This is a genomic window from Zunongwangia sp. L-65 (assembly GCF_056859415.1).
This window is the reverse complement of the sequence record NZ_JBSXOK010000026.1, coordinates 1-57,671: the sequence shown is the minus strand read 5'-3', so window position 1 is coordinate 57,671 and position 57,671 is coordinate 1. Positions and strand designations below refer to the sequence as shown.

Genomic DNA, 57,671 nt, shown 5'->3' with positions numbered 1-57,671 from the left:
CCATCTTCTAAATAATAATCAGATGGAAGTGGTACTTCGTTAAAAGCTCTTGGACCTGCAGAGGCCTCAGTTGGCACTACATTACGTTCTGCAAATAAATCGGCATCGATGTTTTCACCACTAAAGCGCTGTGCTCTTAAACCATTAAATACTTTATTCCCAACATTACCAAATAATGAAGTAGAAAAATCTACTTGCTTATAGGTAAATCCAAGATTAATACCATAATAAAAATCTGGTTGGTACGATCCCATATATTGTCTGTCGGCCTGGGAAATTGTTCCATCACCATTAGTATCTACATATCTAAAATCACCAACAGAAGCAGCAGGCTGTGCACTATTACCTATTTCTTCCTGAGATTCAAAAATACCATCAGTTTTATAAAGCCAAAAAGTTCCTAATTGATTTCCCTCTACAGTTCTGGTAACTATTTTCCCATTTTGTAAATCTCCACTATCAATAAAAGGAGTTGCATTTGCTACAACAGGATTAATTTTGGTAAGTTCATTTTCGTTCTTAGTAATATTGAAACCAATATTATAGCTAAAATCACCGCTTTCTGATTCATCCGACCAATTTAAACCAAATTCTATACCTTTATTTTCAATACTTCCTGCATTGGTTACGAAGTTATCATCACCTGAAGTTTGTGGTAGCGCTAAAGGAAAAAGAATATCTTCAGTAGTCTTCTTATAATAAGTTACTTCCCCTCTCAACTTACCTTGGATTAATCCAAACTCAACACCTAGGTCCAATTCTTTTGTAGTTTCCCATTTAAGGTTTTCATCATATTGCTGAATAGACGATCCTCCAATGGCTACACCAGATGGAAAAGGATATGCTGAAAAATCTATTAGCTGAAGGAATAAACCAGAATTTATACGATCATTTCCTACTAAACCATAACTACCTCTAACTTTTAAATTGCTAATGAAATTTTGATTGCTGAAGAAATTTTCATTATCAATATTCCAAGCAACACCAAAAGATGGGTAGTATTTTATACGCTGAGATTCTGCAAATTTTGATGACCCTTCTCTACGTATGGTGGCGTTAAAAACATAGCGTTTATCAAAATTATATAGTAATCGCGAGAAATAAGCAAGACGCGTGGACTTGTCACCACTATTTTCAACTTTTTGTCCTTCTTGCTCTCCAACATTCAAATACAAAAGATTATCCGATGGTGGCACTCCTCTTCTTGAACCTTGTAAAAACTCTGAAGAGAAACGCTCTGCTGTTAATCCTAATGTTAGATTTATATCATGCTTTCCAAACTTCTTATCGAAAGTTAAAAAGTTATCCCAGTTAAAACGCTCTTCATCTACATCGCGAACAGTTAATTGCTGATTTTGATTATTTATCTGGACTCCACTTTCATTTTCCACATTATAGCTTGCACCATAAGATCTAATCTTTTGTCTTAAAACATTAACCCCTAAACTAGAGCGGAAAGACAACCAATCTACAACATCAAGCTCCCCCCAAACATTACCAAGAATCCTAACCTGCTCATTTACAGATTGATTATTCTCAATTTCTGCTATTGGATTTCCAACATTATTTAAGTTAGTAGTTTGATAATTACCCTGAGCATTTCTTACTGATAAAAAAGGTGCTTGTTTATATGCACTAGTAAAAGCACCGTAAGGAACACCATCTATTGCATAAGCCGATGTTGAAGGCGCAAAACCTCTCTCTCTAGCCAAGCTCAAATTGTGCCCTATACGCAAATTTTCATCGAGGTGATATGTATTATTTAAACGAACTGTTAAACGCTCGTATTTATTATTTTTTAAAATTCCCTCTTCATCCATATAATTGGTAGAAACAAAATAATCGATATCGTCTTTACTCCCTGAAACAGATAAATTATAGTTCTGGAAAAATCCATCTCTTGTAATTTCATCCATCCAGTTGGTCGTCTTTAAATTACCAATTTCAGCTTCACTAAAAGCCGGATCATTGCCTCCTCTTACTAAAGCCTCATTGGTATATCTTGCGTATTCCTGAGCATTAGCCATATCTACTCCATTTACAAGAGTATTTATACCCGTCTTAGTGGAAAGAGAGATGTTCATTTTTCCCTTACCTGATTTCGTGGTGATTAAAACGACACCATTTGCCCCTCTCGCACCATAAATGGCCGTTGAAGAAGCGTCTTTTAAAACGTCAAAACTTTCGATGTCTGAGTTTGCTATACCACTGATATCTTGTGTAATTACACCATCAACAACATATAATGGATCTGCACCTCCAAGAACAGAAATCGACCCTCTAATCCTTACATTACCCACGGATCCTGGCGATCCGTCATTGATTACCTGAACTCCGGCAAGTTTACCTTGAGCGGCCTGCAGTGCTGAAGTCGTTGGTGAGTCATTGATTTCTTCTCCTTTAAGGTTACTTATAGTTCCCGCAAGATCACGAGATTCAGCCTTACCATAACCAATAACAACGACCTCGCTCAATGCGGCAGCTTCTTCCTGCAATGTAATGTTGTATTCATTTGAAGAACCAACAGTAATCTCTTTAGGTTGAAACCCTAAAAAGGTAACCTTAAAAATATCGCCTTCTTCAACACCTTCTAACGTGTAATTACCGTCGAAATCTGTTACGGTAAAAATTTCTTTACCCTGAACTTTTAATTGTGCACCAGGTAAAGGTACCGCGGTACTATCGGAAACAGTACCACTAATAGTTTTGGTCTCTTGTGCCATACCTATATAGGATAGAAGCATGACAAAAACAGTAATTAATTTAAATTTCATACAGTTTAGTATTTACTTAATTTTAGCGAAATATACAGGTAGATTGTATTTTAACGCAAACGATATAGTACACATCCTATACATCAATTAAAAAGAAGATTTAAAAAACTTATTATCAGTTATTTAAAAAATATTTGAAGTAAAATAAAATACCGTAAAAATGACTATGATGTAGTATTGATGTAGTACTAAATTCTAAGAAATGACGGTTTTTTTTAAAATTTTAGAATTTCTTAATAAGAAAATTTGTCAGATTCTCGGTTTTATCCAAATCCATTTTTTTACGAAGACGGTAACGATGAACTTCCACTCCCCGAACAGAAATCCCCATTAGTGGTGCAATTTCTTTTGAAGTAAGATTCATTCTAAGGTACGAACAAAGTTTTAAATCTTTGCTTGTTAAATTGGGATAGGCATCTAAAACATCTTTGAAAAAATCTTCATGGATTTCATTAAAATTAGTCTCGAATACCTGCCATTCATCTTTGCTTTTTACGGCACCATTAATCTTATTCATAATATGTTTTAAGCGATATTCATTAATTTTGGCTTTATCTTTATTGAGCTCCCCCTGAATTTCCATCAACACTTCATTTTTCTTTGCGGCCATCATGGTAGTGTTAGCAAGTTCTTTTCGTTTCATATCAATTTCATCCATAAGGCGTTCCCGCTCTAAACGGACTATGCGTTCTTTATGCTCTTTTTCAAATTTTTGCTCAATAATCAGTTGATGTTTTTTCAGTCGTCTTCGGTTATACAGAAAAATTAGCCCTACTCCACTAATGAACAATAGCATATAGATTCCCTTCATCCAAAAAGACAAATACCATGGTGGTAATACTGTAAATTCAAATGTTTTAAAGTCTTTGCCATTGGTGCCAAAAGGATATATTTCAAGACTATAATCTCCATAATCTAAGTTCTGAAAAATCAACTCTCCATTTTCTACAATCCCGCTAACGGTATCATTACCCACCAAACGATAAGCGATATTTCTAGAATCTGAAAATGGAAGCCCCAAATCCAAAGTAACCAAACTGGCATGCTTATGTGGAATATTTGGTTTTTCCATCAAGCTATATGTCTTATTTGCATCTTGAAAGCCGGCAACAAAAGGTTCTGCTATAAATAATTGATGCTGTTCTTTCATTAATGCAGCCAGATCTACACGGGCAAAACCATCTTTAAGACATATATAGTAAATAGAGTCTGAAACCGCAGTCATCTGCTCATATCCCTTCACTAAGCGATTTTCAAGACGCCAGGCAGGTAAGCTAAACTCTTGATCCTTTAAATTTGTAAAAAATAGATCATCACTCTGAGTATTTATAAACCAGTACTTACTATCATGCTCTTCAAGAAGTTTAAATCCTTTTAAATCTCGAAGTTCTTCAAAAACTTCGAGACGATCTTTAAATACATTATAGCGGTACCAGTTTTGATTAGAGTACACAGCGATTTGATTGTTAATACTATAAATCTGAGAATTAAAATGTTTCAAGCTATCTAAGCTTGGGACATCCTGTACTCGAACTGCTTTATTGAGTTTCTCTGAAAACTGAACTCTATAAATTCCTTCGTAAGGATGGGCTGCCCATAAAACATTCTCATTCTCAAAAACCATTTTCTTAACCGGGAAGCCTATATTATCAATCTTATAGAACGAAGAATCGGTTACCACACCAATCCCGGTATAAGTACCTACCAAAATCTGATTTTTTGGCGACAATGTGGTATGAAAACTTCCGGTAGAATTGTCCAAAATTTTAAGTTTATTATTTAAAATCTCAAAAGTTGAAGAATTACTATTACTGATAACCTTATCCCCAATCTTCGCCAAATTCCAGGAATGTCCTTCTCCACCTTCTATCAAACGCAATCCCGACTCATCTAAAAAATAAACCCCGGTATTACTAGCCAGGTATATCTTATTTGATTCTTTAATTAAATCGTAAACAGCTCCCAGTTCCCCCGTGGTATTTGTATAAAATTTAATAGGGGAATCTATATCCATTCTGTCTATACCATTATCTAAGCCCAGCCATAATTGACCTTTAAAAACATCTAAAGCCAGAACAGTATTATTTTGCAAGCCGTTGGATCTGTTAAACACCTGGATTCCTTCGTTATTTCTATTCCATTTTAGAAAACCATTTTTTAAAGTTCCGATGATAAGATTCTCATGATCGAGACTTAAAATTTTATTTAATTCAGATTTTTCGATAGCATCATTAAGGTTACCTGGCATTAAATTGAATTCATCATTCTTTTTATCTAAATAAAAAATTTGTTCTCTGGTACCCGCAATTAATTGATCGTTATGGACCTCTAAATCAGCGATAGTATTCCCAGTCAATTTTGAGGAAGGCTCAAAAAATTGTAGTTTATCAGCATGGTTTAAAAAAAAGATTCCATCTCGACCTTTAGCTACCCAAAGCTTATTTTGAAAAACCTTCATCCCTGTAAAAACACCGTTGGAAATTTTGATTATTTTATCCCCATCGTACTTATACAAAGCTCCAAAAGATCGAAAATAAATACTGTCGTTATAGGCCATGATTCCCCAAAACTCCTCGTCCCCTAACGCTATATCCTTAAATAAAGGATTTAAGGAATGATATGAATATCCCCCCATATCATTTCTTTCCCAATACCCGAATTCTCGATAAGATCCTGTAAAAATTTTGCCTTTATAAGCATAGACTGAACGAATAATGGCACCAGAATTTAAACTGAATAATTTCCAGGTCTGTCCGTTAAAAATTAACAGGCCTCTATTGTTTGCAACGTAAATCATACCCGTTTCATCTATAGAAATATCCCAATTTTGGCTGGCAGCATCATAGGCTATAGATGAATAGTTTTGTATAGGTGGATTTAGTTGTTGAGCAGTAGAACAAAAAGAATGAAAAATACTAATTATTAGTACGATACAGCAAATAGTACTTCTAATATAGAAACCATTTGTGCAGGTAAAAAATTTTGCTTTCATACTTCAAAAATACAATATTTTATTACTTCTGAAATCATTCTTATAAAAACTCAAGTTTAATATTGGATTTAATCCGTTTTATAGGAATATTTCCTATTTTTGAAGAAATTGATTTTTGGAATGAATTACGATAGAATAAAAGAAAAACTAGAAATTCTGGCCGATGCTGCAAAATATGATGTCTCTTGCTCAAGTAGTGGCAGCAACCGAAAAAATAAGAATAATGGTCTTGGAGATTCTTCCGGTATGGGTATTTGCCACAGCTATAGCGAAGATGGACGCTGCATTTCACTCTTAAAAATATTACTGACGAATCATTGTATTTATGATTGTGCTTACTGTGTAACTAGAAGAACTAATGATATTAAGCGGGCTGCCTTTAAAGTACAGGAAGTAGTAGACCTGACCATAAATTTTTATCGCCGCAATTATATAGAAGGACTTTTTTTAAGCTCTGGTATTTTTAAAAATGCCGATTATACGATGGAACGTTTAATCAAAGTCGCCAAAAAGCTAAGAGAAGAAGAAAATTTTAATGGCTATATTCATTTAAAATCGATTCCTGGTGCGAGTGATGAACTAATGAGAGAAGCTGGATTATACGCAGATCGCCTAAGCGTTAATATAGAAGTTCCTACAGTATCAGGTTTAAAGCTGCTGGCTCCGGAAAAAAAGCATGAAGATTTCACAAAACCAATGGAGAAGGTTAAAAATGAAATTATTCAGTTTAAGCAAGAAAAAAAGTTTCTAAAAAGTACGCCTAAATATGCTCCGGCCGGGCAAAGCACTCAAATGATCGTAGGAGCCACCGGAGAAAGCGATAGGGATATTATGTACTCTGCCAATTATTATTATAAGCAATATAATATGAAAAGGGTATATTACTCTGGCTACGTTCCCATTTCTACAGATCCAAGGCTTCCTTCTATTACCTCACAGGTACCAATGCTACGGGAAAATAGATTATACCAAACAGATTGGCTATTACGATTTTATGGTTTTGATATTCGGGAATTGCTTAATAACCACCATCCAAACCTTGATTTAGATATCGATCCTAAATTAAGCTGGGCCCTTAGGAATCAGCATTTATTTCCCATCAATATCAATTTAGCAGATAAAACTATGCTGGCCAGAGTGCCTGGTTTAGGAATGCGATCAGTTCATAAAATCATCCAGGCAAGAAAATATAGAAACTTGAATTGGGAACATTTAAAAGCCATTGGTGTCGCTTTAAATCGCGCTAAATACTTTATCGTTTGTAATTCCAGGTTATGGGAGAAGAAAGACTGGACTGCAGATCAGATAAAATCAAAAATATTAAAAACAAGCTCCGGAAAATTCAGGAAAGATTATTCAAACCAATTAAACCTGTTTGAACATGCCGTCTAGAATATTAATATATGATGGTACCTTTAAAGGGCTACTCACTTGCATCTTCCAGATTTATGAGGAACGCTTAAACGATTTCACAATTCATCCGGAAGGGTATAATCAAACCGATTTTTTTGCTAAGCATGAAGTGGTGGTTACAGATTTAGAAAAATCGGCGCGCGTTTTAAAAAGTTTTAAAAATTATACTTCAAAAAAAGCCGTGCATCGTATTTATCGTGCCTTTTTATCTGAAATTCCGGGAGTAGAACTTCTAATTGTTGAATTTTTTAGACATGTTTTTAGGCACAAATCAGACCTTTCTGATGATTTTTCATACCCACCAGTTCTAAAAATCGCTCAAATAGAAAGAAAAGTAGGAAGAGAAAAGCACCGAATGGAAGCTTTTATAAGATTTGAATTGCTAAAAGATGGAATTTTTTTCACAAAAGTTGCCCCAGATTTTAACGTTTTACCCTTAATTTTAAAACATTTTAAGAACAGATATGCCGATCAAAAGTGGGTGATTTATGATGAAAAACGACAATTTGGACTCTTCTACGATCTAAAAAAAGTAGTCACAATCAGCATAAATTTTGAAAAAAAATCAAAAAACAACCCTGATGTTCTACATGAAAACGAAATAAGCTTCCAAAAATTATGGAAATCATATTTTGAATCGACTAACATAAAATCACGTAAAAACACCAAATTGCACCTTCAACATGTACCAAAGCGTTATTGGAAATATTTAACGGAAAAGACTATATTCATGTAATGAAAATTAGTTTACATTTGTTCGTTCAACTAATTAAACATTATAACGATGAAAAAATTATTTTTATTATTTGCTGTAGCAACAATGACGGTTTCTATGTATTCTTGTAGAGAAACTACTGAAGAAAACGCAGAAGAGAACATGGAACAAATGGGTGAAGACGTAGAGAATAGCGTTGATGAAGCTGCTGATGAAACTGAGGAGGCAATGGATAAAGCTGGCGACAAGATCGAAGAAGCAGGTCAGGAAGTTGAAGACGAAGTAGAGAACAACGACGACATGTAATTCTCTCTTCCCTCGGGAAAAAATCTAAAAGCCACTCGTCGTAGTGGCTTTTTTTAGCTTAACATAAAATCAAAAACTAAATAATCATGAAAAAATTAATCTTATCTGTATTTGTTGTAGCATTCGCTTTTACTTTTCAATCGTGTAGAGAATCCACTGGTGAAAAAACAGAAGAAGCTGTAGAAGCCATAGGTGAGGATATCGAAAATAATGTAGAGCAGGCTGGTGAAAAAATAGAAGAAGGCGCTAATAAAGTAAAAGAAGAAGTTGATGAAGAGATTCATGAAACCGATGATGTAAATGGCGAAGAAGCCAATGATGATATATAAATTAGCGAGAGCGAATTATATGCCTGTTATAAATAAAAGAGGCTGCAAATTTTGCAGCCTTTTATTTTTTCCTTTCGATCACATAATTCACCATTAATTCTAAGGATTCTTTATACCGGGATTCTGGATATTCATCAAGTATTTTCAAAGCTTCTTGTTGGAAGAGAATCATTTGCGAACTCGCATATTCCAAACCTCCCTTATCCTTCACAAAAGCAATAACTTCTTTTACCCGTTTCTTATCCTTATTATGATTTTTAACCGAATTGATTATCCAGGCTTTTTCTTTTTTATCGGAATGATTAAGTGCATAAATTAAAGGCAAAGTCATTTTTTGCTCTTTAATATCGATCCCAGTGGGCTTTCCTATCTTTTCTTCGCCATAATCAAAAAGATCGTCTTTGATCTGGAAGGCCATTCCAATAAGCTCACCAAACCGACGCATGTTTTCTACATCACCTGAGTCTGGTTTTACCGATGCAGCCCCCAAACTACAGCAGGCTGCAATAAGCGTAGCTGTTTTTTGACGGATAATATCGTAGTAGACCTCTTCGGTAATATCTAAACGACGAGCCTTTTCTATTTGAAGCAATTCTCCTTCGCTCATCTCTCTCACCGCTACCGAGATAATCTTTAATAAATCGAAATCATTGTTATCGATAGATAGTAAAAGTCCTTTAGAAAGTAAGTAATCCCCAACGAGCACCGCAATCTTATTTTTCCAAAGTGCATTAATACTAAAAAATCCTCTTCTGCGGTTACTATCATCCACAACATCATCATGAACCAGCGTAGCTGTGTGAATAAGTTCGATGACTGAAGCACCTCGATAGGTTCGCTCGTTTACTTTTCCATCTGAAACCATCTTGGCGACCAAAAAGACAAACATAGGTCGCATTTGCTTCCCTTTTCGATTTACGATATAATGGGTAATTCGATTTAAAAGGGCGACTTTAGAAGACATGGATTGGAAGAACTTTTTTTCGAAAAGTTCCATTTCTCTTTCAACCGGAAGTTTTATTTGAGAGATTATCTTCATAAAGTCCGCAAAGATAGCTTAATTCATCAAATTGAAGATAAATTATGAGGCCGATTTATTGGCTAATTGCCCACAAGCAGCATCGATATCCTTCCCGCGAGATCGTCTTACCGTAACTGTAATGCCATTTTGCTCTAACAACTGCTGATACATAGCTGTTGCCTGCGAAGATGCCTGCTGAAAATCCCCATCATCGATAGGATTGTATTCAATTAAATTTACTTTACAAGGCACGAATTTACAGAATCTTACCAAAGCCATAGCATCCTTACGGGTGTCATTTACATCCTTCCAAACGATATACTCGTAGGTAATACGACTTTTGGTTTTGGAATACCAGTATTCTAAAGCCTCACGCAAATCTTCTAAAGGAAATGTTTCATTAAAAGGCATAATCCTGGTACGAACTTGATCAGTAGCGGCATGAAGCGAAACCGCTAATTTTATTTTAGCTTCATCGTCTGCGAGCTTTTTAATCATTTTAGGCACACCAGAGGTAGAAATGGTAATTCGCTTTGCAGACATACCTAAACCTTCGTCTGAAGTGATCTTTTCTACCGCTTTCATCACATTATTGTAATTCATAAGCGGCTCTCCCATGCCCATAAACACAATATTGCTTAAAGGACGATCAAAATACAATCGACTTTCATTATCAATCGCAACTACCTGATCGTAAATTTCATCCGGATTAAGATTTCGCATACGCTTTAAACGTGCTGTAGCGCAAAACTGGCAATCTAAGCTACATCCTACCTGAGAAGAAACACAGGCTGTTGTCCTGGTTGGTGTAGGAATAAGAACAGATTCTACCGTAAGATTGTCATGTAGTTTTACCGCATTCTTAATAGTCCCGTCGCTACTTCGTTGCATTTGATCTACACGAATATGATTGATCACAAAATTTTCGGCAAGCATGGCACGGGTTTGCTTAGAAATGTTGGTCATTTCGTCAAAATCATGAGCTCCCTTACTCCAAAGCCATTCATAAACCTGTGATCCTCTAAAGGATTTATCACCGTGCTCCACGAAAAACTCCTGAAGTTGCTTTTTGGTTAAAGCTCGTATATCTTTTTTCTTATTCTCCACAACACAAAATTACAAAGATTTTGAGGATATATTCATACCTCTTAAAATGCAAAAGGCCACAACTTTATGCGATTGTGGCCTTTTAACTTTTGTTCTTATTTCTTATAAGATTAACATGGCATCACCATAAGTATAGAATCTATATTTTTCTTTTACCGCCTCTTCGTAAGCTCTCATCATAAAATCATGACCCGCAAAAGCAGAAATCATCATCAATAATGTAGATTTTGGGGTATGGAAATTCGTCACCATACAGTTTGCTATACTAAAATCGTAAGGAGGAAAGATAAATTTATTGGTCCATCCACCAAACTCATTCAAAGTTTGATTGGAAGAAACCGAACTTTCTAAAACTCTCATTACCGTAGTACCAACTGCACAAACCTTACGTTTCTCTGTTTTTGCTTTATTGATGGTATGTACCGCATCGCCTTTTACGAAGGCTTCTTCACTATCCATTTTATGTTTGCTAAGATCTTCTACCTCAACCGGGCTAAAAGTTCCTAAGCCTACATGAAGGGTCACCTCTGCAAAATTAACTCCCTTTATTTCCAAACGTTTCAATAAATGCTTAGAAAAATGAAGTCCTGCTGTAGGCGCAGCTACCGCTCCTTCTTCTTTGGCATAAATTGTTTGATAACGTTCCTGATCTTCAGGCTGTACATCTCTTTTTATATACTTTGGTAGTGGTGTTTCTCCTAGTTCTTTAAGCTTTCTTCTAAAATCTTCATAAGATCCATCATAAAGAAAACGCAAAGTTCTACCTCTAGAGGTGGTATTATCAATAACTTCGGCTACTAAACTTTCGTCATCACCAAAATAAAGCTTATTACCAATTCTGATTTTTCGTGCAGGATCTACTAAAACATCCCAAAGTTTGGTTTCTGCATTTAATTCTCTCAATAAGAACACTTCAATCCTTGCACCTGTTTTTTCTTTATTACCATACAAACGAGCAGGAAAAACCTTGGTATTATTAAGAACCATCACATCTTCAGGATCAAAATAATCAATAAGATCTTTAAATTGTTTGTGCTCTATTGTTTGCTCTTTTCGGTTAAGAACCATTAGGCGCGCTTCATCTCTGTTTTCAGCTGGATACTCGGCTAGTAATTCCGGCGGAAGTTCGAAATTGAAGTTTGAAAGTTTCATTCCCATATTTGAATTTTTAAAGGCTGCAAATATACAACCTCAAAACAGGGGTTGTCAAGTAATTAAGCGATTATTTAGCATGGTATCAAAATTTATTCATCTTAATACTATAGAATTTTAATAAATACTCCCGTTTTTAAAAGGCTGGGATACTCTTTAGCCCTTTCAAATTTCTTATTTTTACACACTCAAAACACCTACAAAAATGAAGAACCTAATCTTTAGCATTAAGGCACTCTGCTGCTTTTTTGCGTATTTGACTACGCAGGCGCAAACCACACCAAACGACCATAAATACCAGACCTATTGTAATCCTGTAGACATCGATTATACCTACATGTCCCATTATGCCTTTAGAGGTGTTTCTTACCGTTCTGGTGCAGATCCTGCAGTGATCAACTTTAAAAACAGATACTATATGTTTGTCACCCGTTCTCATGGATATTGGGTTTCAGACGATATGAGCAGTTGGAAATTTATTAAACCACAAAGCTGGTATTTTAACGGAAGTAACGCCCCGGCGGCTGCGGTTAAAGATGATGAAATAATTGTGCTTGGGGATCCCTCGGGACATGGCGCTGTTATAAAAACCGATAATCCTGAACTTGGCGACTGGAAAACGACCTACAGCGTGATCCCTTTTGGGGTTCAGGATCCTGATCTTTTTGTAGATGATGACGGAAAAGTGTATCTATATGAAGAATCCTCTAACACCTATCCCATTAGGGGAATTGAATTAGATGCTGAAAACCTTTATGTTCCTATAGGTGAGGAAAAAGATCTTTTTACGTTACATCCAGACGAGCATGGCTGGGAACGTTTTGGGCAGGATCACAAATCTGATATTAAACCTTACCTTGAAGGTCCCTGGATGACCAAACATAACGGAACCTACTATTTAGAATACAGTGCACCGGGAACGCAATGGAATGTATATGCCGATGGAGTGTATACCAGTAAAAATCCACTTGGTCCTTTTGACTATGCTCCATACAACCCAATTTCTTATAAACCGGGTGGCTTTCTAACTGGTGCCGGGCACGGGAGCACCGTAAAAGATAATCACGGTCATTTTTGGCATTTTGCCAGTATGCCAATCTCTGTGAATTATAAATTTGAACGACGAATAGGAATGTTCCCCGCTGGTTATGAAGAAAACGGACAAATGTTTGTAAACACCACTTATGGCGACTATCCGCATTATTTACCGGATACCAAAGTGGAAGATCATAAAAATAGATTTTCAGGATGGATGTTGCTTTCTTATAAAAAACCGGCAACTACAAATTCGGTGATAAGAGGAGTGAAAAGAAAGGTTTTTGATGAAGCTGATTCTGGCTACATGCTAGAACAGGAAGCCCCAAATTATAGTGCTTCTAAACTTACCGACGAAAATATCAGAACTTATTGGGTCGCACAAAACAGTAGCGATTCTTTGTATGCTGAAATAGATTTAAAAGATAAAATGACGGTAAATGCCATTCAGATTAATTATCAGGATTTTAATTCTGAAATCTTTGGCAAACCAGACACGTTAAAATATCAGTTTAAAATAAAAGCCTCTTTAAATGGCAAAGATTGGGAAACTATAGTTGATTATTCAGAAAATCAACATGATCAGCCACATTCCTATATCGAATTGAAAAATGCTTCTGAAGCTCGATATATCCGTTATGAGAATGTATATATTCCTCATAAATATTTAGGAATTTCTGACATCCGTATTTTTGGAAAAGGACATGGAAAAGCTCCTAAAACTCCGGTTAAATTTTCAGTAAAAAGACAGGAAGACCGCCGAAATACCGACCTAAATTGGAAAGCGTCTAAAAATGCCATTGGCTATGTGTTATATTGGGGAATTAGCGAAGATCAACTTAATAATTCGGTTATGATTTATGAAAAGAATTCCTATGAACTACGCGCACTTAATATCGATCAACATTATTATTATCAGGTAGAGGCTTTTAATGAAAATGGTATCTCGAAGAAAAGTAAAATTCTAAAAACTGAATAACTAATTATCGATATTATATAAAATAAGAGCATGTTTAAAAAAACATGCTCTTATTTTATTTTTGTTTTAATACTCGCTTTATAGGTTTTTTGAATTTCTGATAAGCTTCAGGCAATTGTAAAAAAGGCTGAATTGTAAAGTTGAAGCTTTGATCGGCATCGAAAACCCAATAATTACCTGCCAATTTCCCGGTTTCACTACTAATATTGTCCTTAGTTATATTATTTATAGCAAACTGATGTTTATCTGAATTATACCAAACTCCTAATATCTTTAAATCTGCTTTATTAGAGTATTTAAGCCTTAAATATAGTTGGATTTCTCCTGTTTTTGTTTTTTAAGTTGAAGCTTTCAATAATAAAACCTTTCATTTCTTTGCGTAAACCGGTATCCGCTTTTACTAAATAACGTAGTTTGTTCCATTCCGATAAAATTTGACCATTTTCAATTCCGAAGAAAGAAGCCAATAAAAAAAAGAATAGTTTTACTTCTTCCATTAAGTATGGTTATTCATATCGATAATGACCGATAATTTTGTAATCAAAAAGGCAGTCTTCTATAACTTGTCCATTCCCAATATTATGTACAATCAAGTTTCTTTTTCTGTCATTAGATTTTTTATCTACTACAATCTCAATATGAGTTAAACCATTACCTAAATTCCACGCCACAACATCACCAGGATTATAGTCGGCTGCATTTTGGGTAATACTTTTTTCAGCTCCCGCTCTTTTAAAAAAAGTCATCAAATTAGGAACTCTTCGATGGTCTATATTTTTGTCGGTTCGCTTTAATCCCCAATTGTTCGGATATTTATCAAAATTATTTTTCATATCCTCATGAACCAATTGTTGTAAGTCTATATCTTGCTTTCTATAAGCTCTAATAATCACATCGGTACATACTCCTTTATTAGCAGGAATATCTCCATTGGGATAATCTATAAAAAATAGCTAGGATCATAACTTACCTTTTGTTGCGTAAGTTCTAAAGCACAATCTGACAAACTTTTTGGTTAATCCTGGGGTTGTGAAAAACCTACGAAGTTTGAAAAGAAAAATAAGATTAAAAGTACCTTTTTCATAAATCTGAAGTAATTAAGTAAACACAATCTCCCGATTGGAAATTAGCGATACTTAACAAAGTCCTTTAATCATAAATCGAAGAAATGCTCTTTACTTCTTAACGTAGATAAATCCTTTTTTATTGGATTGGAACATAACTTCTACCCGCTTATAATCATCTACTTCATACTTATCTGCATTCAGTAACTCTTGTTCGGTTAATTCAAACAGAGTACCTTCTACGTAATGTTTGGGATTTCCTGAATAGTCGATTATCGGATGATATTTTTCTCCGCTCAACGCTAAAACTTCCGGATCGGTAATCTCAAGCATTTAAATTTTATATCAGGAAACAATCATTTTCTACGTTTAAAATCCCGCCAAAAGTTTCGATTTGTACGTTCTCTTTTTGAAGCGTTCCGTAAGAAAATAAATAAGGCGCTTATTGAATTTTCAATCTTTCCAATAAGCTCTTATAAATGGTATCGAAGTTTATTATTCCTTAATTACTTTAAAATTCAGCTGTTCCAGGTCTGAATAAAAGTCAGGGTAACTTTTAGATACCACCATAGCATCCGCTATTATCACTGGAACTTTTAAAGCTATAGGTGCAAATGCCATAGCCATACGATGATCGTTATAGGTCTCGATTTCTACATTTTCTTTTAAAATTGCAGATGGCTTTAGCTCCAAATGCTCGTCAGAGATCACTACTTCCCCTCCTAATTTTTCGATTTCGTTTTTTAATGCCACCAATCGATCGGTTTCCTTGATCTTGAGTGTATGGAGCCCGGTTAGTTTGCATGCGGTTCCCAAACCAAGACAAGTTACTGCAATGGTTTGTGCGATATCCGGAGAATTTCTTAGGTCTTCAGTAATACTTGCCGGTTTAGAACATTTCGATTTTGTTAACGTAATGCTGTTTTCTTCAAAACTTGTTTCTACACCAAACTGCTTATAGATGTTTGCGAGACAAGAATCTCCCTGTAAACTTTCTTCCCTGTAATTCGATAATTTGATCTCAGCTTCTTCTGCGAGTGCCGCTATACTATAAAAGTAGGAAGCAGAGCTCCAATCTGATTCTACCGGAATCGTTTTTGGAGAAACCGCAGCACATGCTTCAATCCTAATGATATTATCCTCGAAACTTCCCTGAATACCTGAGCGCTGAAGCATTTCTAATGTCATCAGGATATACGGAGTACTGGTCACCTGCCCTTCCAGGTTAATGGTTAATCCCTCAGGAAGCGAAGCTCCAATAAGCATTAATGCTGAAATATACTGGCTGCTAATATTGGCCTGAAGGCTTACAGCATTGGCCTGAAGCTTTTTACCCTGTATTCGTATTGGCGGGTAACCTTCATTCCTTTCATAAGAAATATCAGCCCCCATAGATCGAAGCGCTTCTACCAGTAATTTAACAGGTCGCTCCTGCATACGCGGGCTACCGGTTAATACTGTTTCTCTTCCTTCCTGAACCGCAAAATAAGCTGTAAGAAAACGCATGGCAGTACCGGCATGATGGATATCTACCTCAACTTCATTAGAAGTCAAAGCTTTTTTCATCACCTGGGTATCATCACTATTCGAAAGATTGGAAATCTCAAGGTTCTTAAACAGCGATTCTATAATTAATAATCGGTTTGATTCGCTTTTAGATCCTGTTATTTGCAGCGCTCCTTTCACAGTTTCCTGTGAGTGCTTAAGTTTAAATTTCATGGAAGAGAAAATTGATAATATTATTTTTTTAGTTGCTCCTTTTCTTTTCTTCGGAACTGGCCGTAAGATACAATCATACCATATACGATCATTCCCAAGACCTGACCCACAACAAAAGTAATCATTTTCCCGTCTGCCATCCTATCCTGATAATATTCTTTAAAAGCCAGCCCTCCATAATCGATGACCATCATGACGATATTGTAAATAAGAACAAATAAAAAGCCTAAAATAGCAACAGACTTCCAGTACTTTTTACTGGACATAATTTCTTTAAACTTCATCTTACTTTAGCTTTTCGTTATTATGATGCCTGTTGTGATCTCTTTTAGTTTTAAGATCTAGTTTTTTATCGAAAGCTTCCTGTAAATCTACTCCGGTTTGATTAGCAAGACAAAGTACTACAAACACCACATCGGCGAGCTCCTCGCCAAGATCTTTTGCTTTATCGCTTTCTTTTTCACTTTGCTCGCCATATCTACGCGCAATAATACGCGCAACTTCACCAACCTCTTCGGTGAGTTGCGCCATATTAGTCAATTCATTAAAATATCTTACGCCGTGCTCTTTGATCCAATCATCAACGGCCTTCTGTGAGTTCTGTAGATTCATTTCTGTCTTCAATTTTAGACAAAACTATAGCTTCTGAATGTTTACTCACAATTTCATCGAAAAAGTTTTTTAAATATTCATAATCCGAAGATGCGTAAATGGATTTATTTAAATCTATCGAGGTTTCAATTCGTAGGAAGTTTGCACTCTGGGAAATGATGTATTTAAAATTCGCACCATCCTCATTCATTTTTACCATAGCACTCTCTGGTAATGATTCTACTTTATAACCTTTAGGAACCATAATATTGACGGTACTACCATATTTCATTGGGTAATTTAAATAAATAGGATAGGTTCGCTCTTCAGCCTTAAAAGGATTCTCATCCTCAGCCAAAAATAATAGCGGATTTATATATAATTTATCTCCAATGGCTTCGACCCCGTTATGAATTTCAAATTGATAAATCTCTTTAATATCGCTCCCTATTTGGTGCTCATTTTCTTTGGTTAGAGCTGAAATCAAAATATCACCTTTCCCCTCCTGAAGCATTTCTATATAATTATCCTGATTAATCCCACGATATTTATCTCGATGATTTTTTGCCGCCAATCTGTTATATACACCAGTACACTTTCCTTTTATTTTTAGATCTTCGGTGATCTGAAAGTTGAGATAATCCCACTTTGAAGACTTATAATTTGGTAATAAATACACCCAATCTGATTTTCCATCATCCTGAATAATTCTACCCTGCCAGTTCCTGGCGCGATCTGGTAGTTCTCCAGGTGCTGCATTTTTATCTGTGGCATCCAAAAGAATGATTTGTTCCCCTAATTGTACGCCCACGATCACGTAATTAAATCCAGAGCGTGTGGGAAAAACAGGAACCCCGTTACTTTTAGTGCTTAACAAAACAGGATAGGCCTGCAAACCAGCGTAACGGAGCATAGCCGTAAGCAGTAAGTTTATATCTCCAGTATTCCCGGTACCCTCTTTATAGGCCTTTCTAATTCCGTTTTCCGCCGTATAACCAATATAGTCATTCCACGCGATTTTACTTTTCACGAAGTTATATATAAGAATCAGCTTTTCTTCGGGATTCGCTGCTTCTGCTAATACCCCATCAATATCATCCTTGAAGAAATTACTTTTTCTTAGCTCTGTAGCATAGCCCCCTTCATCATAAATAGATTTAGACACATCATCCCAGGTATGGCTAAAATATTCCATAGGTTGATTAGGAAACTTGGTGTATTGTAACTCCCATTTTATCCTTGCAGCATAATTATCCAGGTAATCCACATACACTTCTTCTTTTAGCGCCGGGATATCTTCTTTTGCAATAGTATATACCTTTTGCAAATAATTTGTGCTTTGCGCATGCATATTAAAAGGTTCACTCGTTTGCGTTACAGGAACAAAAAGTGAGGCCAGCTGATTGTAATGTGATACAAAACCAAAAAATTCCGGAATTTCAACTTTAACTTCTATCTTTTTTATCGGGATCGTCGTTTGAAGCTCTGTGTCATCCAAAGAGGTTAAAAACGGACTACTTTTCTCGTATTCATATTCAATAACGCTACCTGGTTTTAGGGATGGCATCGTGAATTTAAAAGCTTTGCGGTATTTAGAAACCTCTTCATCAAAAATTTCATCTTTTCTTAATTTTTCTTCAACAAGTTGATCTCCTTCAAGGTTATAGGTATAGCCTTTAATGCCGTAAATTTTCTCATCATCACTACCGTTTATATAGGAATTTAAATTCACGGTCGCCCAATCGAACCCATCTTCATTATAAAGCTTAATTCTATAATGATATTTTGTTATTAGCGCAAAACCGGTATTTGAATTATATTCATAGAACGTGTATTGTTTTTTATACAATATCGCAGCGTCTGCATCTTTGTTTGTAGGATGTGCTGTTTCCTGAACCTCTTCTTTAGAGACCTTACCAAATTTGTAATTTTGTGCCTGCGCTGTACCTCCTATTAAGAGCAAGGCAATGAGATAAAATTTTAAATGCATAGTAGATAGTTTTTAGCCGTTTTTAACTAAAACAGCTTTTTGATTGCTTAACATGTTGATCTTGTTTAAAAACGCTCTAAAATCTTCGTATTTATCTGCTGGCCAATGTCCCTGGTTTACACTTAAAGAGCGCTTAACCACAAGAGTTCCCGGATGCTCGTTAGATTCTTTAACAGAGAGTTTAAAACTTCCAAAATCGGTATCTATGCTAATTGCTTCGGGTAGGGCCTCCACCGCATAACCTTCAGGAATTTTAAAATTGAATTGATCTTTATTAGTAAATCCACGTAAAATCTCAATAGGATAAAGTCTGTTTTCGTTACGTGATACTATATCTATTTCGGGCTCAATAAAATTAAGCGGCAGTAAGATCCTTTTACCTGCAGTGGTGTAAAATTTTTTACCGCTAAAAACTAATTCTTCTGAAAAACTAGCGTGCTCTTTATCGTTTTCAAACTTTAAATTATCAAAATGAATACCCTGTAAGTTTCCAAAAACCTCTTTATAATATAGGTTTTTATCTTTCTCTTTTTGTGTTTGTATATGGTAATTATTCCCGTAGGAAATGCCTTTGCTTTGCTTTTTTATACTGGCGGTAAAAATATCTTCAGAAAGGCCTATATCACATAGGGTTTCTTCAAGATTTATGGCACACTCATAGTTTGGGGTTTTCACAATTTCTCCACCTTCCTCTTTTATGAGTAATACATGACGATTATCTGTAAAATCTCCCAAATAATTAAATGGTAAGGACTGGCTGGTACATTCCAGCCAAACATCATTTTCTGCGATTCCCGGCACATTTAAAATAACATGGTTCCCCTGCATTGAGGCAAACTCAGGATCAATATCTTTTTGTTCTTCCCCGGCATAAACCACTGCATAGTTTGATTGAATACCCTGTGAAGCCAGTAAAGCTTTCATATAATTGGTTAGGCCTTTACAATCTCCATACCCCAAACGATCTACTTCAGTCGCTAAAATTGGCTCCCAGCCACCAATACCTAATTGCACACTAATGTAGCGGGTTTTACCCTGCATATACTCATAAATGAGTTTAGCTTTCTCGTAATCGCTCTCAGCGTCTTTTACCAGTTCTGAAATCTCGGCTTTTGTAACCGCATTTAACGCATCCCTGCCTTTAATAAGGTTTTCGTATTGCCACTTCCCAAATTCTTTCCAGTTATTGGCAGTCCCCTCTACCCCCATCAAACTAAACCTGTCCAGAGCGACTTTTACTTTTGGGGTCATGTCTGAAATCTGGGGACTATACGGCTCATATTTATAGGCCGGAATATGACTTACTTTATAGGATAACTCGAATTCGGTATTATTCTTTTCGAGTTTAATACTATCTAAATTAGACTCCAGATAACGTAGTGGTATATGCTTTGGATTTTTTAACTGGTATGAACCGGATTCCATACTTACAAAGTAACCATCAACTGGCTGAAAAGGCTGAATAAAAACAGTGGTAGACATTTGCACTTCACTCTCGTAAACCACCGTATAAGGATAACTCATAGGAGAATAATCCAGATAGCTCACTCTGTTATCTGAATATAAATTAGAAGAGCCTACCGCACTTTGATCTTTAAAATCCCGCTGTTTATACTTCTTGATCTCTGTGCCTTTGTTATCGTAAACGTAAACAGATTGTGACTTTATCTTGGCATCACCATCATCGTAAAAGTCGTAGGCATGGACATAACGATCGCCGTATTTATTAAGTACGGTAACTACTCGTTTGGTGGTAACCGTCATTTTATCTACATCCTCAACCTCAATTAAAATAGTCTCATCCCTGATAACCGCATTAGCATGTTCGGTAAGTTCTTTTTTTAGAATGATACTTTGGTAAGAATCCTGAGCATAACCAAGGATTCCACTTAGGAGCATAAAGCCTAATAAAAAAGATTTCATTGCAAAACTGATGATATTCGTTTTGCAATATATTAAAATTTTAAGAATTTTTAACTTTTATTTTTAGAATCCATTAAGATAGTTACTGGTCCGTCATTTAGCAGTGCTACCTTCATATCAGCACCAAATTTACCCGTTCCTACTTTTTTGCCCAGCTGTTTCTCAAAGCTTGCAATAAATTCCTCATATAACGGAATCGCCATATCCGGCTTTGCCGCTTTAATATAACTTGGGCGATTACCCTTTTTAGTACTTGCATGTAAGGTAAACTGGCTTACAATGATGGCATCACCTTTTACATCTAAAAGCGAGTTATTCATCACCTCGTCTTCATCATTAAAGATACGCATATTCACAATCTTTCTACAAAGCCATTCTATATCTTCTGAAGTATCATCAGCTTCTATGCCTACTAATAACAAAAGGCCTAAACCAATTTCAGCATTTACCTTATTTTCTATGCTTACAGAAGCATTGGTTACCCGCTGCAAAACTACTCTCATTTCTTATAATTATCCATTCTATAAGGCTCGTCCTCGCCTTCGATGATTTGCAAATAACTTTTATAACGCGACCACGGAATTTCCCCTTCTTCTAACGCATCTTTTACCGCACATTTTGGTTCATTAAGATGCAGGCAATTATGAAATTTACAATCTTGTTTTAATTCAAAAAACTCAGGAAAATAATTACCTAATTCTTCTTTTTCGATATCTACCACTCCAAATCCTTTAATTCCCGGAGTATCTATAATTCTGGCATCAAAACTAAGGTCGAACATTTCAGCAAAAGTAGTGGTATGTTGACCTTGTTTATGTTGCTCAGAAATCTCGAGGGTTTTTAAGTTTAAAGAAGGCTCCAGCGCATTGATCAATGTAGATTTACCCGTACCACTATGCCCTGAAAACATAGAGGTTTTACCCAACATCATTTCTTTTACCTTATCTACATTTTTACCGCTTTTTGCGGAGATGCCTATGCATTCATATCCAATATCACGATACAGCTTTGCCAGAAATTTTATTTCTAAAAGCTCATCTTCGTTATACGTATCGATTTTATTAAAAAGAAGTACGGCTTTTACATGATAGGCCTCTGCCGTAACTAAAAATCGATCGATAAATGTGGTAAAAGTGGGAGGATTATTTAGCGTTACCATAAGAAAAACCTGATCGATATTAGCCGCGATAATATGCGTTTGTTTAGACAGGTTCACTGAACGCCGAATAATATAATTATCACGGTCTTTAATCTTTTTGATGACCCCTTGAGTTTGTCCTGAAATTTCTTCAAGATCAATCTCTACCTGATCGCCTACCGCAACAGGATTAGTACTTTTAATTCCTTTTATTCGGAATTTCCCTTTGATACGGCAATCATAGAATTCACCATTCTCTGCCTTTACCTGATACCAACTGCCCGTAGATTTATAAACCGTTCCTTTCATTAAATAAATTTGTTTATTAACAAATTTTTAAGATATATTAGCGCCATTCAAATTTTTAACAAATGAACAAAATTACATTTAAACTACTCCTTGCTCTTACTATTTTAGTAGGCGCAACCGTGGAAGCTCAAACTAATTTATTTGAACATCCCGATTTCGAAACTATTGCTAAAGATCATAAATCTATAGCAATCATCCCATTTTCAGCAAAGGTAAGTCTTCGTCCTAAACAAATGAAAGAAATTACAGCAGAACAATTAAAGGAAATGGAAATGCATGAAGGACAATCCATCCAAACGGCTATGTATTCCTGGTTTTTAAAAAGAAGGAAGCGAGGTAAACTTTTAATTGAAGTTCAAGACCCAAATACTACAAATGCTATTTTGAATAAAAATGAAATTGATTTAAGCGTTACCACACCTAAAGAACTTGCAACATTACTAAATGTAGATGCCGTGATTACAGGTAAATTTGAAACAGACAAACCAATGTCTGATGGTGCATCTCTAGCTTTAGGACTTCTTGTCGGCTTTTGGGGAACTACAAATTCAGCTACCGTAAACATGAGTATAAACAATGCAGAAGATGGCGTATTACTCTGGAATTACAATAAACGTGTAGCGGGAAGCTTAGGCAGCTCTAATGATCAGCTAATCAATAAATTAATGCGAAAAGCTTCAAGAAGACTTGCTTATACCAAATAAAACAAAATTAAAACCCAAAATGAAAGGCTGTTCAGATCACCTGAACGGCCTTTCTTTTATTTTGGAAAATCAAGAAATCATTTCAATGCTTAGCTGTCTAAAATTGCCTGCTGATGATTAATTGATTCCTGGTGAACTGCTTTAAATAATTTTAAAACAAACTCTTCACTTAGTCCGTGTTGCTCACCTTCAAGCACCATCTTACCAAGGATTTCATTCCAACGTTTGGTTTGAAGAATCGCTACGTTTTGTGACTTTTTCACGTGACCGATATCTTCAGAAATTTTCATACGCTTCGCTAAAAGCTCGATTAACTGATTATCGGCAATATCGATTTTAGCCCTAAGATTCTGTAATTTATTTTGGTATTCTTCACTTTCAGAAACCTCTTTTCTGATCTTAAGATCTTTCATGATCTGCACCAAAGTTGCTGGTGTAATTTGCTGTTTAGCATCACTCCATGCATTATCCGGATCCCAGTGAGTCTCTACCATTAATCCGTCAAAATTAAGATCTAAAGCAGTTTGACAAAGATCAAAAATAATATCACGACGTCCCGCTATGTGAGAAGGATCTAAAATTAAAGGAAGATCCGGGAATTTATTTTGTAACTCGATTGCAATTTGCCATTCCGGATTGTTACGGTATTTCGATTTTTCGTAGCTGGAGAATCCTCTGTGAATTACCCCTAGATTTTTGATATCTGCAGTATACATACGCTCAACCGCACCTAGCCACAAAGCTAAATCTGGGTTTACAGGATTTTTAATTAATACCGGCTTATCGGTTCCTTTTAGCGCATCTGCAATTTCCTGAATAATAAAAGGAGAAACCGTAGTTCTTGCTCCAATCCAAAGAATATCAACATCGTGTTTTAAAGCCAACTCAACGTGATGCGGATTTGCAACCTCGGTAGTTGTTAACATTCCGGTTTCTTCTTTGGCCTTTTGTAACCATTTTAAACCTAAAGCACCAACACCTTCAAAATTCCCAGGTCTTGTTCTTGGTTTCCAGATTCCGGCTCGTAAAACTGTCGCATCGGTATCTTTTAACTGATGAGCGATTTTTAGCACCTGCTCTTCGGTCTCTGCACTACATGGTCCTGCGATGACCAAGGGATGATCTAATCCGAATGCATCTAACCAGTTTCTTAATTCTTTCTTGTTTTCCATGATTAAAAATTTTAGCTAATTCCGTTTAAAATTGATTTTATATGATTTGTACGTTCGATTTCGTTGTACACTTCACCAAACTCATCGTTGGCGATTAAGTCTCTAAAAGCGGTTAAATTATGAATATATTCATTTAGCGTTTCCAGCACGTTTTCTTTATTCTGCTGAAAAATGGGCGACCACATCGCTGGCGAGCTTTTTGCCAGCCTTACCGTTGATGCAAAACCACTTCCCGCCAAATCAAAAATATCCCGCTCGTTCTTCTCTTTTTCAAGGACTGTTTTCCCTAACATAAACGAGCTAATATGTGATAAATGCGATACATATGCAATATGACGATCATGAGATTCTGGATCCATATACCGAATACGCATTCCTATTTTCCTGAAAATTTCCATACCTCGCTCCTGGAGTTTAAAAGCGGTCTTTTCTACTTCACATACGATATTGGTCTTTTCTTTATATAAATCTTTTATAGCTGCAGAGGGACCAGAAAACTCGGTTCCTGCAATAGGATGAGACGATAAATAATTTCTTCGTTTTGGATGATCTTTTACCGCTTCACACAATTTGAATTTTGTAGAACCGGCATCGATTACCAACGTATGGTCTCCGGCATTGTCTAAAGCTTCTTTTAGAACTTTAATACTGATATCTACAGGCACCGCTACAATTGCAACATCACTATCGGCCAGATCTTCCATCGTTCCGGCAGCATCGATATAACCAATCTCTAGAGCTTCTTTTACATGTGCTTCACTCTTATCGATACCAAAAATGGTACTTTCAGGAAAGGATTCTTTTATTGCCAACGCAAACGAACCACCAATAAGTCCTACTCCAATTACACTTACTTTCATCCTTTAATTCGTTTAATGGCTTCATCTACATTTTTTTCGTCTGTGCAAAGCGAAAAACGAATATAGCCTTCCCCCATATCTCCAAAAATAAAACCGGGAGCGGTAAAAATACTATGGTCATGCAGCAGGTTATCTACAAACTCTTCAGAAGATTTTCCTTCCGGTACTTTACACCATATAAACATCCCAGCCTGTTCTTTTCCTGGCTTGCAACCCAAAGCTGCAGCTAATTCCAGAATTTTAGCTCTTCGGCTTTTATAAATCGCATTCATAGCATCAAACCAGTTTTTGTCCAATTCCAATGCTGCAGTAGCACCAGCCTGCACTGGATAAAACATCCCACTATCCATATTGGTTTTTACCTTTAATACAGTGTCGATATTTTTAGCGCTGCCATTTAACATTCCTACACGCCAACCCGCCATATTAAAGCTCTTGCTTAAACTATTCAGCTCTAGTGCTACTTCTTTAGCGCCTGCAATTTTTAAAATACTTTTAGGATGTTCGTTTAGAATAAAGCTATACGGATTATCATTAACGATAAGAATCTGATGTTTTTTACCAAAGGCTACCAATTGCTCAAAAACCTCCTCTGTAGCTGAGGCTCCGGTTGGCATATGCGGATAATTAACCCACATAATTTTCACCTTACTTAAATCCTTCTGTTCTAACTCCTCGAAATTCGGCAACCAATTCCCTTCCTCATTCAGATTATAAAAAATCGCCTTTGCACCAACCAATTTTGAAACCGACGTATAGGTTGGATAGCCTGGGTTAGGGATTAGCACCTCATCGCCTTCATTTAAATAAGCCATAGAAATATGCAAAATCCCTTCTTTACTTCCCATTAACGGAATAATCTCGGTTTCGGGATCTAAGGATACCTGATAATACTTTTGATAGAAACCGGCGACCGCATTCCTAAATTCGGTAGTACCTTTATACGGCTGATATTGATGTGCACCATTTTGAGTTAACCCCTTATTTAAGGCAGCAATCACCTGTTTTGGTGGTGGTAAATCCGGACTACCAATTCCTAAATTGATAATGGGCTTACCTGCGGCCTGTAAGGCACGAACTTCTCTTAACTTTGAAGAGAAATAGTACTCTTTTACATGTTCTAACCTATTGGCTGGTATCATTATTAAACGTTGTTTTTATATGTTCCAAAAATTCTTAATTGCTCGGTCATCATTCTTAACACTTCCATAGCTTTAGAAAACCTTTCGTAATCATCGAATGTTACATCGATAAAAAAACTGTATTTCCAGGGAGTTTCAATAATTGGCATACTTTGGATCTTCGTCATGTTCAGCTCAAAATCTCTCATGATGTTCAATACAGAAACCAAACTACCGGTGCGACTTTCTAATTCAAACTTCAATGAAGCTTTATCAATCTTCTCTCCGTTAGGCTCTTTCTTCTTTTTACTGATGATTAAAAACCGGGTGGCATTACTCTTTTTTGTATGAATATCTGCAGCCAAAATATCCAAGCCAAAAATAGCAGCCGCTGCCGTACTGGCTACCGCAGCCACGTGCTTAGATTGCTTTTCTGAGATTCTTCTGGCAACCTCTGCGGTATCGGCATCTTCAATAAGTTTTATATAAGGATATTTTTTAAAAAACTCTTTACACTGCAGTAAAGCCATGGGGTGAGAGTATACTTTCTTAATCTGGTCGATTTTCTGTCCTTTAAGCGCCATCATATTCATGGCGATTGGGATATAATGCTCTCCTATTACATGTAGATTATTTTCATCAATCAATGCGTAATTGGGAAGGATAGAGCCCGCTATAGAATTTTCTATCGCCATTACGGCTTCCTGGGTTTCATCATTTACCAAACGGTGCACCAGTTCCTGAAAAGACATGCACTCTTTTACCTGTACATCTTCCCCGTAATATTGCTGGGCGACCAAATGATGAAAGGACCCCTGGATCCCCTGTATTCCTATAACTTTTTTCATTCCAAAATTGACGTAAAAAAAAAGTCCCGATTTTTAGATCGAGACTTTTATATAATATTGTTTGCTTAATTACATACCATTCCCGATCTCTAATCCTTAAAAAAGAAATAAAAATAAAAGAATGCGTTCCAAGTAATTAAGTTGTTCATCTGTTCGTTATTACGCCGACTAAAGTATAATTATATTTTAATATGAAGAAAGCATTTTTTAATATTTTTTATAATAAATGTACTTTTTACGAATCTTTTGATATTTCAGTAATTTCAAAAGAAAGTTTGCAGTAAAGCTATTTTGAGAAAGTCTGTTTTTGGATAATTAATAACGCTAATCGCTTTTTATAGCATATGAAAACTAAAAAAAGAGAGTTTTAGAGCTAAAAAATCAAAAATTATATTCGTTATAAAGAATTCAAATTCCAATATTACGCTTCTAAGAGATACATTTAGATTTTTTTCTTATTTCTAGCCGCCTAAAGAGCTATTAAGTTTGGAACATACCCCCTAAGATCACCTCTATAAAATATAAAATCATGCTGAGCTCAACACCTTATTTATAATCACTTTAGTCTACACAAGCTTTAGCATCTTTAATAAGTCTAATAAACAAAGTATTTATTTAATCTATTTACTTCTTTCCTTTATGCATAAACAATCTACCGGAAAGTCTCTACTATTCTTAATGCTTTTACCATATCCTCATTAGCTTAGGAAATATAGAAAACCTTAAATCCAGATTACACATTACATTATTGCAAAAACAGAATATGCTGTACCTTTGCCATAAATAAAAACTCATGAAATTAGAAAATATACCACAGATACATCATGCCAATTCTGATAATTTTTTTCTTTTAGCAGGCCCATGTGCTATTGAAGGTGAAGAAATGGCTTTAAGGATTGCAGAAAAAGTTGTTGAAATTACCGATAAACTAAAAATTCCTTATGTCTTTAAAGGAAGTTTTAAAAAAGCAAACCGATCAAGGATCGATAGCTTTACGGGAATTGGCGATGAAAAGGCTTTAAAAATACTTAGAAAAGTTTCCGAAACTTTTAAAGTACCTACGATTACCGATATTCATGAAATTAACGATGCCAAACTAGCAGCAGAATATGTTGATATCCTACAAATACCTGCATTTTTGGTTCGGCAAACAGATCTTGTAGTTGCTGCCGCTGAAACCGGGAAAACAGTGAACCTTAAAAAAGGACAGTTTATGAGTCCCGAATCTATGAAACACGCGGTAACGAAGGTAACAGATTGTGATAACGAGCAGGTGATGGTTACCGATCGCGGTACCATGTTTGGGTATAAAGACATGATTGTTGATTTTAGAGGAATTCCCACTATGCGAGAATTTGCGCCTACCGTTTTAGATGTCACCCATAGCTTACAACAGCCCAATCAAAGCAGTGGTGTAACCGGTGGCAGACCCGATATGATAGAAACCATCGCCAGAGCCGGAGTGGTAAATAATGTAGATGGATTATTTATCGAAACTCATTTTGATCCTGCTAATGCTAAAAGTGATGGCGCCAATATGCTCGATCTAAAATATTTAGAACAATTAATGACCAATCTGGTGGCCATCCGCCAAACTATAAATTCCTTTTAATAAGCTTTATAAAATTACTATAAGCTCCTAAATATAAATTTTCCATTTAGGAGCTTTAGGTTTTGATAATCCCGACGCTATTTTTTCAGATTTATGCATTTTAAAAGAATAATTTTATTCAAAATTTATAAAAAATGTTAAATCAATAATCTATATTAAAACATCAACTCATTTTAACTATTTTCATATATAATAACCACTATCTTTTAAATAAAGAGGATAAAAAAACATCAATCAGAATATGAAGAAAATACTATTACCCACATTAGCTGTAGTTAGCGCATTAATTTCGTGCGAAAGCGAACCCGAGGATAAGGGAAAAGATATAGGCGCTTTACATATAAGCAAAGAATTTCCAAAACCAGGCGATGAAATCAAAATTACTTATGCTTCAGGAGATAGTATCCCTTCCAGTGAAGATGAAAAAGTAAAAGGAATAATAAACTTCATTACAGATACTGGTGTGTATCCCGAAGATATTGAACTCAAGGATTCGGCTACGATGTACATGTCCAATATCAAAATCCCGGATTCTGTAAAGGCGATTTCTTTTCAGTTTAAACAATACAATATAGATGAGAATAACGATAAAGAAGGTTATGTGCTTCCGCTTTACGATGAAGAAGGTAATGCACTAACAGGAAGTGCTGCACAAATTGCAAATCTTTATAGCCAGGGAGATCGTTATGGAAATATAGAAATTCCTAAAGATTCCATCATTTCTAAATTTGAGGCTGACTTTAAAAAAGATGCTTCTTTAGAGGGAAAATGGGCTGGAAATTATATTAACCTTATAAAATCTGATAAGGAAAAGGCCACTGCTTTTGTCGAAAAACAAATGGCAACTGCTTTTGCCAATGATTCTTTAAGTGAAGAGGATTATATGCGTTTGTATCGCATGAATGCCATGATTGAAAATAAAAAAATTGCTGACTCTTTAAGAAATTTGATCCCGGAAAAGTTTCCGCAAGGATCTTTAGCAACTTCCAGTTATTATCAAAAAGTTTACGAGGCTAAAGGTTCTGCCGAAAAAGAAAAAGTTTTTCAGGATTACGAAGACAAGATTGGTAAGGAGAACATGTACAGGAATTACATGCTTTCCATGTTAGCCAGCGAGTTTGCTGTAGAGGGCGATATAGAGAAAGCAAAGGAATATGCTTCAAAAATTTCTGAGAAAGGAAGAGAAGCTTCGGCATATAATAGCATTGCCTGGAAATTAGCTGAAGAGGGCAAGGATCTTGGAAAAGCACAGGAGATTTCTAAAAAGTCCCTTGATCTTATTGAAAATATAGACCCTAAAGAAGATAAGCCAAAAACTCAAACTGCTTCACAATATAAAAGCAACTTAGACTACATGAAAGTAATGTATGAGGATACTTATGCAACGATCATGTATAAGCAAGGCGACCTTAAAGAAGCGATAAAATATCAGGAAATGGCAGCAAACTCCAAAACTGCCGATGCCGAGATTACTGAAAAGTATATCCAATATTTAGTGGAAGATAAGCAATACGAGACTGCAAAAGAAAAAGCTGCCAGTTTTATAGCTAAAAATAAAGGTTCTGAAAAGTTAAACGAATATTACAAAGAAGCTTACACCGCTGTTGGTGATACTGCCGGATTTGAAAAAGAATTGGCCATGCTTGAAGAAAAAGGTCACCAAAAAGCAAAAAGCGATATCAAAAAAATGATGATCGATGAGGATGCCAGCCAGTTTACCCTAAAAGATCTTGAAGGCAAAGAGGTTAGCCTAGAAGAATTAAAAGGAAAAACCGTTATTCTTGATTTTTGGGCTACCTGGTGTGGCCCCTGTAAAATGTCATTCCCGGGAATGCAAAAAGCGGTGGTAGCCCATAAAGACAATCCAAATGTAGAATTCTTATTTATCGATACCTGGGAAAGCCAGACCCCTGATGTACGCATGAAAGAAGTAAGCGAATTTATCGATGCTAATGATTATGATTTTCATGTGTTAATGGATGAAAAAGTAGGAGATGGTAATTCTTTTAAAGTTGTAGAAGACTATGGTGTTTCAGGAATCCCAACAAAGTTTGTATTAGGACCTGATGGCCGAATTAAATTTAAATCTGTAGGTTGGAACGGTAACACCGATAAATTAGCAGAGGAACTTGCGATTATGATTCAGCTTACACAATCCTAAACTCAACTAATATTTAGTCTAATTCTGTTTTTGTTTATAATTTTTATTTAAGCCTTCTATCTAGATAGAAGGCTTTTTTCTTTTTAAATGTTTAATTAATTATTAAAATTTTAGCATTTTAAACAAATTGATAATTATTCATAGTACCTTAAAAAAAAGTATCTTATGAATAAACCATTACTTAAAAAGCACTTTTTACTATTTCTTGTTTTCGGCAGCCTGCTGCCATATCATAACTTTGCTCAGAAAAAAAACGAAGATGAACCAAAATTAACTATTGGGGGAGCTTTGCGTTTTAATTATAATCTTTCTTCCTGGAAACCAGAAATGCAGGAAAGAGGTGGTGATTTTGGTTTTGATGTTTTTAGACTTGCGGTAAATGGTGCTTATAAAAACTTATATATCAATGCTGAATATCGGCTATATTCAGAAGCTTTTGGGGGCGTTTTTTTAAAACAGGGATGGCTAGGTTATAAATTAGATGACAAGCGTGAAATACAAATGGGACTGGTACAGGTTCCCTTTGGTATAGAACGCTACAATTCTCATAACTGGTTTCTGAACCTCCCTTATTATGTTGGTTTAGAAGACGACTATGATATGGGAATTCGATATTCATATATGGGCGATATGTTTGAATATCATGCCGGATTCTTTAAAAATGCTGAAGAACTCACTTTTGGCAATAATTCTCCTGCCTCCCCACACCGGTACTCCTATGATGTTGTTGGTAATAACAAGGAGGTAAATCAAATCAACGGAAAAATTTTATATAAACCTCGTCTAGATAATATGCATAAAATTGGGCTCTCTGCTGCCTATGGAGGCCTTTACAATATCGAAACCACACAAACCGGCGATCATTATGCACTGGCCGTTCATTATGAATATAAATCTGATGACTGGTTTATAAAAGCACAAGCGACGAAAGCAGCATTTAATCCAGAGAATGCTGCAGGCAACACTCGAAATATCATCCAGATGGGAGCCTATGGAACTCCATACGAGGTTGCCTCAAATTTTGAAATCTATAATTTTGGAATTTCCCACTTGTTCTATATTAACAGGGATTTTGTAGAGAAAATAGAAATCTATAATGATTTTGGTTATATGCATAAGCGTATTGATGATTTTGGAGACTCCTATATGAATGTTTTAGGCGTTTTAATTAATTCAGGGCCCGTTAGTACCTATATTGATTATGCTGCCGGATATAACCATTCCTGGCTGGGCGGAGATTTTGATAATGAATTTTCTACAGGGGATCCCAACGCAAAGTGGGAAGCAAGATTTAATATTAATATTGGATATTATTTTTAAATCTGCATTAAAACCCACATGTATAATGATTAATTTAAACGAGATTATTTAAATTACTCCTAAAGGTGAATTAAGACTTTATTAATTTTTAGGATTTGGAGATAGATTTTTATTGTTTCGCGATCCTCATTAAAATTACTGAATGAAAAAAACTTTACTAGTTCGATCTTACAAATTAATTTTAAGTACTGCGCTTCTATTTTTCGTCTTTCCAGTTTTGGCACAAGATGCGGAAAATGAAGAAAAACCCAAACTAAAATTAGGCGGTGCATTACGTTTTAATTACAATTTATCCAGTTGGAAAGATGGACAAAAAGATCGTGGCGGTGATTTTGGCTATGATATGTTTAGGGTTAATGCAGAAGGCTCTTATAAAAGCATCTTTTTAAATGTAGAATATCGATTATATTCTGAAGCCTTTGGAGGTGGTTTTCTAAAGCAGGGATGGATGGGTTATAAAATTAATAAAGAAGACCAGATACAGGTTGGATTAACTCAGGTTCCATTTGGACTTCAGCAATACAACTCCCACAATTGGTTCTTCAACCTCACCTATTATGTTGGCCTGGAAGACGATCATGATATGGGAATAAAATACATCCACGATTCAGATAGAATTCAATATCAACTGGCTTTCTTTAAAAATGCCGAAGAATTACAATTTGGTAGCACTACAGAAACCGATCCTTCAAGATATTCTTACGATATTACCGGGCGCAATAAAGAAATTAATCAGTTTAACGGAAAGTTTATTTACAAACTGGGTAAAGATAGACAACATCAATTAGGAACATCTGTGCAATACGGTGGTATTTATAATCTGGATACCAAAGAAACTGGCAACCACCACGGTTTTGCCCTGCACTATGAATATTTGGGTGAAAAGTGGAACGTAAAAGCTCAGGGAATGATCATAGATCATAATCTTAAAACTCCCGATACCATTAGTGATAAGGTACTTCAATTTGGAGCCTATGGCGCTAATTACGGCGTTGCGGCCAAATTTAATATGTATTCATTAGCGGTTAGCCGAAGCATTCCTGTTGAAATAGGCCCCATATCAAATTTGGAATTCTATAATGATTTTGGTTTTATGGATAAAGCCGAAAAAGATTTTGAAGATTCTTATATGAATGTTACCGGTGTGTTGATCACTGCCGGAAATGTGTACACCTACATCGACTACGCGGCCGGATATAATCACTCCTGGCTTGGTGGTAATTTTGTAGACGATTTCTCGGTGGGAAACCCAGATGCAAAATGGGAAGCCCGCTTTAATATAAACATAGGATATTATTTTTAAACAACTAAAAAATTAGTATGGCAGAAAAAGTTACCAGAAGCGACGAGAAAAAATCTATTTTTGGATTAGAGGTTAACGGCCCGGTATTTTTCTCTTCGTCCATTATCATTATCGCAAGTATTATTTTAACGCTGATTTACGAGAAACAATCAGAAAAAGTATTTGAAAACGTACAGAACTATATTGCCAATAATGGGGGTTGGTTTTTTGTATTGGTCGTAAATATTTTTCTAGGATTTATGATCTATTTAGCGTTTAGTAAATTCGGGGAACTAAGAATTGGCGGACAGAACGCAAAACCAGAATTTAAAACAGCCTCCTGGTTTGCGATGCTCTTTAGTGCAGGAATGGGAATTGGACTATTGTTTTGGAGTATTGCTGAACCTATAAACCATTTTAATTCTCCACCGATGGCTGAAGGTGGCACTGTTGAAGCTGCTCGCGAAGCGATGAGTTTCACCTTTTTGCACTGGGGTTTTCACGCCTGGGCAGTATATGCTTTGGTGGGATTGTCACTTGCCTATTTTACATATTCAAGGGGGTTACCACTAACCATTCGTTCTGTTTTCTATCCTTTTATAGGAGATAAAATTCATGGATGGATAGGAGATATTATCGATATTTTCGCGGTTTTAGCAACACTTTTTGGGCTAGCCACTTCACTAGGTTTTGGGGTACAACAAATAGCCGCGGGAATTGAGCATGTTTTTGGTATAACCAACGATATTACCACTCAGGTGATATTGATTGCTGGTATTACAGCAGTTGCAACACTTTCTGTTGTTTTAGGGGTAGATAAAGGAGTTCGTATTTTGAGTGAATGGAATATGAGAATTGCCGTGGTTCTATTAATATTGGTTGTAATTTTGGGGCCAACCATTTTTATCTTTCAATCATTCGTACAAAATACCGGGAATTATCTTTCAGATTTCGTGATGATCTCTACATGGACAGAAAGTTTTACTGGCACAAAATGGCAAAACGACTGGACCGTATTTTACTGGGGATGGTGGATTGCCTGGTCTCCATTTGTGGGTACTTTTATCGCACGTGTATCTAAAGGTAGGACGATTAGAGAATTTACTTTAGGGGTTTTAATTGTACCTTCTATTATTACTTTCTTTTGGATTTCTGCTTTTGGTAGTGCTTCCATCCAACAGACGTTATTGGGTGACAATGCTATCGTAGATGCAGTTAACGAAGATGTTGCTACGGCTCTTTTTGTATTTCTGGAACAATTTCCACTAGCTACGGTTCTTAATGTGGTAGGTGTGATCTTGATCGCAGGATTTTTCGTCACTTCTTCAGATTCGGGTTCTTTGGTTGTCGATAGTCTAACTTCTGGAGGAAAAATAGACTCTCCTATAGGTCAGCGTATTTTTTGGGCTTTTGCTGAAGGTACTATCGCCGCTGTACTTTTAGTTGGTGGAGGTTTACAAGCCTTACAAACCGCATCGATTGTGACAGGGCTCCCCTTTGCTTTTATTTTGCTTATTATGTGTTATTCTCTATACAAAGGATTAAAAGAGGATATGCGTAAACTAAATAAGAAAAAGGAACAGAAACAAAAAGAAAATTACGAGGAGGTCGTGAAAGAAATAGTAAAGAAAAGAAACCTGAAAAAAGCAGATTAAAATGATTAATATTAACACCATACTTGTAGGATTAGATCTTTCTCCTATGGATGATCATCTTATCAAACACGCATCTTTTTTAGCAAAAAAATTAGATATTAAAAAGGTATATTTTACGCACAATGTAAAAAAATATGCAATTTCAGAATTATTTCAGGAGCAATTAAAGGATCTGGATTTAGAACAGATTATCGGGGATGAACTTTCTGAAAAAATTACGAATAGTTTTGATGCCGAAGTGGAATGGGACACACTGATTGCTGAAGACCCTTATACAGAATCGATTTTTAATCATATCGTAAACAAATATTATATCGATATGATTCTTGTGGGGAACAAAATTGATTATGAGGGTGCGGGCGTACTTACGGATAAATTACTTAGAATGGTAAAATGTCCGCTTTTAATTATCCCTGAAACCAGCACGCCAAAATTGGATACTATTTGGGCAGGTACCGATTTTTCCAGAAGTTGTATGAAAATTTATAATAGTATCGATTATATTCAGGAGAAAATAAACGCCACTATTGTCGCAGCTCACGTTTATCAAATCCCAGCGCAATTTTCGCCATATGTTTCTGCTGATACCATGAAAACGAAACTAAAAAAACATAGCCAAGAACGTTTAGAAAAATTCATAAACCGCCTGCATAAGCCATACGCTATCAAAGAAGAAGTTTTAGACAGTAAAGAGTCTACGATTGCCGAAAAACTTATCGAATGCTCGCAGAATAATAATGCTGATCTTTTAATGGTAGCCGATAAAGGAAGTAATAATATATCTTCTTTGATGTTGGGAAGTGTTACCGATGAGCTTTCGACCGCTAACGCCAAAATCCCAATTTGGGTAGTAAAATAAGCTTTTTTAAAAATGCTTTAAATTATGCAATCTGAACTTTAGCGATTTAATTTCTAACTAAAGAATAAAAATCTAAAATTCAGTTGCATAATTTATTTTTATACATTTACTTTGTTTTTCAAAGTACTTTAAAATGAATAAAGATTATTCGCAGGATTTATCTGAAATCAGGAATTTAATGAATCGCTCTTCGCGGTTTCTTTCTCTTAGCGGGACCTCTGGAATCATGGCCGGGATTTACGCCATTATAGGCGCAGGTATTGCCAAAATATTCTTCTTCCCAACCTTTCCTACTCAGCTGGACTATCAAAATACAGGATATACTCATTCGCAAGTTCTTCCGATTGTAATTGATTTATTGTTGGTCCTGTTGTTAAGTGTAGTCACAGCCTATGTACTTTCGGTCAAAGAAGCGAAGAAAAATAATGAAAAAATATGGGACGAAACAGCCAAACGACTTGTCTTTCATTTTTTGGTTCCATTGCTCACCGGTGGTGCCTATATTCTCTTAAAACTAAACCAGGGTGATTTCGCTTCGGCTGCCGCATTGATGTTAATTTTCTACGGACTCGCTTTACTCAATGCTTCAAAATATACGATTGGTACCATTAAATACTTAGGAATTTCAGAGATTTTGATCGGTTTAATTTGTGCTTGTTTTCCCGGCTATGGTTTTTGGTTTTGGACCATAGGATTCGGACTTTTGCATATTATTTACGGAAGTTTAATGATTATTCAGCAAAAATAATTTCCGAAGAAAACATCCATAGTGAGTATCATAGAAAACATAAACAAACTCTTTGACCATCGCATTCGATTGGGAATCATGTCGGTTTTAATGGTGAACGAAAAAGTAAGTTTTAATCAGCTAAAAGAACTTTTGGAAGTTACCGATGGTAATTTGGCCAGCCATATAAAAGCGCTTGAAAAAGCCGATTATATTGAAGTGCAAAAATCCTTTGTAGATCGCAAACCAAACACCAAATATAAAGCGACCAAGCTTGGGAAATTAGCATTTAAAAAGCATATCGATGCGTTGGAAAATATTATAAAGTCCAAAAATGAATTAAACTAAATTTTTTTATTAATCTACTTTGAAATTCAAAGTGAAAAATCACGTGTTATGACTTTAGAACATCCTATGAAATTAAACTATCGCCTGGCAGGTAAGCGAGCACTCACCGGAGCCGGAATTGCGCTCTTATTATTAGCGGGAATTTTATTAAAAGTTGGCGAAATTGAGAGTTGGGTATATATTCCCATCCTTACTATATCTATCGGTGGCGCGTGCAGTGGTTTATTATATTACTTAGTTCGTGACTTCTTCTTTAAAGATTATAAATACCCAAAATTGGTTAGTATTTTCTGCGGATTTTGCTTTCTTATAATTTTTTGGTTAAGCTTAGTTTTTGCATTAGCGCAGGTAGGACTTTGGGATTAGTTATGAACAAGACATATTTTACAAAAAAAGACTCGATTGTTCGGCAAATTTGGGGCAAAGCAGATACCATCCTGTTTATTTTTGCCGGTGCTGCTGCCGAGTTTGCATTAAATAAAGCAGTAGACTGGTTGTACTACACCGGCAGGCTTCCAAAAGATCCTTTAGGTCGCCTCTTCTCTACTGTGAATTACGCCAAAGTGATTGTTTTTGCTGAAGAAAAAGCAGCTTTCCAGGCGATAGATCAAATGAATAAAATTCATGCTAAAATTGAGAAAAATCGAGGTTATAAAATACCGGAATGGGCGTATCGTGATGTACTTTTTATGTTAATCGATTATTCCATAAGAGCTTTTGAAGCTTTAGAACGAAAACTGACACTGAAGGAAAAAGAAGAAGTACTTAGCGTATTTCTAAAAGTTGGCCACGGAATGAAAATCGAGGGATTACCAAAGGATTTTAAAGGCTGGAAACAACAGCGCAAAATTCAGCTTCAGGAAAATTTTGAATATAGCGAATTCACAAAAGATCTCTTTCTTCAGTATAAAAAACATTTAGGTGTTGCCCGTTATCGATTATTGCTGGAAGCACAAATTTTAATGGCGCCAAAACGGGTCAAAGAATTACTGAATTTCCGGGAACATTCTGTTCTTATCACTGTAATTCCGCTATACCGACTAAGCGGATCATTTAAAATCGATTACATCCTGAAAGAACTTATTCTGCCTAAAGACTATAAAAACGACATCAAAGCTTTAGATCATTAGGTCATTCATTAATCAAAAAAATTTAATAAAAAACTTTGAATTTCAAAGTACTTTAAAAATATCATTATGCGAAAGCGATTAATTCACTGGCTTTTTGACCAGACGCAGAAAATATACACGCGATGGCTAAAACGCGGTCATATTCCGTGGAATATTAATACTGCCGATTTGCTAAGTTATCCTAAAGAGAGTTTTGGTTATCATCTTGGCCAATTTCTAAATAAAAACAATTTTGAACTGATTGCAAAAGTAGAACGCCATGATGCTTATCACACTCTTTGCGGTTACGGTACTTCTGTTGAAGACGAAATAGCCCTGCAATATTTATGCTTAGGAAACGGAAAGCGAAGTCCCTATATGTTTGGCGCCATCATTTTAGGAACTTTTATTTTGCCCGATTACTTTAGATACTATTACCGATCTTTTAAGATTGGGCGAAATGCGAATACGTTTCATCATTTCGATTTTAAAGAAGTACTTCCGCTAAACTTTGAGGATTTCAGGCAGGCAATATTTAGGCGAGATTATATAAATTCAGCTACCATTTTATCTATTCCGAAGAAATGAAAATAATCGCTAAATTCGAACAATTTCATCTACAGGCAAGACAAAACATCTGGATTGGATATTTTGCTATTTTTTGCCGAATTGCATTAGCAGCCGGTTTTTTACCCTCGGGTTTTGTAAAAATTAACGGCGAACGATTTACGGCTTTAGCCAATAATCACCCAATGGGACATTATTTAGAAGCACTTTTTTATACGGGTTATTACTATACTTTTATTGGTGTGATGCAAATGCTGGCGGCGATTTTACTTTTAATTCCGCGTACCGCAATGCTAGGCGCTTTGATCTATTTCCCCATTATTCTGAATATCACGGTGCTTTCTTTGGCCGTTCGTTTTGATGGCTCGCTATTTACCGCACCACTTATGCTTACGGCTGTGATTTTTTTGCTGGGTTGGGATTATCATAAACTAAAATATCTGCTTCCGCTAAAGCAGAATAATACTGCAATTTTACTTCCGCAGCAATCCAAAAACAACAAATTTCCTTTCGTATTTTTTGGTAGCGTATTCATCTATATGATCAGTTTTGTAATTTTTATCACTAATATTTACAGTATTATGCCACGGAATACTTTAGCTGAATGTGCGCGGCAATGTGATAAAACAAAGCATCCCGAAGCTTGTATTAGTTTTTGCGAATGCATTCATAAAAAAGGGAATTCGCTACAAGAGTGTTTAAAGACGTATAAAAAAGATGGATTATAAAAGCTTTTAATTTCAGTTCTTAATCCAAAACTATAGTAAGGCCAGGGGTATCATAAAAATCAATACCAAGAAGCTAAAATATGGTGATTTACGAAGAAGGTACGCCAAGCTAATTATAGCCTGGCGTAATTTTTTGATTTTACCATCAAAATCCTTTTGCGGATCGTTATTCTAATTCAACCATTACGGGTAAATGGTCTGATGGATATTTTAAATCTTTAGAGTCACTCAATACGGCATACTTTTTTACATGGAATCCATTTTTAGATAAGAATACATAATCAATTCTTCGGGTAACAGGCTCAGAAAAATTAAATCCATTATAAGTCCCCTCAGGACCAAAAACAAGATCAGCAGCACCTTTAGTATCGATCATCTGTTCACTTAAATACTGGATACTCTTAGTATCTGGCATTAAATTAAAATCTCCGCTTAAAACCACCGGGTAGTCTTGTGTATTCAATTCGGTTATCTTTTCAAAGATCAGTTTAGCACTTTCTTGTCGGGCTTTTACACCCACGTGATCAAAATGTGTATTAAAATACCAGAATTTTTCACCTGTTTTTTTATTCTCAAAGAGGCCGTATGTACATATTCGTGGTAGCGCAGCGTCCCAGCCTTTTTTAATTTTGGTGGGAGTTTCATTTAGCCAAAAGGTATTATTTTCCAGCACTTTAAATTTTTCTGAATTATAGAAAATCGCACTGTATTCTCCCTTTTTCATACCATCATCACGACCAACCCCAATATGTTTGTAATTTGGCATATGCTCACTAAAATAATCGATTTGAACCTGTAGCGCTTCCTGAACACCAAAAATATCAGGCTCGTAGAACTTAATCTGACTGGTTATCCAGTCCTTTCGATAAGACCAGCTGTTTTCAGCATCATTTTCATTAGCATATTTAATATTGTAAGTCATTAGTTTTACCTGTGAAAACATGCTGGTTAGGCATAAAAGAAGTGTTAGGGTACTTAAGATTTTTTTCATTGTTTAGGTTTAAATTCAAATATCAGAATTACTATTTAGTAATGCAATTAGGTGTTTTATTCCTGCCGCAAGTTAAGGTCTACGAACAGTGCTTACTTCATTTTCTGGTTATGCTTAAGTTAATTTCGATGAAATTACCAGATTACAATCCTATCCTCTTCTGCTACATACAACGAATCTTCCGGCTTAACATCGAAAGCTTCGTAAAAATGAGGATTGTTCATTAAAGGTCCGTTTACCCGCCATAAAGGTGGCGAATGCGGATTATTATTGATCCATAACCGTAGAAATTCATCCTTCATTTTTACCCGCCATATCTTGGCTACCGATAGAAAGAAACGCTGATCTGGCGTAAAATCACCTATTTTAGTGCTATCCTTACCTTCCTTGGTCATTTTAAAAGCATCGTAAGCCACCGCAACACCAGCAATATCGGCGGTATTTTCTCCTACCGTCATCGCGCCTTTAATGTGAAGCGAATCCAACACCGTAAATTCACTGTACTGATCGATGACTTGCTGGATTTTTGATTTAAACTTCTCATAATCGCTATCTGTCCACCAGTTTTTTACGTTCCCTTCTTTATCAAATTGCGCGCCCTGATCGTCGAAGGTATGGGTTAATTCGTGACCAATCACCATTCCTATTCCGCCATAATTTAGGGCATCATCAGCCTCGTTATCGAAATACGGGGGTTGTAAAATTCCTGCCGGAAAAACAATTTCGTTTGCTGAAGGATTGTTATATGCTGTGACCGTTGAAGGCGTAGTAAACCATTCTGATTTATCTACCGGCTTTCCTAATTTTTCCAGGTTACGTTGATAGGCGGCTGAAGAAGCAGAAACGATATTTTCGAAATATTTATTGCTATCGATAGTTACGTTATTATACTCCTTCCAGTGATCTGGATACCCTATTTTTTTAGTGATCGCAGCCAACTTTTCTTTGGCTTTTAGTTTCGTGCTATCACTCATCCATTCTAATTTATCGATTCTTGCCGCATAAGCTTTCTGTACATTATCAACCAATTGCTGCATACGTTCTTTGGCCTCTTCAGGAAAATATTTCTTTACGTATAACTGTCCTAAAGCTTCCCCAAGATAATCATCTACGGCACTGGCCATTATTTCTCCTCTTGTTTTTTGAACTGCCTGGCCAGAGATTACTTTACTGTATTCAAAAGCTGCATCCACAAATGGCTTACTTAAATTATCAGCATAATTCTGCAATGTGTGCGCTTTTAAATACACCTTCCAATCTTCCAGAGGAACAGTTTTTAAAAGTGAATTAAGTTGATCATAATATTCCGGTTGCCCAACATCTATAGAATCGGTTTGCGCATTGAGGTCATCTAAAACAGCAGACCAAGCAATATTAGGATGCTTTTCATCAAGATCACTCACCGCCATCTTATTATAATTGGCTTTTACATCTCGACGTTCTATACGAGTTCTATGCGACTGGGCGATCTGCTTATCGATATCATATACCAAATCAGCTTTTTCTCTCGCTTCAGCTTCACTACTTCCGGTAAGTCGAAATAGTGATGAAAGATACTTCTTATAGGCTTGCTGAATCGCTACAGTCTCTGCATCTTCACTAAAATAATAATCCCGGTCTGGCAAGCCAATTCCTGTTTGATTGGCATGCGCAATATTCATCTGACTATTTTTATCATCCGGCCCTACATAAAAGCTTAAAATTGAACCATTTCCAACCATCATATTATTGGTTACAAAATGCATCAAAGAAGGAATATCTTTGATTTTATCAATATCATTTAGAACGGGTTTTTACGGGCTTAAAACCTCTTTTATTAATGGTTGCCGTATCCATGCCCGAAGCATAAAAATCACCTACTTTTTGAGCAATACTACCTTTAGTATTTTCACTTTTTGATACGCTGTCTAAAATACCTTGTAACCGAAGTCGCTGTGGGTAGTTCATAAACATGTAGGCACCTGCTCCGGCCTGTGTTGCAGGGATTGAAACCGTGTCATACCATTTAGCATTTACATACCTAAAGAAATTATCTCCTGGCTTCAAATTATGATCGACCCCGGTAATTTCTTTAAATTCTTTTTCGGCCGTTTCTTCCTTTTTACAAGAGGCCAGGGAAAGTAAACCTAGAAGTATTACAATTGTTTTTCTCATTTTGCTTAAGCGCATAGTGGTTAAAATAATCTAGTGACAAGATACAATATTGGTTAAAAACAATTTTGATTTTTAGCTTATAAAATCCTGTAAATAACCGTACCTAGAAGTTAACTTCCCATTTTTGGTCATTCTCGCGCGTTCTAAAATTCCATTTTTATCATCATTAAAAAATGCTGGCAGGACTTTGTTTAAAAACATTTCTCCAAAACCTTCACTGGCATCCCTGGGCAATTCGCAAGGTAAATTATCTACCGCCATTACGGTTATGGTCTTAGGATCTTTATAATTTGTTTCGTTGCCGGTTTTAGGATCGTAACCATAAATAGGATCGGCAATAGTTGAAGCCCTTATAGTACTTGGGATAGGGCCGGCGATATCACAGGAAATATCGGCGATATATTTTATGTTGAAATTAGGTGTTTTGGCATCCTCTTTTGTAAAAAATACCGGAGCGCCCTGGCCGTAAAAATGCCCTGCGATAAAAAATTCGCTAACTACAGCAAAACGCCAAAAATCTGATTCGTATAATCCGGGATTAATAAAGAATTCTGAGATACTACCCACTGCGCCATCTTTACGTTTGTTATAATCCAATACGTCGATATGGCAATAAACCGGTTCTTCAAATTCTGAAGCTAAATAATCGGGAACCTCAACTTGTTTGATCTTTAAATGATCTAATATTTCTTTGGCTCCACGAGCTACTTTCCCACTACCGGTAAGTACTATTTTTAAATTTGGGACTTTAATTTTATCCAATTGCGCCAACATCGCGTTTAAATCTGGAAGATCATCAGCTTTTGGTAAACTATAAATTTCATTTTTTAATCCAATGGCTCGAAATCCATTATAAGCTCCTACCAGTCCTGCATATCTTCCAAAACCAATCAGTCGCATTCCGCTTTCACTGGTGATCACCTCGTGGTCAAAAAGCTCAATATTTTTATCCAAAATCGCCTTTAGGAGGTCGCGATTATAAGGTTGCTTTTTAATGGTATGAGAGAAGAAAAAGTATTTTTTATTCGGAATCAGACTTTTTATCGGCACTTCCTTTACCCCAATCATCACATCGCAGTCGCTAATATCTTGTGAAACCTGAAATCCTTCATTTTGATATTCTTCATCTCTAAATATCCTAATATCCGACTGCTGCACTTTAAAATGTGCTTCGGGGAATTGGTTTTTGGCTTGTTTTAGATGTTTTGGAGAAAAAACCACGCGACGATCTGGTGGTGTTTTTTCTTCCCGAATGATGGCAAATTTTAGCATAGCATGGTATAGGTTTTGTATAATTTAAGATATATTTTAATGAACTTTAAATATAAGCGTTTGCAGAAACAGCTAACAAATTTTAGATTTGCGCTCTGTTTTTTGAACTATTCAATTTAGATAAATAAAATTTAAATTTGAAGGCTTTTTAACATCTTAGGAAAAGTTCTAAAATTTTTAAATCTCGATTATCGAGTAAACTACCTTGGCGCAAGCCCACGAAATAATTATTAGAAAATTATTTTTATTTTCGGGGCAAGTCTTGGTGTATTTAATCCCGATTATCGGGTAAAGATATAAATTTAATAGTACCTTTGCAGGCCTTACTGTTTTGTAAACACTAGGTTAATTTAATGTTCTTTGTTTGATTGGATTTCGATTTTGCGTTAGGGATAGCAGCGGTTAGCTTTTTGTGAGGTTACGAGCAAAAACTAAAAGCAAATAGCCCGCCGTTTGGTCGTTAGAACAAACGGAACGTCCAAAGACAAAGTACAATGTTCTTTAAATATTGGGGTCGACTTGGTTTTGACAGCGAGTCTAATTGAGTTGTAAGCACGCCGAGCGCTGGGATATAGCTCGTAAATCTCATATTTCACACTTTTTTAAACGGCGAGAATAACTACGCCTTGGCTGCGTAACCGAATCACAGTAGGTTTTGCTTAGTCCCTACAAGGTAGGGAGCCGAGATGTCTCGTGGAAGCCTTGATTTACGGCGTCCACACCAGAGGCACCGATAAAGTAAATATAGAAGCTGCAGGGCCTTGATGCAGTTTTGAAATTTATTGAGGATACGGAAAAGATTAGGTAGTTTTCAGCCAGATTTTTTCCCGACAATTCAAGCGAAAACTAAGCGTGTAGAAAGCTTCTGAATTGCTTGTTTGGACGAGGGTTCGAACCCCTCCGACTCCACTTTTTGAGCATCAAACTCAAACAAAAACCCTGTAAATGTATGATTTACAGGGTTTTTTATTTTATTCAATATTATTTAATATTATTTAATATTAAATAATTGCACTCTAATCGAGACCAATACGGTGACCTATTGATTGATCTAAAAAGGGGTCTCGCTAAGCCTTCAAAATGCTGTTTTCCAAATTCTTAGACTACGTTAAAGTTTTCATTTTTACCTCAATTTTAGGTACTTTGGGTAACCAATCGAGACCTAAAAACTTAATATCTTATGAGAACCGATTTTCATATCCATTTTCACGTCCTCGCAAAAAAGAAAAATAAACGCGGGCTAGCTCCGATTTATTTGAGACTTACCGTCGACAGAAAGAGAAAAGAATATAGTATATCGCGTAGGATTAAGCCTGAATTCTGGAATATCAAGCTCCAAAAAGTAATGGGTAATAATCCAAATGAGAAAGAAATCAATACTCATATTAATAATATAAGGCATAAGCTTAATAAAATTCATCAAATACTCTCTGACAACGACGAATCAATTACTGCTTCAAGGATGGTTCAAGAGCTCAAAGGAGAAAATAAAAGCCCCCTAAAAATGACCTTAGAAGCATTTAAGGAACATAACACACAGATGGATCATCTTTCTGGCAAAAGTATTTCTAAAAGCACCGCAAAGCGATATTGGACCTGTTATAATCATATTAAACAATTCATTAATGAAGAATACAGAAAAGATGATTATCCTATGAATGAAATTAATCATCATTTCATATCTAAATTTGAATATTTTTTAAAAACTAAGAGAGAATGCAATCATAATTCTGCATTAAAATACGTCAACAACTTTAAAAAAATCGTGAGAATCGCTTTAGCCAATCAATGGATGGACAGGGATCCATTTTACAATTATAAAGTTCAATTTGAAACGGTAGAGCGTGAATTCCTAAATGAAGAGGAAATTCAAAAGCTTATTGAGAAAGAGCTTCACCTCGAAAGACTGAAATTAGTTCGAGATATGTTTATATTTAGTTGTTATACAGGTTTGGCTTATGCTGATGTCAAGAAACTAAATGATGGAGATATCACTAAGGGAATTGACGGTGCTAGATGGATTAGGACAAAACGAACTAAAACGAAAACATTGAGCAGTATCCCTATTCTTCCAATAGCTGAAAAAATTTTAGATCGCTACAAAAATCATCCCGAAGTTAAAAATAGTGATTTTATCTTACCCGTTTTAAGCAACCAGAAATCGAATGCATTTTTGAAAGAAATTGCATTGATGTGTGGTATCAAAAAACCGCTTACAACACATGTCGCAAGGCATACTTTTGCCACAACCATTACTTTGACAAATGGAGTACCTATAGAATCCGTGAGTAAAATGCTAGGCCATAAGGATTTGAGAACCACCCAACATTATGCTAAAATTGTTGATCGTAAGATTAGTGAAGACATGCAGAATTTAAAAGCCAAACTTGAAGCTAAGAAAATTTCAAATGAAAGCAATTTGAAAAACAAGAATTCTAAGAATTGATATCGTCTAAGTAAATTAAAAATAACCGTTCTAAAAACCCCAATTATCAAAGTTATTAGCCTTTTTCTTTTTTAAAAAAGAAATAGGCTAATAAACCAATTTGAATCGGTAATAAAACCTTAAATATTGTATTAGTCTTAGCCAGTGCATTTCGGAAGTCTTCAAGATTCCCCCCATTTTGTAAAATATACAATGGAACGATAAAAATTACTATACTCACCCCAAGAAGATAGATTATACTACTAATATAAGCTAATCGAAAATAAATAATATCTTTCAACAAGTAGTTACTTAATTTATGTTTAAAAAAAGAACTACCTGTGATTAAAGAATAAATCCCCCCTAAATATACTCCAATAAATGTCCAAATAGGTTCTGTGGAATGCTTAAAATATCCAAAAAATGATTTTTGAAATGTAAATATGAATATAATACTTCCCCATATGAACCATAGCAACACCAATTTTCTTTGATACCTAAAAAAAGGTAGATTAGTTTTTAAATGGCTCATATCCTGACTCTTTAAAAGGTTCGAATTTTGACTGTTTTAAAACTTTGCTCCCATTTCCGAAATCCTCAGATAAAAAATCATAAACTCTAACAGAAAATGAGTATTTCTCATTAAACTTATTGTTCTCTCCATAGAATAATGATGTAAGTGAATCCAGACTCTGCCAATTAATATCTAAATTGATATTCTTATCATAATATTTTCTGATCTCTTCTAATGTTACTACTTTATCTTTTTTTGTGAGCCTATCAACAACTAGAAATACGTACATTCTATAATAAGACTTCCCACTACAATAAAAGAAATTAAACCAATTACAATCCGGAGAAGTATCTCCTCTCTTTCCTTCAGGTGTTACTGGAATAGGATTTGTCACTATTCCATAACCATTACCCGTGTAAAAAAATTTGTAATTCCCTATATCATACCCCATTTTTTGAATTTCAGATTCAATTCTTTGACTAGTTTCAATCAATGGAGTATTTAAATCGAAAGCGTCGGAAAAAAATAGCTCCTCAGAAGAGTTTAAAGTATAGAAATAGCTAAAAGCATAACTATCCATATCTTCATATCCAGAAGTTATGGGAGGCTCATTTAATTCTTCAATCTGCATTTCCATATTGTAAATCAAACTAACTAGTTCTTCATTTTTAACAATTAATTGATTGAGATTTTCTTGAGTCTCTTTTTGTTTTGCCTCCAGTTCTGCATATTTCTTTTTTGACGCACAAGATGATACACATAAAACAATAACAATTAATGTTGTAATTATGAGCCCTCTATTCATCTTTACAACAATTTATCGATTATAATATCTAGTTCTTCTTTATAATCACGAACTGCAGATAAACCGTCTTGATATAGCGCTTTTAAATTATCAATATCCGCCTTATCCATTTCAGAACTGGCTAAACTTATCTTAGGTTGTATACGGTGATAATCCTCGCAATCTGCTACAGCTAAAGTTTCATATATCTGTTTAAGTTGATAATCCACAGTTTCGGAATTACCACTCATCATAATATCTATTAGGGGTTTTATCCATTTTATAGCTCCTGCATCTTTAAATTCTTTGTAGGTATATGCTTCTTTTACTGTACCGGTACCAATTGAAACTATAAGCATATCCTTGGCTCCAGGATTATCTGGCAACTTCTCATCATTTAAAATTTTTGAGAATTTCATTGTTCTTGCTTCGGCGTAAGCACATAGAGCAGGATTATTGGCAAAAACACCACCATCAATTAGAAAATGCGGTGTTCCATAAATTGATTTAATTTTGGCCGGTTCAAAATATGTTGGAGCAGCTGAAGTTGCCCGAGCTACATCTTTTAATTTATAATTAAAAATATCAGAATTCGCATCAGCACTAGTAAAAAAATGAGCCTTTCGATTCCGAATGTCATAACTGGTAATCAAACATGGTTTTAAAACATCTTTTAATGTTCTTTCCTCTAAAAAATCTGATAATGCTTCTTCCAATTCCTTTTCATCATATTTCTCATCAGATATACCTCCTAAACTTCTCAATTTTTTTCCCAATGACACATCGAATATTTCATCACCCTGATCTAAATAAATATCGAGAGCCTCTTTAGCTCCATACTTAAAATTTCCCTGTTCATCTGGGCATAAATATACAAGGGAAAGAATTCCTCCGGTGCTGGTACCTGCAATGAAATCAAAGTATTCTCCTATTTTTGCATCCGGATTACCTGTTTTATTTCTTAATTGCTCTTCAATATAAGTTAAAATTGTCCCCGGCAAGATTCCCCTTATACCTCCTCCATCGATTGATAATATCCTAACTTTCCTCATAATATGTATTGATTATTGATTACAATAAAGCAGCGAATTTTGGTACTTTTTTAGCTAATGTTACCGCTACATCACCTAATTCTCTAATATTCCCCAAAAGTTCCGCTTGTGATAAATTTTTCTCGGATGCCTCTTTAACTACATCTATTAATACACTATATACTCTTAAATCAGTCGTATCAGGAATAATACGATCTATTTGATCTTTGGATAAGCCCATCAATTGATTAAGTTCATCCTGATATATACCATCAAAAGCTTTATCCGCCTTCTCAAATTTTGTTGTAAATCTATTCCCCATATTAGTCTTTACTTATAGTTTCTTTAATCTTCGTTGTTATCTCATTGATTTTATCATAAGCCTCATCACCCTTAGTATCAATATCTCGTGCTTGAGTAATTAATTCTGAGATTTGATTGGAAACCCCTGATAATTTTGAGCTAATTTCACTATCAATTCCCTCTAGACCAATTAAATTTAAAGCTTCGTTCTGTGTATCTTTTAATTTTTGTAAGGAGCGAAGATGTGCCGTTAATACTGAATTGGCATAAAGCGTATTATTATAGGAATTGTTAATTTCATTGGTAATACTATCTTCTTCCAATAAAATAGGGGATAATAATTCCTTACGTTTATTCTCAATTTGCTCTCTGGCCGCCATTACAAAGTCAGACATATCAGTTAAAGCTTTCGATGTACTATTTTCGTCTGAATTTTCTGCAGCTTGAAATAAAGAAAAATAAATAGATTCTTCCCCCCCTTCAGTATAAGTCCTCAATTCATCCTTAAGTACAAAACTTATAATAAACGGAGCGTATACTTCATCTACAAATTTATTAATCTCCGATTTCAAATCACTATAGTAAAGGTTTAAAAGGTTTTCATGAGATTCTTTCAATACTATAAGATCTTTGCCAATTTGTTCTGAGATCGTAACGGATTCTTTTGGAATAGAAGCACAGCTAAAAAAACAAAACACTAAAATGAGATGGAAAATATGAGGATAATTTTTCTTAATCACTATATAGTTTTCTTATTATCAGATAAATATAACAATTTTTAAATTAATTTTAACAGGGTGTTTTCCCCCTAATATTGCTTTTGTTAATATGTTTCAGAATTTTTCAGTTAACCAGAACCGATGAGACTACCCTAAAAAATAAATAAACACTTGCTACTCATTTTATAGAAAAGCTACTCTCATAATTTGTCAGAATCTGAATTTTACAACTCTACTATAAATTTTAAAACCGCGTTAAAATGCAGGTCATTCTCCTGATAAATTGTTGAGGAAATAAATCTATACTCCTGACTATTAAAAATATTTTGAACATTTAATACAAAAATATAAGTAATGTTCTTTGGGCGAAATTCTATATTAGTTGTGAAGGTTTTATAATACTGATTATAATAATAAAAATTTCATACTTCAAATTTCCAAAGAATGAAATATTAAACTTCATCTCGTTATCAGAAATGAACCGCTGTCTGAATAAGTTATTTACCCTAATAGCTGTCAATAAAATTAAATTTATTGAAGGAATTGAAAAAAGATTATACCACGTAAAGTGTGTGGTAAAACCACGTTTTATAAATTTTCGGTAATAGGACATCTATTAAATATTCGAGTAAACTTTAAATTTATATTCCAAAAATTGGCCTCATTTTTCGCACAAATAGAATCGATTTTCAGAAGAGATGAAAATACTATTAGTGTGTAAAAAGAATTTATAGCTTTCGAAGTAAATAAAAATTCTCGTTTAGAATCAGATCTCGATTATTACCGATTTTATTAGCATATTGAGATGAGAGACTATAATAATCCTGATGATCAATCAGATTATAATTAGCCAGTGATTTATAATATTTATCTTCAATCGTTTGATAATCGTTCTTACTCGTTTTAGCTACTTTCTGATTAAAAAATTTCAATAAATTTTTAAATGCCAAGCTATTCTTTAAAGTATCTTGAAAAGACGCACTTCCTACATAATCACCACTATTTTGAATTACATCAAAAAATTTAAATAAACCATTGGTTTCAGTTCTACTTAAAAAAAACAATACACCTTCTATCAAAATAAAACTAGATTTCGTTCCTTTTATAGTGTTTATTTTTGAAAGTAAACTCTCCTTATAATTAGTACTAAAATCAACGCCAATAAAATGAATATTTCTTTTAGGAAGTATATAATTACGCTGCCAGTAATCAATCTTATCCATTTTATAATCAACAATCTCTGGTTTATCAATTTCTACATGAATTATATGTTCATCAAGTAAAAATGGATACATACTAAATCCGCTACCAAAGTTTATCAAAACCTCCACTTCTCCACCGGCTACAAGTTTTTTAATAGTATTTAGAAAATATCTATTTCTTAAACAATGGGTATAGGTTTCTTCGGAAGAAACATGATCTAGGTATTCTGCAACCCATTGTTCTGTTTTATTATTTTCCCACAATTTAGCAAAGTTGTCCTGACTTAAGTCTTCATCGAATGCTCGAAAGGCCGAGGTCACAAATGCTGTTTCATGTATACTTATATTTTTTTCTATTCCCATTGTGTTTTTACTTCATCCTTTGGCTCTTCCAAAAATTCTTAAATCTTCTAATAGGACAAAAAAGGGCACAAAAAATGAATAATTAAATATAACTATTTTACTCTTTGGTAATATAACCCAGGACCATCACAAGCCCACCAATTGTTTAATAAGAACTGGTCCTCTTCATCGATATAAAGGTTTTCAATATTTTCATCCGAAGAACAATTTCCAATAATAGGATTGGATTCATCATACATCAGTTGAATCGATTTTTTGTCTTCGCTTAAAATATAATGCCCCCCAAAGGATGTTTCCTTTTGATTCTCTATTCTAGTTTTTGAAAAAGAGCCATCTGATTCGAAAACATATATTTCCTGCATTTCAATTTCATCATTAGTAATCTCATAGCCAGGAATACTTCCTGTTATTTTAACAAGCTCCCATTCTTGTGGGAATTCATTAAACGAAAGGTTTTGTAATTCCCGATTTTCCTTGTCATCGGAACATGAATTTAAAATTAACATTACGAGTAAAATAAATACTTTTTCTTTCATTTTGATTTCCTTTAATCTTTATAATATAGATGTAATTTCACTGCAAAGGTTGCGTTCAAATAATAACTCATTTCCCTAAAAAGATTTTACGCTTAGTTAATTATTAATTTTTCTGTACTTTGATAGTTTTTGGCCTTAATCTTTAACAAATAAAGTCCTTCAGAAATCCCTACACTATTTAAAGTCTTAATACTCCCAAAGTCTTCCTTCTCAGCCAATTTTTTTCCTTCCAAATTGTATAATTCCATCTTACACCAACCTTCCACTGGAACATATATAAAAATTAAATCGCCCTTTTTAACCGGATTAGGAATAATATTAGATTTGTCAATTCTTACGAATTCCAGAATATCACCATGATATGCTTCTCCGGTTTTTGAAATAATTGTAATTCGATATTTATTTTTACCCTGATATGGGGAGATGTCGTTATATTTTAAATTATTGCCTTCTATGTTTTTAAAACTCTTTAAAATTTCAAATTTTCCACCATTTAATCTTTCTACATTAACCATTTCAATTCCTATTAAGGAATTCAAATAAATATTTAATGAAGCCTGTTGTCCCATTTCGCTATCTAAAAAAGCATTTGTCATCAAGCACCCATTAATTCCCCCCTCTACGACCGTAGAGTTAGTTTTATTCAAGACTAAACTGTCAATAACAGGAGCAACTGCAATTAATTTCTGTGTATTTTGAGAGAGGTTGGTAGTATAAAACGTATCCTTAACAGTTTCGATTAATGACATATACTTTCCAGTTAATTCAAATATTTGATATTCATCAACATTTGAGAGCTCTTTCCAAGAAACAACTATATTGCCATCGCATCCATATTCAACATTATGTGTTTGAAGCTCGGAAACCGAAAACTTATTGGATTTCATTTCAAAATTATCAGCTATGAGCCTAAATTGACAAATAGAAGTTATCCGAGGTGTAATCCATTCAATTTGGCGTTGGTTATTTTCAATTAAGGATATAGTTTTCCAATTAGAGTCACCAATCACATCTTTCCACTGCAGTCTAATATTCTCATACTCAATTGGATTATTTAAATCCCATTTCAATAAATAACTATTTTGAGCTGTTAACTTAGTCTCCTTTCCTGGGAAAACCCATTGATTCTTGTGTTCAAAATTATATACAAGGCTAAATTTTTGAAAATTTTTATTAGAACTATTTTTCTTTACCTTGAATTTATAATATCCAGATTCAGGATTTTCAATTGTAATTTTCTCCATATTGTTAATAGTATCAATTCCACGCCTTGCTTCCATTTTCAGTGAATCAACATTGTTAGAGGTATTTAAAATCCATGGTAACCATTCTTCAGTTAAATTCTCTATTGAAAGATCCAAATCATTAATTAGCTGTTTAGAATGTAATTTGAAGTCATATGAGGGTTCGTCATTCCAAACTAAGGACACTTTTAGTCTACTAACCGCTTCCGGAACAAAAACTTCATATATTTTATAAGTTTCGGTAGACAAGCTATCTATTATAAATTGATCCTTAAGTAAATTCTCTAAGGAGAGATCCGCTCTCATATTTCCATAACCCGACCTATGATCAAGAATTAAATCATTTTCAGAATTGTTAATAAGCAAAGCTTTTATTAAAGAACTATTTGGATATTTTTGATACTTATCCAAGTATGCTTCCTGGAGTAAACCGGTAGTAGCACTCACTAGAGCAGCTGCATCTGACGTTCCATTTATTCCGTAGGCTATTATTTCAGGCTTAATCCTACCATCTTCCAATGGGCCACTAGAGCTTAGATTCAGCACATTCCCATATATATCTGAAGCACCTACAATTATTGTATTCTTTCCATTTTTAAATTCTCCTGAAATTGTCCCATAATTACTTATACCACTATATTTTCCTCCTACAGCTGCAAAATCTCCCATATTACCGGCAGAAAAAACATGTACCATTTCGGGATGAGTATAAACCTGAACATCATAAGCTAATGCTCCTAAATCATAATAATTTTGAATTTCTGTTCCATAAGAATGATTTTGTATACTTACATTATTCTCTTTGAGTAACTCCCAATCTATTGGCATAACATCAGATAAATAAGAAAAATATAATTTCGCTCCCCAGGCACCTCCTTTAAAATTATGACTTGTGTTACCTGCCCCTATCATAATTTTTGCCATAAAGTTTGCATGATCAGATATTTCTCCAGAACTAAAGCGATTTATAATTCTTCCAGTGAGATCGGGATCTTGAAAATTTATGGGATTTTCTTTTAGGCTTAAGGTTACATGGTCTCCTCTTAGGCTAGGATAATCTGAGTGAATTTTTGAAATACCATTTGGATATAATAGTACTGAAAATTGAGAATAAGAGGCTAATTCTGGTTTTATATCTATTTTTTTTTTGCCACAAAATTCTTTTAAACTTAGTTCCTCGACAATAAAAGAATTATTACCCAGATTTGATACAAATTGAACCTTGCTATTATTGCAAAAAACGGTCATAGTATACCACCCTGGCCGGATGAAAGTGAACCACCTTGGCCGGGTCAAAGTGAGCCACTTTAGCCGGGATAAAGTGAGCCACTAAAAAGTCGATTCTATTTGTAAGGAGCCAAATGTCTTTTTTTGTAAAAAAGACCATGGCCAACAAACAAATAGATATGCGAAAAGTAAAACAGATTTTTAGGTTATACAGCCAGGGCGTGAGTAAACGCCAGATAAGTTTGAGGCTGGGTTTATCACGTAACACCATCACTAAGTACATCGCCTTTTTTCAGCGTTACCAGTTTACAAGCTACGAGGTCTCTGCAATGACCCTTGAAGAGTTACACAGGCTTTTTAAGTCCGATCAAAAACCAAAGAGCGCTCAATTGCTGACCCTGGAGAAGTACTTTCCCTATTTTGATAAGGAATTGCGCAAGACGGGGGTAACCAGGCAACTGCTCTGGCAGGAGTATTACGCAAAACATCCTGATGGCTTTAAGTTATCCCAGTTCAAGTACTGGTACCATCAGTGGACCAAAGAAGTATCACCGGTGATGCACCTTACTCATAAGGCCGGCGATAAGCTATTTATTGATTACACCGGCAAGAAACTTAGCATTGTGGATCGTGACACCGGAGAAGTGCAGGATCTGGAAGTTTTTGTGTGCGTTTTGGGCAGTAGCCAATATACCTATGTGGAAGCCTCGCCGAGCCAAAAGAAAGAAGATTTTATACGTAGCCTCGAGAATGCACTTTGGTTTTATGGAGGAGTACCCAACGCTCTGGTACCCGATAACCTGAAATCCGCGGTAACCAAAGGGAGCCGTTATGAACCCAAGGTCAATGAGACCTTCTCTGATTTTGCGGAATATTATGAAACCGCCGTACTGCCCACAAGAACATATAAACCCAGGGATAAGGCCATCGTAGAGAATGCTGTACGCATTATATATACCAGGGTATTTGCACCGCTACGCCACCAGATCTTCCATAGCGTGCCAGAAATCAATAAGGCCATACTCGAACTTCTGAAAACACATAATGAAATGTCCTTCCGGGGAAGAGAGTACTCCCGACGTTCTTTATTCGACCAGGTGGAGAAACAGGAATTAAAATCTCTGCCCTTAAAGCGATATGAGATAAAAGCCTATGCCAATGGTACCGTGCACAAGAACAGTCACATCTATTTTAGTAAAGACAAGCATTACTATAGCGTACCCTACCAGCATATAGGAAAACGTATCAAAATCATCTACTCCGATAGCCTGGTGGAGATATTCTATAAATTTGAACGACTGGCTGCACATCAAAGAGAGAAAAAGAAATACGCCTACACTACGGTTAAGGAACACATGCCATCACACCATAGGTTTGTAAGTGAATGGAGCTCTGAAAAATTTATCGCCTGGGCAGCTCATATCGGAATACACTGTAAAGCGTATATCATTGAAATACTGGATAAAAAACAACATCCGGAACAATCCTATAAATCCTGTTTAGGTATACTACACCTGGCAAAGAAGGTAGGAAACCTGCGCCTGGATAATGCTTGTAAGAGAGCTTCTGATTACGGGGCATATAATTACAACATTATTGATCGCATCCTTAAAAAAGGCTGGGATAATCTCGATGAAAACCTCGAAGAGGAAATAGTCTTGCCCGATCACCAGAACATCCGGGGAGGCCATTACTACAAATAGAAAGAAACCATTAAAACCAAGTATATGAATACGCAAACCTTAGAACAAATGAAACAATTAAGGCTCCACGGCATGATCAGGGCCTTTAGCTCCAGTTTATCCCCGCAGAGCGTGGATTACACTAATGATGAACTTATAGCTTATCTCATTCAGTCTGAATGGGACGATCGTCAGAACCGAAAGGTAGAACGCCTAACTAAAACAGCCCGCTTCAGGTATAGCGCCGTTATGGAAAATATCGATTATACTCACGACCGGAATATCGATAGAAACCAAATACAACGTTTTGCAACCTGTGACTTTATAACACAAAAGGATAATATTTTAATCACAGGCAGCACCGGGGCAGGAAAAAGCTATATGGCATCCGCCATAGGGCATCAGGCCTGTTCCCTAGGCTTCAAAACGTTGTACTTCAACACTTCTAAACTCTTTACCATGCTTAAAACATCCAAGGCCGATGGCTCTTATTTAAAGCAGGTAAGCAAGATCGAAAAACAGGATCTGCTCATACTTGACGACTTTGGACTTAAAGGTCTGGATACTATTAACAGGCACTCCCTGATGGAAATTATTGAAGATAGGCACGGAAAAAAATCTACTATAATAGCCTCCCAGTTACCGGTAGAGGCCTGGCACGAGATCATTGGAGAACAGACCATTGCAGATGCCATATTGGATCGTCTGGTTCATACGGCTCACAGAATAGATATCAAAGGGGAATCAATGAGGAAGAAACTTAAAAATAAATAGTAAATTTAACCACAGTAGAATCGATTTTGAGCACTTAGTTTGCTATGCTCACTTTCCTCCGGCGCATGTGGTTCACTTTGACCGGCTCATCCACTATTATCATGGGTATTTATATTTAGTAAATCTTTTAAAACTAAATAATTACAATTATTAAATGTTGATGCTTGTCCGTAACATAATAAATCTAAAAAAGAAAGGGCAATCATAAAATAGAGTTTTATAATTGCCTTCTCTTTATTCTTAAAGGTCAACGACATTAAACCCATGTAAATAATCCAACGCGATGATATCATTTGCTGTAAAAGGTCGATTGACTCCTCTGTTAATACAAGCTAGCATCCAAGAATTTGGGCTGTTACCTACAGGAGTACCAGGAATATGGACTGCGCCTATATTCTTTGTATCAGCTTCCATACCACCACTACCGCAACTTAGGCTTCTATTAAAATAATCGGTATGTCTAAATCCGATAGTATGTCCCATTTCATGAGCTATAATCGATCCTATAAAATCCGTATCGGTTTCTGTCTGAAGTTGCAATATATTTAAATGTATTTCTGCTCCAGGAATAATTTCTGTTCGCGTTTCTCCAGATCTTGTAGTATAAGTATACTCAGAAGGTGGATCAGCGTAGCCCCATACCCCTAACATGTCACTATTAGGGTAAAAATCTGTTATATAACGTGAGTTCGACTTAAGCAGATAATCTTTGATCTATAATTTCTAGGTTTAAAGAGGGTTTTTTAGGAAAGAAGCTGTAGGCGATTAGTCCAGAGAGTAGGTTTGAAAGGAAGTTGTCAAAGCTTCTGTGCCTGGTATG

Annotated in this window: 53 protein-coding genes, 1 other RNA gene and 1 pseudogene (1 of these 55 running past the window's edge); 22 read left to right on the top strand and 33 right to left on the bottom strand. The window is 35.4% G+C overall.

Annotated elements, in window-relative coordinates:
* A protein-coding gene (locus AC13DP_RS01745) for a SusC/RagA family TonB-linked outer membrane protein (protein ID WP_013072909.1) crosses the window boundary here: on the bottom strand, nucleotides 1-2,774 show its 5' portion. 235 nt of this gene lie to the left of the window's left edge; only the first 2,774 of its 3,009 coding nucleotides appear in the window; it begins with the start codon at nucleotides 2,772-2,774; its stop codon lies off the left edge, out of view.
* Nucleotides 2,775-2,997: 223 nt separating this feature from the next.
* Nucleotides 2,998-5,766, bottom strand: coding sequence for a sensor/regulator hybrid (locus AC13DP_RS01740; protein ID WP_013072910.1), 2,769 nt, complete (start codon nucleotides 5,764-5,766; stop codon nucleotides 2,998-3,000).
* Between the two features lie 120 nt (nucleotides 5,767-5,886).
* On the opposite strand from AC13DP_RS01740, the gene AC13DP_RS01735 reads away from it, so the two are divergent.
* From AC13DP_RS01735 to AC13DP_RS01720, 4 genes are all read left to right on the top strand, one after another.
* Complete coding sequence (locus tag AC13DP_RS01735; RefSeq protein WP_041579035.1) at nucleotides 5,887-7,158, top strand: putative DNA modification/repair radical SAM protein; 1,272 nt, start codon at nucleotides 5,887-5,889, stop codon at nucleotides 7,156-7,158.
* Entirely contained in the window at nucleotides 7,148-7,915 is a 768-nt protein-coding gene (locus tag AC13DP_RS01730) for a TIGR03915 family putative DNA repair protein (RefSeq protein ID WP_013072912.1), read from the top strand. Before AC13DP_RS01735 ends, AC13DP_RS01730 begins: the two co-directional genes overlap by 11 nt.
* A gap of 84 nt (nucleotides 7,916-7,999) precedes the next feature.
* Nucleotides 8,000-8,200: a hypothetical protein gene (locus AC13DP_RS01725; protein WP_273300085.1), complete on the top strand. Its 201-nt coding sequence runs from the start codon at nucleotides 8,000-8,002 to the stop codon at nucleotides 8,198-8,200.
* A gap of 86 nt (nucleotides 8,201-8,286) precedes the next feature.
* Nucleotides 8,287-8,529 carry a hypothetical protein gene (locus AC13DP_RS01720; protein ID WP_013072914.1) on the top strand — a complete coding sequence of 81 codons (243 nt, stop codon included), beginning with the start codon at nucleotides 8,287-8,289 and terminating at the stop codon, nucleotides 8,527-8,529.
* 61 nt (nucleotides 8,530-8,590) lie between these two features.
* Here AC13DP_RS01720 and AC13DP_RS01715 read toward each other — a convergent pair whose 3' ends face one another.
* From AC13DP_RS01715 to queA, 3 genes are all read right to left on the bottom strand, one after another.
* A complete protein-coding gene (locus AC13DP_RS01715) occupies nucleotides 8,591-9,568 on the bottom strand; it encodes a polyprenyl synthetase family protein (protein WP_041579036.1) in 978 nt (325 codons plus the stop codon).
* Between the two features lie 42 nt (nucleotides 9,569-9,610).
* Entirely contained in the window at nucleotides 9,611-10,657 is a 1,047-nt protein-coding gene (gene rlmN, locus AC13DP_RS01710) for a dual-specificity RNA methyltransferase RlmN (protein ID WP_347407426.1), read from the bottom strand.
* 102 nt (nucleotides 10,658-10,759) lie between these two features.
* Nucleotides 10,760-11,809 carry a tRNA preQ1(34) S-adenosylmethionine ribosyltransferase-isomerase QueA gene (queA, locus tag AC13DP_RS01705; protein WP_041580076.1) on the bottom strand — a complete coding sequence of 350 codons (1,050 nt, stop codon included), beginning with the start codon at nucleotides 11,807-11,809 and terminating at the stop codon, nucleotides 10,760-10,762.
* Between the two features lie 205 nt (nucleotides 11,810-12,014).
* On the opposite strand from queA, the gene AC13DP_RS01700 reads away from it, so the two are divergent.
* A complete protein-coding gene (locus tag AC13DP_RS01700; protein ID WP_347407425.1) occupies nucleotides 12,015-13,823 on the top strand; it encodes a family 43 glycosylhydrolase in 1,809 nt (602 codons plus the stop codon).
* A gap of 296 nt (nucleotides 13,824-14,119) precedes the next feature.
* On the opposite strand, the gene AC13DP_RS01695 is transcribed toward AC13DP_RS01700, so the two are convergent.
* From AC13DP_RS01695 to rsgA, 10 genes are all read right to left on the bottom strand, one after another.
* Nucleotides 14,120-14,320, bottom strand: a complete 201-nt coding sequence (locus AC13DP_RS01695) for a hypothetical protein (RefSeq protein WP_228251683.1) — start codon at nucleotides 14,318-14,320, stop codon at nucleotides 14,120-14,122.
* Between the two features lie 9 nt (nucleotides 14,321-14,329).
* Complete coding sequence (locus AC13DP_RS01690; RefSeq protein WP_347407424.1) at nucleotides 14,330-14,716, bottom strand: DUF1287 domain-containing protein; 387 nt, start codon at nucleotides 14,714-14,716, stop codon at nucleotides 14,330-14,332.
* Between the two features lie 282 nt (nucleotides 14,717-14,998).
* Nucleotides 14,999-15,220 (bottom strand): gamma-glutamylcyclotransferase, encoded by a 222-nt coding sequence (locus tag AC13DP_RS01685; protein WP_347407423.1) that lies wholly within the window; start codon nucleotides 15,218-15,220, stop codon nucleotides 14,999-15,001.
* A gap of 162 nt (nucleotides 15,221-15,382) precedes the next feature.
* Nucleotides 15,383-16,606: a 3-phosphoshikimate 1-carboxyvinyltransferase gene (gene aroA / locus AC13DP_RS01680; RefSeq protein ID WP_483067208.1), complete on the bottom strand. Its 1,224-nt coding sequence runs from the start codon at nucleotides 16,604-16,606 to the stop codon at nucleotides 15,383-15,385.
* Between the two features lie 20 nt (nucleotides 16,607-16,626).
* Nucleotides 16,627-16,890, bottom strand: a complete 264-nt coding sequence (locus tag AC13DP_RS01675; RefSeq protein WP_013072919.1) for a hypothetical protein — start codon at nucleotides 16,888-16,890, stop codon at nucleotides 16,627-16,629.
* Nucleotide 16,891: 1 nt separating this feature from the next.
* The gene (locus AC13DP_RS01670; protein ID WP_041579037.1) at nucleotides 16,892-17,218 is read right to left on the bottom strand and encodes a nucleotide pyrophosphohydrolase; all 327 of its coding nucleotides are present in this window, start codon (nucleotides 17,216-17,218) and stop codon (nucleotides 16,892-16,894) included.
* A complete protein-coding gene (locus AC13DP_RS01665; protein ID WP_483067207.1) occupies nucleotides 17,187-19,187 on the bottom strand; it encodes a transglutaminase domain-containing protein in 2,001 nt (666 codons plus the stop codon). The genes AC13DP_RS01670 and AC13DP_RS01665 overlap by 32 nt, the downstream gene beginning before the upstream one ends.
* A gap of 12 nt (nucleotides 19,188-19,199) precedes the next feature.
* Nucleotides 19,200-21,110 (bottom strand): DUF3857 domain-containing protein, encoded by a 1,911-nt coding sequence (locus AC13DP_RS01660; RefSeq protein ID WP_483067206.1) that lies wholly within the window; start codon nucleotides 21,108-21,110, stop codon nucleotides 19,200-19,202.
* 50 nt (nucleotides 21,111-21,160) lie between these two features.
* Nucleotides 21,161-21,613 (bottom strand): D-aminoacyl-tRNA deacylase, encoded by a 453-nt coding sequence (dtd, locus tag AC13DP_RS01655; RefSeq protein WP_013072923.1) that lies wholly within the window; start codon nucleotides 21,611-21,613, stop codon nucleotides 21,161-21,163.
* Nucleotides 21,610-22,557: a ribosome small subunit-dependent GTPase A gene (gene rsgA / locus AC13DP_RS01650; RefSeq protein ID WP_228251688.1), complete on the bottom strand. Its 948-nt coding sequence runs from the start codon at nucleotides 22,555-22,557 to the stop codon at nucleotides 21,610-21,612. The genes dtd and rsgA overlap by 4 nt, the downstream gene beginning before the upstream one ends.
* Nucleotides 22,558-22,619: 62 nt before the next feature.
* On the opposite strand from rsgA, the gene AC13DP_RS01645 reads away from it, so the two are divergent.
* Nucleotides 22,620-23,261, top strand: a complete 642-nt coding sequence (locus AC13DP_RS01645; protein ID WP_228251689.1) for a hypothetical protein — start codon at nucleotides 22,620-22,622, stop codon at nucleotides 23,259-23,261.
* A gap of 89 nt (nucleotides 23,262-23,350) precedes the next feature.
* Here AC13DP_RS01645 and AC13DP_RS01640 read toward each other — a convergent pair whose 3' ends face one another.
* From AC13DP_RS01640 to AC13DP_RS01625, 4 genes are read right to left on the bottom strand one after another with little or no spacing between them, the layout of a single operon-like run.
* Complete coding sequence (locus tag AC13DP_RS01640; RefSeq protein ID WP_013072925.1) at nucleotides 23,351-24,433, bottom strand: bifunctional 3-deoxy-7-phosphoheptulonate synthase/chorismate mutase type II; 1,083 nt, start codon at nucleotides 24,431-24,433, stop codon at nucleotides 23,351-23,353.
* A gap of 11 nt (nucleotides 24,434-24,444) precedes the next feature.
* The gene (locus AC13DP_RS01635) at nucleotides 24,445-25,293 is read right to left on the bottom strand and encodes a prephenate dehydrogenase (RefSeq protein WP_483067205.1); all 849 of its coding nucleotides are present in this window, start codon (nucleotides 25,291-25,293) and stop codon (nucleotides 24,445-24,447) included.
* Nucleotides 25,290-26,435 (bottom strand): pyridoxal phosphate-dependent aminotransferase, encoded by a 1,146-nt coding sequence (locus tag AC13DP_RS01630; RefSeq protein WP_483067204.1) that lies wholly within the window; start codon nucleotides 26,433-26,435, stop codon nucleotides 25,290-25,292. Before AC13DP_RS01630 ends, AC13DP_RS01635 begins: the two co-directional genes overlap by 4 nt.
* A gap of 2 nt (nucleotides 26,436-26,437) precedes the next feature.
* On the bottom strand, nucleotides 26,438-27,262 hold the full coding sequence (locus tag AC13DP_RS01625; RefSeq protein ID WP_483067203.1) for a prephenate dehydratase: 825 nt from the start codon (nucleotides 27,260-27,262) through the stop codon (nucleotides 26,438-26,440).
* A gap of 793 nt (nucleotides 27,263-28,055) precedes the next feature.
* Here AC13DP_RS01625 and kdsA point away from each other — a divergent pair.
* The 12 genes from kdsA to AC13DP_RS01565 all read left to right on the top strand — a co-directional run bounded on the left by kdsA (nucleotide 28,056) and on the right by AC13DP_RS01565 (nucleotide 39,630).
* The gene (gene kdsA, locus AC13DP_RS01620) at nucleotides 28,056-28,874 is read left to right on the top strand and encodes a 3-deoxy-8-phosphooctulonate synthase (protein WP_013072929.1); all 819 of its coding nucleotides are present in this window, start codon (nucleotides 28,056-28,058) and stop codon (nucleotides 28,872-28,874) included.
* A 241-nt stretch (nucleotides 28,875-29,115) separates the two neighbouring features.
* Nucleotides 29,116-31,035, top strand: a complete 1,920-nt coding sequence (locus AC13DP_RS01615) for a redoxin domain-containing protein (protein ID WP_483067202.1) — start codon at nucleotides 29,116-29,118, stop codon at nucleotides 31,033-31,035.
* 165 nt (nucleotides 31,036-31,200) lie between these two features.
* On the top strand, nucleotides 31,201-32,355 hold the full coding sequence (locus AC13DP_RS01610; protein ID WP_483067201.1) for a hypothetical protein: 1,155 nt from the start codon (nucleotides 31,201-31,203) through the stop codon (nucleotides 32,353-32,355).
* Nucleotides 32,356-32,497: 142 nt separating this feature from the next.
* Nucleotides 32,498-33,658, top strand: a complete 1,161-nt coding sequence (locus AC13DP_RS01605) for a hypothetical protein (protein WP_228251694.1) — start codon at nucleotides 32,498-32,500, stop codon at nucleotides 33,656-33,658.
* A gap of 17 nt (nucleotides 33,659-33,675) precedes the next feature.
* Entirely contained in the window at nucleotides 33,676-35,292 is a 1,617-nt protein-coding gene (locus tag AC13DP_RS01600) for a BCCT family transporter (protein WP_483067200.1), read from the top strand.
* A 1-nt stretch (nucleotide 35,293) separates the two neighbouring features.
* The gene (locus tag AC13DP_RS01595; RefSeq protein ID WP_013072934.1) at nucleotides 35,294-36,151 is read left to right on the top strand and encodes a universal stress protein; all 858 of its coding nucleotides are present in this window, start codon (nucleotides 35,294-35,296) and stop codon (nucleotides 36,149-36,151) included.
* Nucleotides 36,152-36,284: 133 nt separating this feature from the next.
* Nucleotides 36,285-36,899: a hypothetical protein gene (locus AC13DP_RS01590; RefSeq protein WP_013072935.1), complete on the top strand. Its 615-nt coding sequence runs from the start codon at nucleotides 36,285-36,287 to the stop codon at nucleotides 36,897-36,899.
* 21 nt (nucleotides 36,900-36,920) lie between these two features.
* Nucleotides 36,921-37,226 (top strand): winged helix-turn-helix domain-containing protein, encoded by a 306-nt coding sequence (locus AC13DP_RS01585; RefSeq protein ID WP_041579038.1) that lies wholly within the window; start codon nucleotides 36,921-36,923, stop codon nucleotides 37,224-37,226.
* A gap of 48 nt (nucleotides 37,227-37,274) precedes the next feature.
* On the top strand, nucleotides 37,275-37,592 hold the full coding sequence (locus tag AC13DP_RS01580; RefSeq protein ID WP_013072937.1) for a hypothetical protein: 318 nt from the start codon (nucleotides 37,275-37,277) through the stop codon (nucleotides 37,590-37,592).
* Between the two features lie 2 nt (nucleotides 37,593-37,594).
* A complete protein-coding gene (locus tag AC13DP_RS01575; protein ID WP_347407417.1) occupies nucleotides 37,595-38,356 on the top strand; it encodes an oxygenase MpaB family protein in 762 nt (253 codons plus the stop codon).
* A 66-nt stretch (nucleotides 38,357-38,422) separates the two neighbouring features.
* Nucleotides 38,423-38,923 carry a hypothetical protein gene (locus AC13DP_RS01570; RefSeq protein WP_013072939.1) on the top strand — a complete coding sequence of 167 codons (501 nt, stop codon included), beginning with the start codon at nucleotides 38,423-38,425 and terminating at the stop codon, nucleotides 38,921-38,923.
* Complete coding sequence (locus AC13DP_RS01565; protein ID WP_347407416.1) at nucleotides 38,920-39,630, top strand: hypothetical protein; 711 nt, start codon at nucleotides 38,920-38,922, stop codon at nucleotides 39,628-39,630. The genes AC13DP_RS01570 and AC13DP_RS01565 overlap by 4 nt, the downstream gene beginning before the upstream one ends.
* A 166-nt stretch (nucleotides 39,631-39,796) precedes the next feature.
* Here the strand turns inward: AC13DP_RS01565 and AC13DP_RS01560 are convergent, their stop codons facing one another.
* The 4 genes from AC13DP_RS01560 to AC13DP_RS01545 all read right to left on the bottom strand — a co-directional run bounded on the left by AC13DP_RS01560 (nucleotide 39,797) and on the right by AC13DP_RS01545 (nucleotide 44,047).
* Nucleotides 39,797-40,621 carry an endonuclease/exonuclease/phosphatase family protein gene (locus AC13DP_RS01560; RefSeq protein ID WP_347407415.1) on the bottom strand — a complete coding sequence of 275 codons (825 nt, stop codon included), beginning with the start codon at nucleotides 40,619-40,621 and terminating at the stop codon, nucleotides 39,797-39,799.
* A 134-nt stretch (nucleotides 40,622-40,755) separates the two neighbouring features.
* The gene (locus AC13DP_RS01555; protein WP_347407464.1) at nucleotides 40,756-42,366 is read right to left on the bottom strand and encodes a M13 family metallopeptidase; all 1,611 of its coding nucleotides are present in this window, start codon (nucleotides 42,364-42,366) and stop codon (nucleotides 40,756-40,758) included.
* Nucleotides 42,367-42,397: 31 nt separating this feature from the next.
* Entirely contained in the window at nucleotides 42,398-42,775 is a 378-nt protein-coding gene (locus tag AC13DP_RS01550) for a M13 family metallopeptidase N-terminal domain-containing protein (RefSeq protein ID WP_347407414.1), read from the bottom strand.
* A gap of 72 nt (nucleotides 42,776-42,847) precedes the next feature.
* The gene (locus AC13DP_RS01545; protein ID WP_347407413.1) at nucleotides 42,848-44,047 is read right to left on the bottom strand and encodes an NAD(P)-dependent oxidoreductase; all 1,200 of its coding nucleotides are present in this window, start codon (nucleotides 44,045-44,047) and stop codon (nucleotides 42,848-42,850) included.
* 510 nt (nucleotides 44,048-44,557) lie between these two features.
* Here AC13DP_RS01545 and ssrA point away from each other — a divergent pair.
* Together ssrA and AC13DP_RS01535 are read left to right on the top strand one after the other, a co-directional pair.
* Nucleotides 44,558-44,959, top strand: a transfer-messenger RNA (tmRNA) gene (gene ssrA, locus AC13DP_RS01540).
* Between the two features lie 268 nt (nucleotides 44,960-45,227).
* Nucleotides 45,228-46,493 (top strand): site-specific integrase, encoded by a 1,266-nt coding sequence (locus tag AC13DP_RS01535; protein ID WP_483067199.1) that lies wholly within the window; start codon nucleotides 45,228-45,230, stop codon nucleotides 46,491-46,493.
* A 55-nt stretch (nucleotides 46,494-46,548) separates the two neighbouring features.
* On the opposite strand, the gene AC13DP_RS01530 is transcribed toward AC13DP_RS01535, so the two are convergent.
* From AC13DP_RS01530 to AC13DP_RS01495, 8 genes are all read right to left on the bottom strand, one after another.
* Nucleotides 46,549-47,004, bottom strand: coding sequence for a hypothetical protein (locus AC13DP_RS01530; RefSeq protein ID WP_084840997.1), 456 nt, complete (start codon nucleotides 47,002-47,004; stop codon nucleotides 46,549-46,551).
* Complete coding sequence (locus AC13DP_RS01525) at nucleotides 46,985-47,791, bottom strand: hypothetical protein (protein ID WP_084840998.1); 807 nt, start codon at nucleotides 47,789-47,791, stop codon at nucleotides 46,985-46,987. The genes AC13DP_RS01530 and AC13DP_RS01525 overlap by 20 nt, the downstream gene beginning before the upstream one ends.
* A 2-nt stretch (nucleotides 47,792-47,793) precedes the next feature.
* Nucleotides 47,794-48,822: a patatin-like phospholipase family protein gene (locus AC13DP_RS01520; RefSeq protein WP_084840999.1), complete on the bottom strand. Its 1,029-nt coding sequence runs from the start codon at nucleotides 48,820-48,822 to the stop codon at nucleotides 47,794-47,796.
* Nucleotides 48,823-48,841: 19 nt separating this feature from the next.
* Nucleotides 48,842-49,123 (bottom strand): hypothetical protein, encoded by a 282-nt coding sequence (locus tag AC13DP_RS01515; protein ID WP_084841000.1) that lies wholly within the window; start codon nucleotides 49,121-49,123, stop codon nucleotides 48,842-48,844.
* Nucleotide 49,124: 1 nt separating this feature from the next.
* Nucleotides 49,125-49,844, bottom strand: a complete 720-nt coding sequence (locus AC13DP_RS01510; protein WP_139801283.1) for a hypothetical protein — start codon at nucleotides 49,842-49,844, stop codon at nucleotides 49,125-49,127.
* A 707-nt stretch (nucleotides 49,845-50,551) separates the two neighbouring features.
* A complete protein-coding gene (locus tag AC13DP_RS01505; RefSeq protein ID WP_347406770.1) occupies nucleotides 50,552-51,388 on the bottom strand; it encodes a class I SAM-dependent methyltransferase in 837 nt (278 codons plus the stop codon).
* 92 nt (nucleotides 51,389-51,480) lie between these two features.
* Nucleotides 51,481-51,924, bottom strand: a complete 444-nt coding sequence (locus AC13DP_RS01500; protein ID WP_084841003.1) for a hypothetical protein — start codon at nucleotides 51,922-51,924, stop codon at nucleotides 51,481-51,483.
* 92 nt (nucleotides 51,925-52,016) lie between these two features.
* Nucleotides 52,017-54,416, bottom strand: a complete 2,400-nt coding sequence (locus AC13DP_RS01495; RefSeq protein ID WP_483067198.1) for a S8 family serine peptidase — start codon at nucleotides 54,414-54,416, stop codon at nucleotides 52,017-52,019.
* Nucleotides 54,417-54,529: 113 nt separating this feature from the next.
* Between AC13DP_RS01495 and istA the strand changes: the two genes are divergently transcribed.
* Together istA and istB are read left to right on the top strand one after the other, a co-directional pair.
* Nucleotides 54,530-56,098, top strand: a complete 1,569-nt coding sequence (gene istA, locus AC13DP_RS01490; RefSeq protein WP_483067197.1) for an IS21 family transposase — start codon at nucleotides 54,530-54,532, stop codon at nucleotides 56,096-56,098.
* Between the two features lie 24 nt (nucleotides 56,099-56,122).
* Nucleotides 56,123-56,851 carry an IS21-like element helper ATPase IstB gene (gene istB, locus AC13DP_RS01485; RefSeq protein ID WP_483067196.1) on the top strand — a complete coding sequence of 243 codons (729 nt, stop codon included), beginning with the start codon at nucleotides 56,123-56,125 and terminating at the stop codon, nucleotides 56,849-56,851.
* A gap of 240 nt (nucleotides 56,852-57,091) precedes the next feature.
* Here the strand turns inward: istB and AC13DP_RS01480 are convergent, their stop codons facing one another.
* Both AC13DP_RS01480 and AC13DP_RS01475 read right to left on the bottom strand, forming a co-directional pair.
* Entirely contained in the window at nucleotides 57,092-57,502 is a 411-nt protein-coding gene (locus AC13DP_RS01480; RefSeq protein WP_483067195.1) for a M57 family metalloprotease, read from the bottom strand.
* A 43-nt stretch (nucleotides 57,503-57,545) separates the two neighbouring features.
* Nucleotides 57,546-57,671, bottom strand: a pseudogene (locus AC13DP_RS01475) (IS982 family transposase); the annotation flags it as partial.

Coding starts and splice junctions, on each gene's coding strand:
- aroA (WP_483067208.1), bottom strand. CDS start 16,606: ATGAAATTTAAACTTAAGCACTCACAGGAAACTGTGAAAGGAGCGCTG.
- AC13DP_RS01670 (WP_041579037.1), bottom strand. CDS start 17,218: ATGAATCTACAGAACTCACAGAAGGCCGTTGATGATTGGATCAAAGAG.
- AC13DP_RS01580 (WP_013072937.1), top strand. CDS start 37,275: ATGACTTTAGAACATCCTATGAAATTAAACTATCGCCTGGCAGGTAAG.
- AC13DP_RS01560 (WP_347407415.1), bottom strand. CDS start 40,621: ATGAAAAAAATCTTAAGTACCCTAACACTTCTTTTATGCCTAACCAGC.
- AC13DP_RS01695 (WP_228251683.1), bottom strand. CDS start 14,320: ATGGAAGAAGTAAAACTATTCTTTTTTTTATTGGCTTCTTTCTTCGGA.
- AC13DP_RS01525 (WP_084840998.1), bottom strand. CDS start 47,791: ATGAATAGAGGGCTCATAATTACAACATTAATTGTTATTGTTTTATGT.
- queA (WP_041580076.1), bottom strand. CDS start 11,809: ATGAAACTTTCAAACTTCAATTTCGAACTTCCGCCGGAATTACTAGCC.
- AC13DP_RS01675 (WP_013072919.1), bottom strand. CDS start 16,890: ATGAAGTTTAAAGAAATTATGTCCAGTAAAAAGTACTGGAAGTCTGTT.
- rsgA (WP_228251688.1), bottom strand. CDS start 22,557: ATGAAAGGAACGGTTTATAAATCTACGGGCAGTTGGTATCAGGTAAAG.
- AC13DP_RS01535 (WP_483067199.1), top strand. CDS start 45,228: ATGAGAACCGATTTTCATATCCATTTTCACGTCCTCGCAAAAAAGAAA.
- AC13DP_RS01590 (WP_013072935.1), top strand. CDS start 36,285: ATGAATAAAGATTATTCGCAGGATTTATCTGAAATCAGGAATTTAATG.
- AC13DP_RS01575 (WP_347407417.1), top strand. CDS start 37,595: ATGAACAAGACATATTTTACAAAAAAAGACTCGATTGTTCGGCAAATT.
- AC13DP_RS01530 (WP_084840997.1), bottom strand. CDS start 47,004: ATGAGCCATTTAAAAACTAATCTACCTTTTTTTAGGTATCAAAGAAAA.
- AC13DP_RS01615 (WP_483067202.1), top strand. CDS start 29,116: ATGAAGAAAATACTATTACCCACATTAGCTGTAGTTAGCGCATTAATT.
- istB (WP_483067196.1), top strand. CDS start 56,123: ATGAATACGCAAACCTTAGAACAAATGAAACAATTAAGGCTCCACGGC.
- AC13DP_RS01735 (WP_041579035.1), top strand. CDS start 5,887: ATGAATTACGATAGAATAAAAGAAAAACTAGAAATTCTGGCCGATGCT.
- AC13DP_RS01600 (WP_483067200.1), top strand. CDS start 33,676: ATGGCAGAAAAAGTTACCAGAAGCGACGAGAAAAAATCTATTTTTGGA.
- AC13DP_RS01720 (WP_013072914.1), top strand. CDS start 8,287: ATGAAAAAATTAATCTTATCTGTATTTGTTGTAGCATTCGCTTTTACT.
- AC13DP_RS01635 (WP_483067205.1), bottom strand. CDS start 25,293: ATGAAAGTAAGTGTAATTGGAGTAGGACTTATTGGTGGTTCGTTTGCG.
- AC13DP_RS01505 (WP_347406770.1), bottom strand. CDS start 51,388: ATGGGAATAGAAAAAAATATAAGTATACATGAAACAGCATTTGTGACC.
- kdsA (WP_013072929.1), top strand. CDS start 28,056: ATGAAATTAGAAAATATACCACAGATACATCATGCCAATTCTGATAAT.
- AC13DP_RS01725 (WP_273300085.1), top strand. CDS start 8,000: ATGACGGTTTCTATGTATTCTTGTAGAGAAACTACTGAAGAAAACGCA.
- AC13DP_RS01685 (WP_347407423.1), bottom strand. CDS start 15,220: ATGCTTGAGATTACCGATCCGGAAGTTTTAGCGTTGAGCGGAGAAAAA.
- AC13DP_RS01500 (WP_084841003.1), bottom strand. CDS start 51,924: ATGAAAGAAAAAGTATTTATTTTACTCGTAATGTTAATTTTAAATTCA.
- istA (WP_483067197.1), top strand. CDS start 54,530: ATGTCTTTTTTTGTAAAAAAGACCATGGCCAACAAACAAATAGATATG.
- AC13DP_RS01545 (WP_347407413.1), bottom strand. CDS start 44,047: ATGCTAAAATTTGCCATCATTCGGGAAGAAAAAACACCACCAGATCGT.
- AC13DP_RS01570 (WP_013072939.1), top strand. CDS start 38,423: ATGCGAAAGCGATTAATTCACTGGCTTTTTGACCAGACGCAGAAAATA.
- AC13DP_RS01480 (WP_483067195.1), bottom strand. CDS start 57,502: ATGTTAGGGGTATGGGGCTACGCTGATCCACCTTCTGAGTATACTTAT.
- AC13DP_RS01605 (WP_228251694.1), top strand. CDS start 32,498: ATGAAAAAAACTTTACTAGTTCGATCTTACAAATTAATTTTAAGTACT.
- AC13DP_RS01630 (WP_483067204.1), bottom strand. CDS start 26,435: ATGATACCAGCCAATAGGTTAGAACATGTAAAAGAGTACTATTTCTCT.
- AC13DP_RS01625 (WP_483067203.1), bottom strand. CDS start 27,262: ATGAAAAAAGTTATAGGAATACAGGGGATCCAGGGGTCCTTTCATCAT.
- AC13DP_RS01700 (WP_347407425.1), top strand. CDS start 12,015: ATGAAGAACCTAATCTTTAGCATTAAGGCACTCTGCTGCTTTTTTGCG.
- AC13DP_RS01730 (WP_013072912.1), top strand. CDS start 7,148: ATGCCGTCTAGAATATTAATATATGATGGTACCTTTAAAGGGCTACTC.
- AC13DP_RS01610 (WP_483067201.1), top strand. CDS start 31,201: ATGAATAAACCATTACTTAAAAAGCACTTTTTACTATTTCTTGTTTTC.
- AC13DP_RS01715 (WP_041579036.1), bottom strand. CDS start 9,568: ATGAAGATAATCTCTCAAATAAAACTTCCGGTTGAAAGAGAAATGGAA.
- AC13DP_RS01640 (WP_013072925.1), bottom strand. CDS start 24,433: ATGGAAAACAAGAAAGAATTAAGAAACTGGTTAGATGCATTCGGATTA.
- AC13DP_RS01520 (WP_084840999.1), bottom strand. CDS start 48,822: ATGAGGAAAGTTAGGATATTATCAATCGATGGAGGAGGTATAAGGGGA.
- AC13DP_RS01555 (WP_347407464.1), bottom strand. CDS start 42,366: ATGCATTTTGTAACCAATAATATGATGGTTGGAAATGGTTCAATTTTA.
- AC13DP_RS01595 (WP_013072934.1), top strand. CDS start 35,294: ATGATTAATATTAACACCATACTTGTAGGATTAGATCTTTCTCCTATG.
- AC13DP_RS01515 (WP_084841000.1), bottom strand. CDS start 49,123: ATGGGGAATAGATTTACAACAAAATTTGAGAAGGCGGATAAAGCTTTT.
- AC13DP_RS01550 (WP_347407414.1), bottom strand. CDS start 42,775: ATGAGAAAAACAATTGTAATACTTCTAGGTTTACTTTCCCTGGCCTCT.
- AC13DP_RS01645 (WP_228251689.1), top strand. CDS start 22,620: ATGAACAAAATTACATTTAAACTACTCCTTGCTCTTACTATTTTAGTA.
- AC13DP_RS01495 (WP_483067198.1), bottom strand. CDS start 54,416: ATGACCGTTTTTTGCAATAATAGCAAGGTTCAATTTGTATCAAATCTG.
- dtd (WP_013072923.1), bottom strand. CDS start 21,613: ATGAGAGTAGTTTTGCAGCGGGTAACCAATGCTTCTGTAAGCATAGAA.
- AC13DP_RS01665 (WP_483067207.1), bottom strand. CDS start 19,187: ATGCATTTAAAATTTTATCTCATTGCCTTGCTCTTAATAGGAGGTACA.
- AC13DP_RS01740 (WP_013072910.1), bottom strand. CDS start 5,766: ATGAAAGCAAAATTTTTTACCTGCACAAATGGTTTCTATATTAGAAGT.
- AC13DP_RS01565 (WP_347407416.1), top strand. CDS start 38,920: ATGAAAATAATCGCTAAATTCGAACAATTTCATCTACAGGCAAGACAA.
- AC13DP_RS01660 (WP_483067206.1), bottom strand. CDS start 21,110: ATGAAATCTTTTTTATTAGGCTTTATGCTCCTAAGTGGAATCCTTGGT.